The 53,603-nt window shown below is 66.5% G+C and carries 60 protein-coding genes and 1 pseudogene (2 of these 61 only partly in view); 38 read left to right on the top strand and 23 right to left on the bottom strand.

Annotated elements, in window-relative coordinates; translation table 11 throughout:
- The 13 genes from RQP54_RS06115 to RQP54_RS06175 all read left to right on the top strand — a co-directional run.
- Window positions 1–152: the 3' portion of a U32 family peptidase gene (locus tag RQP54_RS06115; protein ID WP_315677285.1), read on the top strand. It extends 778 nt beyond the left edge of the window; 152 of the gene's 930 nt are visible here — the last part of the coding sequence; its start codon lies off the left edge, out of view; its stop codon occupies window positions 150–152.
- A gap of 19 nt (window positions 153–171) precedes the next feature.
- Window positions 172–693, top strand: coding sequence for an SCP2 domain-containing protein (locus RQP54_RS06120; RefSeq protein WP_315677286.1), 522 nt, complete (start codon window positions 172–174; stop codon window positions 691–693).
- On the top strand, window positions 690–1,322 hold the full coding sequence (locus RQP54_RS06125; protein ID WP_315677287.1) for a UbiX family flavin prenyltransferase: 633 nt from the start codon (window positions 690–692) through the stop codon (window positions 1,320–1,322). The genes RQP54_RS06120 and RQP54_RS06125 overlap by 4 nt, the downstream gene beginning before the upstream one ends.
- Window positions 1,323–1,324: 2 nt before the next feature.
- On the top strand, window positions 1,325–2,809 hold the full coding sequence (gene ubiD, locus RQP54_RS06130; protein ID WP_315677288.1) for a 4-hydroxy-3-polyprenylbenzoate decarboxylase: 1,485 nt from the start codon (window positions 1,325–1,327) through the stop codon (window positions 2,807–2,809).
- A 181-nt stretch (window positions 2,810–2,990) separates the two neighbouring features.
- On the top strand, window positions 2,991–3,146 hold the full coding sequence (napE, locus tag RQP54_RS06135) for a periplasmic nitrate reductase, NapE protein (RefSeq protein WP_315677289.1): 156 nt from the start codon (window positions 2,991–2,993) through the stop codon (window positions 3,144–3,146).
- Window positions 3,147–3,151: 5 nt separating this feature from the next.
- On the top strand, window positions 3,152–3,451 hold the full coding sequence (locus RQP54_RS06140) for a chaperone NapD (RefSeq protein ID WP_315677290.1): 300 nt from the start codon (window positions 3,152–3,154) through the stop codon (window positions 3,449–3,451).
- On the top strand, window positions 3,448–5,943 hold the full coding sequence (napA, locus tag RQP54_RS06145) for a periplasmic nitrate reductase subunit alpha (RefSeq protein ID WP_315677291.1): 2,496 nt from the start codon (window positions 3,448–3,450) through the stop codon (window positions 5,941–5,943). The genes RQP54_RS06140 and napA overlap by 4 nt, the downstream gene beginning before the upstream one ends.
- A 14-nt stretch (window positions 5,944–5,957) precedes the next feature.
- Window positions 5,958–6,446, top strand: a complete 489-nt coding sequence (locus RQP54_RS06150; protein WP_315677292.1) for a nitrate reductase cytochrome c-type subunit — start codon at window positions 5,958–5,960, stop codon at window positions 6,444–6,446.
- A 3-nt stretch (window positions 6,447–6,449) separates the two neighbouring features.
- Complete coding sequence (locus RQP54_RS06155; RefSeq protein ID WP_315677293.1) at window positions 6,450–7,049, top strand: cytochrome c3 family protein; 600 nt, start codon at window positions 6,450–6,452, stop codon at window positions 7,047–7,049.
- A gap of 89 nt (window positions 7,050–7,138) precedes the next feature.
- Window positions 7,139–7,339, top strand: a complete 201-nt coding sequence (locus RQP54_RS06160) for a hypothetical protein (RefSeq protein WP_315677294.1) — start codon at window positions 7,139–7,141, stop codon at window positions 7,337–7,339.
- Window positions 7,340–7,423: 84 nt separating this feature from the next.
- Window positions 7,424–8,215 (top strand): sulfite exporter TauE/SafE family protein, encoded by a 792-nt coding sequence (locus RQP54_RS06165; protein WP_315677295.1) that lies wholly within the window; start codon window positions 7,424–7,426, stop codon window positions 8,213–8,215.
- A gap of 127 nt (window positions 8,216–8,342) precedes the next feature.
- Complete coding sequence (locus RQP54_RS06170) at window positions 8,343–9,530, top strand: saccharopine dehydrogenase family protein (protein ID WP_315677296.1); 1,188 nt, start codon at window positions 8,343–8,345, stop codon at window positions 9,528–9,530.
- Window positions 9,531–9,648: 118 nt separating this feature from the next.
- Window positions 9,649–9,864 (top strand): hypothetical protein, encoded by a 216-nt coding sequence (locus RQP54_RS06175; protein WP_315677297.1) that lies wholly within the window; start codon window positions 9,649–9,651, stop codon window positions 9,862–9,864.
- A gap of 27 nt (window positions 9,865–9,891) precedes the next feature.
- Here RQP54_RS06175 and RQP54_RS06180 read toward each other — a convergent pair whose 3' ends face one another.
- Together RQP54_RS06180 and RQP54_RS06185 are read right to left on the bottom strand one after the other, a co-directional pair.
- The gene (locus tag RQP54_RS06180) at window positions 9,892–10,482 is read right to left on the bottom strand and encodes an adenylate/guanylate cyclase domain-containing protein (RefSeq protein WP_315677298.1); all 591 of its coding nucleotides are present in this window, start codon (window positions 10,480–10,482) and stop codon (window positions 9,892–9,894) included.
- Window positions 10,483–10,514: 32 nt separating this feature from the next.
- Window positions 10,515–11,324: a helix-turn-helix transcriptional regulator gene (locus tag RQP54_RS06185; protein WP_315677299.1), complete on the bottom strand. Its 810-nt coding sequence runs from the start codon at window positions 11,322–11,324 to the stop codon at window positions 10,515–10,517.
- Window positions 11,325–11,449: 125 nt separating this feature from the next.
- Here RQP54_RS06185 and RQP54_RS06190 point away from each other — a divergent pair, with 125 nt between their 5' ends.
- Window positions 11,450–11,740, top strand: a complete 291-nt coding sequence (locus RQP54_RS06190) for a DUF2834 domain-containing protein (protein WP_315677300.1) — start codon at window positions 11,450–11,452, stop codon at window positions 11,738–11,740.
- Here RQP54_RS06190 and RQP54_RS06195 read toward each other — a convergent pair.
- Window positions 11,737–12,450 carry a transglutaminase-like domain-containing protein gene (locus RQP54_RS06195; RefSeq protein ID WP_315677301.1) on the bottom strand — a complete coding sequence of 238 codons (714 nt, stop codon included), beginning with the start codon at window positions 12,448–12,450 and terminating at the stop codon, window positions 11,737–11,739. The two genes, RQP54_RS06190 and RQP54_RS06195, sit on opposite strands and share 4 nt — an antisense overlap.
- A 142-nt stretch (window positions 12,451–12,592) precedes the next feature.
- On the opposite strand from RQP54_RS06195, the gene RQP54_RS06200 reads away from it, so the two are divergent.
- Window positions 12,593–13,447, top strand: coding sequence for a class I SAM-dependent methyltransferase (locus RQP54_RS06200; RefSeq protein ID WP_315677302.1), 855 nt, complete (start codon window positions 12,593–12,595; stop codon window positions 13,445–13,447).
- A gap of 88 nt (window positions 13,448–13,535) precedes the next feature.
- The gene (locus tag RQP54_RS06205; RefSeq protein ID WP_315677303.1) at window positions 13,536–14,303 is read left to right on the top strand and encodes a transporter substrate-binding domain-containing protein; all 768 of its coding nucleotides are present in this window, start codon (window positions 13,536–13,538) and stop codon (window positions 14,301–14,303) included.
- Between the two features lie 7 nt (window positions 14,304–14,310).
- Here RQP54_RS06205 and alkB read toward each other — a convergent pair whose 3' ends face one another.
- Window positions 14,311–14,961, bottom strand: coding sequence for a DNA oxidative demethylase AlkB (gene alkB / locus RQP54_RS06210; protein WP_315677304.1), 651 nt, complete (start codon window positions 14,959–14,961; stop codon window positions 14,311–14,313).
- Window positions 14,962–15,137: 176 nt separating this feature from the next.
- Between alkB and RQP54_RS06215 the strand changes: the two genes are divergently transcribed.
- Entirely contained in the window at window positions 15,138–15,911 is a 774-nt protein-coding gene (locus RQP54_RS06215; protein WP_315677305.1) for a transporter substrate-binding domain-containing protein, read from the top strand.
- 102 nt (window positions 15,912–16,013) lie between these two features.
- The gene (locus RQP54_RS06220; protein ID WP_315677761.1) at window positions 16,014–16,397 is read left to right on the top strand and encodes a VOC family protein; all 384 of its coding nucleotides are present in this window, start codon (window positions 16,014–16,016) and stop codon (window positions 16,395–16,397) included.
- A gap of 71 nt (window positions 16,398–16,468) precedes the next feature.
- Here RQP54_RS06220 and RQP54_RS06225 read toward each other — a convergent pair whose 3' ends face one another.
- The gene (locus tag RQP54_RS06225; RefSeq protein WP_315677306.1) at window positions 16,469–17,845 is read right to left on the bottom strand and encodes a homoserine dehydrogenase; all 1,377 of its coding nucleotides are present in this window, start codon (window positions 17,843–17,845) and stop codon (window positions 16,469–16,471) included.
- A 290-nt stretch (window positions 17,846–18,135) separates the two neighbouring features.
- On the opposite strand from RQP54_RS06225, the gene RQP54_RS06230 reads away from it, so the two are divergent.
- The 3 genes from RQP54_RS06230 to RQP54_RS06240 are packed head-to-tail and all read left to right on the top strand — an operon-like array spanning window position 18,136 to window position 19,783.
- Window positions 18,136–18,390, top strand: coding sequence for a hypothetical protein (locus RQP54_RS06230; RefSeq protein ID WP_315677307.1), 255 nt, complete (start codon window positions 18,136–18,138; stop codon window positions 18,388–18,390).
- Entirely contained in the window at window positions 18,387–19,031 is a 645-nt protein-coding gene (locus tag RQP54_RS06235) for a class I SAM-dependent methyltransferase (RefSeq protein ID WP_315677308.1), read from the top strand. The genes RQP54_RS06230 and RQP54_RS06235 overlap by 4 nt, the downstream gene beginning before the upstream one ends.
- The gene (locus RQP54_RS06240) at window positions 19,028–19,783 is read left to right on the top strand and encodes a tRNA-uridine aminocarboxypropyltransferase (protein ID WP_315677309.1); all 756 of its coding nucleotides are present in this window, start codon (window positions 19,028–19,030) and stop codon (window positions 19,781–19,783) included. The genes RQP54_RS06235 and RQP54_RS06240 overlap by 4 nt, the downstream gene beginning before the upstream one ends.
- Before the next feature lie 13 nt (window positions 19,784–19,796).
- Here the strand turns inward: RQP54_RS06240 and RQP54_RS06245 are convergent, their stop codons facing one another.
- The 5 genes from RQP54_RS06245 to RQP54_RS06265 form a co-directional block, all read right to left on the bottom strand.
- Entirely contained in the window at window positions 19,797–20,165 is a 369-nt protein-coding gene (locus RQP54_RS06245) for a hypothetical protein (RefSeq protein ID WP_315677310.1), read from the bottom strand.
- A gap of 31 nt (window positions 20,166–20,196) precedes the next feature.
- The gene (locus RQP54_RS06250; protein WP_315677311.1) at window positions 20,197–21,966 is read right to left on the bottom strand and encodes a methyl-accepting chemotaxis protein; all 1,770 of its coding nucleotides are present in this window, start codon (window positions 21,964–21,966) and stop codon (window positions 20,197–20,199) included.
- 116 nt (window positions 21,967–22,082) lie between these two features.
- Entirely contained in the window at window positions 22,083–22,325 is a 243-nt protein-coding gene (locus tag RQP54_RS06255) for an oxidoreductase-like domain-containing protein (protein ID WP_409997541.1), read from the bottom strand.
- Window positions 22,325–23,389 (bottom strand): CHASE domain-containing protein, encoded by a 1,065-nt coding sequence (locus tag RQP54_RS06260; protein WP_315677312.1) that lies wholly within the window; start codon window positions 23,387–23,389, stop codon window positions 22,325–22,327. Before RQP54_RS06260 ends, RQP54_RS06255 begins: the two co-directional genes overlap by 1 nt.
- A 48-nt stretch (window positions 23,390–23,437) precedes the next feature.
- Window positions 23,438–24,436, bottom strand: a complete 999-nt coding sequence (locus RQP54_RS06265) for a LysR family transcriptional regulator (RefSeq protein ID WP_315677313.1) — start codon at window positions 24,434–24,436, stop codon at window positions 23,438–23,440.
- An 89-nt stretch (window positions 24,437–24,525) separates the two neighbouring features.
- Between RQP54_RS06265 and RQP54_RS06270 the strand changes: the two genes are divergently transcribed.
- Window positions 24,526–25,509: a serine aminopeptidase domain-containing protein gene (locus RQP54_RS06270; RefSeq protein WP_315677314.1), complete on the top strand. Its 984-nt coding sequence runs from the start codon at window positions 24,526–24,528 to the stop codon at window positions 25,507–25,509.
- Here RQP54_RS06270 and RQP54_RS06275 read toward each other — a convergent pair.
- Window positions 25,506–26,390 (bottom strand): EamA family transporter, encoded by an 885-nt coding sequence (locus tag RQP54_RS06275; protein ID WP_315677763.1) that lies wholly within the window; start codon window positions 26,388–26,390, stop codon window positions 25,506–25,508. The genes RQP54_RS06270 and RQP54_RS06275 overlap by 4 nt on opposite strands.
- 113 nt (window positions 26,391–26,503) lie before the next feature.
- Here RQP54_RS06275 and RQP54_RS06280 point away from each other — a divergent pair, with 113 nt between their 5' ends.
- Both RQP54_RS06280 and RQP54_RS06285 read left to right on the top strand, forming a co-directional pair.
- The gene (locus tag RQP54_RS06280) at window positions 26,504–27,661 is read left to right on the top strand and encodes a hypothetical protein (protein ID WP_315677315.1); all 1,158 of its coding nucleotides are present in this window, start codon (window positions 26,504–26,506) and stop codon (window positions 27,659–27,661) included.
- A gap of 236 nt (window positions 27,662–27,897) precedes the next feature.
- Entirely contained in the window at window positions 27,898–28,785 is an 888-nt protein-coding gene (locus tag RQP54_RS06285) for an alpha/beta hydrolase (RefSeq protein WP_315677316.1), read from the top strand.
- A 12-nt stretch (window positions 28,786–28,797) separates the two neighbouring features.
- Here the strand turns inward: RQP54_RS06285 and RQP54_RS06290 are convergent, their stop codons facing one another.
- The 8 genes from RQP54_RS06290 to RQP54_RS06325 all read right to left on the bottom strand — a co-directional run bounded on the left by RQP54_RS06290 (window position 28,798) and on the right by RQP54_RS06325 (window position 35,129).
- The gene (locus RQP54_RS06290) at window positions 28,798–29,379 is read right to left on the bottom strand and encodes a peroxidase-related enzyme (protein WP_315677317.1); all 582 of its coding nucleotides are present in this window, start codon (window positions 29,377–29,379) and stop codon (window positions 28,798–28,800) included.
- Between the two features lie 65 nt (window positions 29,380–29,444).
- A complete protein-coding gene (locus RQP54_RS06295) occupies window positions 29,445–30,740 on the bottom strand; it encodes an FAD-binding oxidoreductase (protein ID WP_315677318.1) in 1,296 nt (431 codons plus the stop codon).
- Window positions 30,741–30,823: 83 nt separating this feature from the next.
- A complete protein-coding gene (locus RQP54_RS06300; RefSeq protein WP_315677320.1) occupies window positions 30,824–30,946 on the bottom strand; it encodes a hypothetical protein in 123 nt (40 codons plus the stop codon).
- A gap of 163 nt (window positions 30,947–31,109) precedes the next feature.
- Window positions 31,110–31,604 carry a Dps family protein gene (locus RQP54_RS06305; protein ID WP_315677321.1) on the bottom strand — a complete coding sequence of 165 codons (495 nt, stop codon included), beginning with the start codon at window positions 31,602–31,604 and terminating at the stop codon, window positions 31,110–31,112.
- Between the two features lie 132 nt (window positions 31,605–31,736).
- Window positions 31,737–33,293, bottom strand: a complete 1,557-nt coding sequence (locus tag RQP54_RS06310; RefSeq protein WP_315677322.1) for a methyl-accepting chemotaxis protein — start codon at window positions 33,291–33,293, stop codon at window positions 31,737–31,739.
- Window positions 33,294–33,364: 71 nt separating this feature from the next.
- On the bottom strand, window positions 33,365–33,760 hold the full coding sequence (locus RQP54_RS06315; RefSeq protein WP_315677323.1) for a VOC family protein: 396 nt from the start codon (window positions 33,758–33,760) through the stop codon (window positions 33,365–33,367).
- On the bottom strand, window positions 33,757–34,596 hold the full coding sequence (locus RQP54_RS06320) for an alpha/beta hydrolase (RefSeq protein WP_315677324.1): 840 nt from the start codon (window positions 34,594–34,596) through the stop codon (window positions 33,757–33,759). The genes RQP54_RS06315 and RQP54_RS06320 overlap by 4 nt, the downstream gene beginning before the upstream one ends.
- Entirely contained in the window at window positions 34,593–35,129 is a 537-nt protein-coding gene (locus RQP54_RS06325) for a PadR family transcriptional regulator (protein ID WP_315677325.1), read from the bottom strand. Before RQP54_RS06325 ends, RQP54_RS06320 begins: the two co-directional genes overlap by 4 nt.
- 131 nt (window positions 35,130–35,260) lie before the next feature.
- Here RQP54_RS06325 and RQP54_RS06330 point away from each other — a divergent pair.
- From RQP54_RS06330 to RQP54_RS06360, 8 genes and pseudogenes are all read left to right on the top strand, one after another.
- Window positions 35,261–37,288, top strand: a pseudogene (locus RQP54_RS06330) (FAD-dependent oxidoreductase); the annotation flags it as partial.
- Window positions 37,289–37,354: 66 nt separating this feature from the next.
- The gene (locus RQP54_RS19800) at window positions 37,355–37,765 is read left to right on the top strand and encodes a nuclear transport factor 2 family protein (RefSeq protein ID WP_409997542.1); all 411 of its coding nucleotides are present in this window, start codon (window positions 37,355–37,357) and stop codon (window positions 37,763–37,765) included.
- A gap of 78 nt (window positions 37,766–37,843) precedes the next feature.
- Window positions 37,844–38,659 carry a crotonase/enoyl-CoA hydratase family protein gene (locus tag RQP54_RS06335; RefSeq protein WP_315677326.1) on the top strand — a complete coding sequence of 272 codons (816 nt, stop codon included), beginning with the start codon at window positions 37,844–37,846 and terminating at the stop codon, window positions 38,657–38,659.
- 39 nt (window positions 38,660–38,698) lie between these two features.
- Window positions 38,699–39,754, top strand: coding sequence for a helix-turn-helix domain-containing protein (locus RQP54_RS06340; protein WP_315677327.1), 1,056 nt, complete (start codon window positions 38,699–38,701; stop codon window positions 39,752–39,754).
- Window positions 39,755–39,856: 102 nt separating this feature from the next.
- Window positions 39,857–40,219, top strand: a complete 363-nt coding sequence (locus tag RQP54_RS06345) for a hypothetical protein (RefSeq protein WP_315677328.1) — start codon at window positions 39,857–39,859, stop codon at window positions 40,217–40,219.
- Window positions 40,216–41,073, top strand: coding sequence for an NAD-dependent epimerase/dehydratase family protein (locus tag RQP54_RS06350; protein ID WP_315677329.1), 858 nt, complete (start codon window positions 40,216–40,218; stop codon window positions 41,071–41,073). Before RQP54_RS06345 ends, RQP54_RS06350 begins: the two co-directional genes overlap by 4 nt.
- A gap of 13 nt (window positions 41,074–41,086) precedes the next feature.
- A complete protein-coding gene (locus RQP54_RS06355; RefSeq protein WP_315677330.1) occupies window positions 41,087–41,566 on the top strand; it encodes a DUF2269 domain-containing protein in 480 nt (159 codons plus the stop codon).
- A complete protein-coding gene (locus tag RQP54_RS06360; RefSeq protein ID WP_315677331.1) occupies window positions 41,563–42,168 on the top strand; it encodes a DUF4166 domain-containing protein in 606 nt (201 codons plus the stop codon). The genes RQP54_RS06355 and RQP54_RS06360 overlap by 4 nt, the downstream gene beginning before the upstream one ends.
- On the opposite strand, the gene RQP54_RS06365 is transcribed toward RQP54_RS06360, so the two are convergent.
- A complete protein-coding gene (locus RQP54_RS06365) occupies window positions 42,165–42,584 on the bottom strand; it encodes a hypothetical protein (protein WP_315677332.1) in 420 nt (139 codons plus the stop codon). The genes RQP54_RS06360 and RQP54_RS06365 overlap by 4 nt on opposite strands.
- A gap of 177 nt (window positions 42,585–42,761) precedes the next feature.
- On the opposite strand from RQP54_RS06365, the gene RQP54_RS06370 reads away from it, so the two are divergent.
- From RQP54_RS06370 to creD, 3 genes are all read left to right on the top strand, one after another.
- Entirely contained in the window at window positions 42,762–43,457 is a 696-nt protein-coding gene (locus RQP54_RS06370) for a winged helix-turn-helix domain-containing protein (protein WP_315677765.1), read from the top strand.
- 4 nt (window positions 43,458–43,461) lie between these two features.
- On the top strand, window positions 43,462–44,898 hold the full coding sequence (creC, locus tag RQP54_RS06375) for a two-component system sensor histidine kinase CreC (RefSeq protein ID WP_315677333.1): 1,437 nt from the start codon (window positions 43,462–43,464) through the stop codon (window positions 44,896–44,898).
- A gap of 113 nt (window positions 44,899–45,011) precedes the next feature.
- A complete protein-coding gene (gene creD, locus RQP54_RS06380; RefSeq protein WP_315677334.1) occupies window positions 45,012–46,415 on the top strand; it encodes a cell envelope integrity protein CreD in 1,404 nt (467 codons plus the stop codon).
- Between the two features lie 160 nt (window positions 46,416–46,575).
- Here the strand turns inward: creD and RQP54_RS06385 are convergent, their stop codons facing one another.
- Window positions 46,576–47,826: a M20 aminoacylase family protein gene (locus RQP54_RS06385; protein ID WP_315677335.1), complete on the bottom strand. Its 1,251-nt coding sequence runs from the start codon at window positions 47,824–47,826 to the stop codon at window positions 46,576–46,578.
- Window positions 47,827–47,975: 149 nt separating this feature from the next.
- On the opposite strand from RQP54_RS06385, the gene RQP54_RS06390 reads away from it, so the two are divergent.
- Entirely contained in the window at window positions 47,976–50,240 is a 2,265-nt protein-coding gene (locus tag RQP54_RS06390; RefSeq protein WP_315677336.1) for an alpha-glucosidase, read from the top strand.
- A gap of 67 nt (window positions 50,241–50,307) precedes the next feature.
- Here RQP54_RS06390 and RQP54_RS06395 read toward each other — a convergent pair whose 3' ends face one another.
- Together RQP54_RS06395 and RQP54_RS06400 are read right to left on the bottom strand one after the other, a co-directional pair.
- On the bottom strand, window positions 50,308–52,410 hold the full coding sequence (locus RQP54_RS06395; protein WP_315677337.1) for a dehydrogenase: 2,103 nt from the start codon (window positions 52,408–52,410) through the stop codon (window positions 50,308–50,310).
- Window positions 52,411–52,524: 114 nt separating this feature from the next.
- Window positions 52,525–52,992, bottom strand: a complete 468-nt coding sequence (locus tag RQP54_RS06400; RefSeq protein WP_315677338.1) for a hypothetical protein — start codon at window positions 52,990–52,992, stop codon at window positions 52,525–52,527.
- A 110-nt stretch (window positions 52,993–53,102) separates the two neighbouring features.
- Between RQP54_RS06400 and RQP54_RS06405 the strand changes: the two genes are divergently transcribed.
- Window positions 53,103–53,429, top strand: coding sequence for a PepSY domain-containing protein (locus RQP54_RS06405; RefSeq protein WP_315677339.1), 327 nt, complete (start codon window positions 53,103–53,105; stop codon window positions 53,427–53,429).
- 26 nt (window positions 53,430–53,455) lie between these two features.
- Window positions 53,456–53,603, top strand: partial view of a hypothetical protein gene (locus RQP54_RS06410; protein WP_315677340.1) — the 5' portion only. It continues 5 nt past the right edge of the window; only the first 148 of its 153 coding nucleotides appear in the window; it begins with the start codon at window positions 53,456–53,458; the stop codon falls past the right edge of the window.

Below are 53,603 nucleotides of genomic sequence, written 5' to 3' on the forward strand. Positions count from 1 at the left end.
ACGGCACGCTGTCGGCGTCGGATGCCAATGCCCAGCTGCAGCCGTTGATGCCCGCACAGGGCTGCAACGGCTACTGGCACGGCAAGCCGGGCCTGGAAACCTGGAAGGCTGATGCCCAAGGCACATTGCAACAGGTGCTGGAACCCGCCTGAGATTCAAAGGACTACGACCATGCAAGCCACCCCACTGACCTTGCCCAAGCCCGTGGGCGACGTGTTCTCGCGCCTGCCGGCCTACCCCGGTTCGCTCCTGTTCGTCACCGCCCTGAACCTGGCGTTGGCCAAGCAGCTCGGCGACGACGTGGGCGCCATGCTCAAGGGCAAGCGCCTGCGCCTGTGCGTGACCGACGCGCGTGTGGCTTTCGACTTTGCCTGGACGAACGATCGCGGCACGGGCCGCTTCGTGGCCCGCCACGCCAGCAAGCCTGACGCGGTGCCCGACCTCACCATCAGTGCCAGCGCCCACGACTTCGTGCTGCTGGCCCAGCGCAAGGAAGACCCGGACACCCTGTTCTTCAGCCGCCGCCTCGCCATGGAAGGTGACACCGAACTGGGCCTGATGGTGAAGAACACCATCGACGCCATCGAGCTGCCGGTGTTCGACCCCCAGCAGTTCGCCCCGGTCAAGGTGCTGGGCCGCCTGCGCGAACGCGTGCTCAGCCGTGTGGTCATGGCACGAAAGCACGGCGGATGAACACTGCCGCAGCGCCGCAGCGCCGCATCGTGGTGGCCATATCGGGCGCCAGCGGCGCCGTGTACGGTGTGCGCCTGCTGCAGATGCTGCGTGACATACCCGGCGTACAAACCCACCTTACGGTGTCCAACGCCGGTTACCTGAACTTGCGCCAGGAACTGGACATGGGGCCCGAGCAACTGCACCCCTTGGCCGACGTGGTCTACCCCGTGGCCGATGTGGGCGCGGCCATTGCCAGCGGCTCGTTCGCTGCCTCCGGCATGGTGGTGGCGCCCTGCTCCATGCGCACCCTGGGCAGCGTGGCCCATGCGCTCAGCGACAACCTCATTGCCCGCGCGGCCGACGTCATGCTCAAGGAGCGTCGCCGCCTCGTCCTCATGGTGCGTGAAACCCCGCTGCACCTGGCACACCTGCGCAACATGACCGCCGCTACCGAAATGGGTGCCATCGTGTTCCCGCCCGTGCCCGCCTTCTACCAGCGCCCCAGCACCATCGACGAACTGGTGACGCACAGCGTGAGCCGCGTCATCGACCTGCTGGGCCTGCCCCAGCCGGACGCGCCACGCTGGGGAGGCTTGCACACGCCCAGCAATGTGCTGCCCTTCGAAGCACCCCGGCGCGAACCCTGACCATGGCCTACCAGGATCTGCGCGACTTCATGGCCCAGCTCGAAGCCCAGGGCGAGCTGCGCCGCGTGGCCGCCCCGGTGTCGCCCTACCTGGAAATGACCGCGCTGTGCGACCGCACCCTGCGCGCGGCTGGCCCGGCCCTGCTGTTTGAAAACCCCACCGGGCACAGCATGCCGGTGCTGGGCAACCTGTTTGGCACCCCGAAGCGCGTGGCCATGGGCATGGGCGTGAACGACACGCGCGAGCTGCGCCAGTTCGGCCAGGTGCTGGCGGCCCTGAAGGAGCCCGAGGCGCCCAAGGGCTTCAAGGACATCGTGGGCCTCTCCAGCCTGGTCAAGACCCTGTGGAACATGGCGCCCAGGCTGCAGCGCAGCGCCCCCTGCCAGGAAGTGGTGTGGGAGGGTGACGACGTGGACTTAGGCACCCTGCCCATCCAGCACTGCTGGCCCGGCGACGTGGCCCCGCTCATCACCTGGGGCCTGGTCATCACGCGTGGCCCGCACAAGCCACGGCAGAACCTGGGCATCTACCGCCAGCAGGTGCTGTCGCGCAACCAGGTCATCATGCGCTGGCTGCCGCACCGGGGCGGCGCGCTCGACTTCCGCGAACACACGCTGCGCTTTCCGGACCAGCCCTACCCCGTGTGCGTGGCCCTGGGGGCCGACCCGGCCACCATACTGGGCGCCGTCACCCCGGTGCCCGACAGCCTGTCGGAATACCAATTCGCAGGCCTGCTGCGCGGCAGCCGCACCGAGGTGGTGAAGGCCCTGGGCTGCGACCTGCAGGTGCCGGCCAGCGCCGAGATCGTGCTCGAAGGCCACATCTACCCCGACGCAAATCACCCCAGCGGCTTTGCCCATGCGCTCGAAGGCCCGTATGGCGACCACACCGGCTACTACAACGAGCAGGCCGAGTTTCCGGTGTTCACCATCGACCGCATCACTAAGAAGCGCGCGCCCATCTACCACTCCACCTACACCGGCAAGCCGCCCGACGAGCCCGCCATGCTGGGCGTGGCCATGAACGAGCTGTTCGTGCCGCTGCTGCAGCGCCAGTACACCGAGGTGCTCGACTTCTACCTGCCGCCCGAAGGCTGCAGTTACCGCATGGCGGTGGTCAGCATCAAAAAGGCCTATCCCGGCCACGCGCGGCGCATCATGTTTGGCGTGTGGAGCTTTCTGCGCCAGTTCATGTACACCAAGTTCATCGTGGTGGTCGACGAAGACGTGGACGTGCGCGACTGGAAAGACGTGATCTGGGCCATCACCACGCGCATGGACCCCACGCGCGACACCCTGCTGGTGGACAGCACGCCCATCGACTACCTGGACTTCGCCTCGCCCGTGAGTGGCCTGGGCAGCAAGATGGGGCTGGACGCCACCAACAAATGGCCCGGCGAAACCCAGCGCGAATGGGGCCGCACCATCAGCATGACGCCCGAAGTCACCCAGCGCATGGACGCGCTCTGGGACAGCCTGGGGCTCTGAGGCCCACCTCCGTTTCCGCTACCACGGCGAAACCGCGGTACGTGGCGGGCAAGCCATGCCGCCATGGCTGCCGTGAATTGATGCAAGTCAACTTCAGAATTAACCTGGATCAAGGATGAGGGCGGATGACCCGGGAAGAATTGACTGAAGTCAAGACACGAAGGTCTTGCAGGAGAAGTCCATGCCCCCCAGTCCCCCCGAAATCCAGAAGAAGGAAGAGCTGCGCAGCTTCCTGTTCCTGACGGCCGTCATGGTACCTGTGCTGTCGGTCATCGTCGTCGCGGGCTACGGCTTTGTCGTCTGGATGAGCCAGTTGCTCATGGGCCCGCCGCACTGAACGCCATGCGCACCATTCCCATCACCGAAATTTCCGCCGACGAGTGGCACGTGGCCGGCATCGTGGTCCAGGCCGTGCCCGAGCGCGCCGACGAGATCGCCGCCTTTGTCGGCTCCATTGCCGATGCCGAAGTGCACGCCAGCGGCCCCACGGGCAAGCTGGTGGTCACCCTCGAAGCCCCCACCAGCCGCGCCATCGCTGCGCACCTTGAATCCATCCAGAAGACCGACGGTGTGCTCAGTGCCGCGATGGTCTACCAACGCCACGAATCTGCTGCAGACCTCGACAAGGAGATGACCCCATGAGCCAAACCCGCAGAAGCTTTCTCCGCAACTCCGCCGCCGTGGCTGCTGCCAGCGCCGCCGGTGTCGAACTGCCGGCCCTGGCGGCCAATGCCGTCACCGATGCCGAACTCAACAACCTGAACTGGTCCAAGGCCCCCTGCCGCTTCTGCGGCACCGGCTGCGGCGTGATGGTGGGCGTGAAGGAAGGCAAGGTGGTGGCCACCCAGGGCGACCCGCGTGCCGAGGTGAACCGTGGCCTGAACTGCGTCAAGGGCTACTTCCTGTCCAAGATCATGTACGGCCAGGACCGCCTGACCCAGCCCCTGCTGCGCATGAAGGACGGCAAGTACGACAAGAACGGCGAGTTCACCCCGGTGAGCTGGGACAAGGCCTTCGACACCATGGCCGAGAAGTTCAAGGCCGCACTGAAAGACAAGGGCCCGTCGGGCGTGGGCATGTTCGGCTCGGGCCAGTGGACCATCTGGGAAGGCTATGCCGCTTCCAAGCTGTTCAAGGCGGGCTTCCGTTCCAACAACATCGACCCCAATGCGCGCCACTGCATGGCGTCTGCTGTGGCCGGCTTCATGCGCACCTTCGGCATGGACGAGCCCATGGGCTGCTACGACGACATCGAGGCCACCGACGCCTTCGTGCTGTGGGGCTCCAACATGGCCGAGATGCACCCCGTGCTGTGGACCCGCGTGACCGACCGCCGCCTGGGCGCACCCAAGACCAAGGTGGCCGTGCTCTCCACCTTCGAGCACCGCAGCTTCGACCTGGCCGACATCGGCGCCGTGTTCACACCGCAGACCGACCTGGCCATCCTGAACTACATCGCCCACTACATCATCAAGACCGGGCGCGTGAACAAGGACTTCGTCACCAAGCACACCAACTTCAAGCTCGGCAACGACGACATCGGCTACGGCCTGCGCCCCGACCACCCGCTGCAGAAGGCGGCCAAGAACGCCGGTGCCGCCGGTGCCTCCAAACCCATGAGCTTCGACGAGTACGCCAAGTACGTGGCCCAGTACGACGCCGACAAGGTCAGCAAGCTCTCGGGCGTGCCCAAGGCCACGCTGGACAAGATTGCCGAGCTGTACGCCGACCCCAAGACCCGGGTGGTGTCGTTCTGGACCATGGGCTTCAACCAGCACACCCGCGGTGTCTGGGCCAACAACCTGGTCTACAACCTGCACCTGCTCACCGGCAAGATCGCCACCCCCGGCAACAGCCCGTTCTCGCTCACCGGCCAGCCCTCGGCCTGCGGCACGGCGCGCGAGGTGGGCACCTTCTCGCACCGCCTGCCGGCCGACATGCTGGTCACCGACCCCAAGCACCGCGCCAAGGCCGAAGGCATCTGGAAGCTGCCCGAAGGCACCATTCCCGACAAGCCCGGCTACCACGCCGTGCTGCAGAACCGCATGCTCAAGGACGGCAAGCTCAACGCCTACTGGGTGCAGGTCAACAACAACATGCAGGCCGCCGCCAACATGATGCAGGAGACCCTGCCCGGCTACCGCAACCCGGCCAACTTCATCGTCGTCTCCGACGCCTACCCCACGGTCACCACGCTGGCGGCCGACCTGATCCTGCCCAGTGCGATGTGGGTGGAGAAGGAGGGCGCCTACGGCAACGCCGAGCGCCGCACCCAGTTCTGGCACCAGCTGGTGGACGCGCCCGGAGAGGCCCGCTCCGACCTGTGGCAGCTGGTCGAGTTCTCCAAGCGTTTCAAGATCGAAGAGGTTTGGCCCGCCGACCTGATTGCCAAGATGCCCTCGGTGAAGGGCAAGACCATGTTTGACGTGCTGTTCCGCAACGGCCAGGTCGACAAGTTCCCGTTGAAGGACGTGGACAGCGCCTATGCCAACCAGGAAGCCAAGCACTTCGGCTTCTACCTGCAAAAGGGCCTGTTCGAGGAATACGCCGAGTTCGGCCGCGGCCATGGCCACGACCTGGCCCCGTTCGACACCTACCACAAGGAGCGCGGCCTGCGCTGGCCCGTGGTGGAGGGCAAGGAAACCCAGTGGCGCTACAAGGAAGGCACCGACCCCTACGTGAAGGCCGGCAAGGGCTTCGAGTTCTACGGCAATGCCGACGGCAAGGCCAACATCTTTGCCCTGCCCTACGAGCCACCGGCCGAGTCGCCCGACAAGGACTTCCCGTTCTGGCTCTCCACCGGCCGCGTGCTGGAGCACTGGCACTCGGGCTCCATGACCCGCCGCGTGCCCGAGCTTTACCGCGCCGTGCCCAACGCCGTGTGCTACATGCACCCCGAAGACGCCAAGGCCCTGGGCGTGCGTCGCGGCATGGAGATCGAGGTGGCCTCGCGCCGTGGTGCCATCAAGACCCGCGTGGAAACCCGTGGCCGCAACAAGCCGCCCAAGGGCCTGGTCTTCGTGCCCTGGTTCGATGCCAGCCAGCTCATCAACAAGGTCACCCTGGACGCCACCGACCCGATCTCGCTGCAGACCGACTTCAAGAAGTGCGCGGTCAAGATCACCAAGGTCTGAGAGGAGAGACGATCATGAAGAACACGACATCCCTGTGGGCCCGCCTGGGCCTGCTGCTGGCCACCGCCCTGGTCGCCATCCTGGCCCATGCCGGCCCCAAGCTGCCGCTGGTGGACAGCATGCGCGGCGCCACCCCGCTCGACCAGGAGGCCACCCCGCCCCTGATGCAGACGACCGAAAACAAGGACGTGCGCCGGGGCCGCGCCTACACCCAGCAGCCGCCCACCATTCCGCACACCATTGACGGCTACCAGGTGGACAAGGCCTTCAACAAGTGCCTCAACTGCCACTCGCGCACCAAGGCCGAGCAGATGCAAGCCGTGCCGGTGAGCATCACCCACTACGTGGGCCGCGACGGCATGGCCCTGCCCAGCATTGCCCCGGCGCGCTACTTCTGCATCCAGTGCCACGTGCCGCAGGTGGAGGCCAAGCCGCTGGTGGAGAACACCTTCACCGACGTGGAGAGCATCCTGCCTGCCAAGGCCAAGAACGCGAAGAAGTAAGCCATGGCCACGCAACTCAAAGAACTCCTGCTGCGCTACTGGGCCGTCATCCGCCGCCCCAGCGTGCACTACAGCCTGGGCTTCCTGTCGGTGGGCGGCTTCATTGCCGGGGTCATCTTCTGGGGCGGCTTCAACACCGCCATGGAAGCCACCAACACCATGGCCTTCTGCACCAGCTGCCACGAAATGCGTGACAACGTATTCCAGGAGCTGCAGACCACCATCCACTACAACAACCGCAGCGGGGTCACGGCCAAGTGCTCGGACTGCCACGTACCCCACAACTGGACCGACAAGATCGCCCGCAAGATGCAGGCGTCCAAGGAAGTCTGGGGCAAGGTCTTTGGCACCGTGGACACGCGCGAGAAGTTTGAGGAAAACCGCCTGCGGCTGGCGCAGCACGAGTGGGCACGGCTCAAGTCCAACAACTCGCTCGAATGCCGCAACTGCCACAACTACGACAACATGGACTTCACCCGCCAGAGCCCGCGCGCCCAAGCCATGCACAGCAAGTACCTGGAGAACGAGGAGAAGACCTGCATTGACTGCCACAAGGGCATTGCCCACCACCTGCCCGATATGAAGGGCGAACCGCTGCCCTGAAGCGCAGCGGCAGCCACCGCGCCGCTGGGCTACTGGCCAGGCGCGGTGGCTGGGGCGATAATGCTCCCCCTGCAAGGAGAAGCCCAGCAATGTGCGCCAACATGGAACCCGGGGCCAAGTGCCCGCTCGACGGCGAGATGCTCTGCCGCAACGAGCGCCCCAGCAGCGCCGGTGCGTCCACGCTGGCCTGCACCCCGCGCACCGCGGCGCCCAACCAACCCCAGCCCGTGCAGTGGGAGCCCCCCCGCAGCGCCGCCACCCCACCCGCATCGGGCCCGCAGCAGCACTGAGCCTGACTCGTTGCGCAATGCAATCGCTACCAATTTGCTAGCTGCTAACGCAATGTTTTTGCGGGCTAGAGGCCAATTTTGCGCATGAACTGGGCCAGCGAAGCCGGTGAGCACCTTTCCCTCATCCCCATGATCACCGACCCCTTCTTCTACCTCGTCACCGTGCCCGCCGTGCTGCTGCTGGGCATCAGCAAGAGCGGCTTTGGTGCCGGCTTCGGCGCGCTGGCCGTGCCCATGATGGCCATGGCGGTGTCGGTGCCGCAGGCGGCGGCCATACTGATGCCGGTGCTGCTGCTGATGGACGTGCTGGGCATGGCCGTGTTCCGCAAGGACTTTGACCGCGCGCTCTTACGCTTCATCCTGCCCTTCGGGGTGCTGGGCATCGTGGTGGGGGCGTTGTTGTTCAAGCTGGTCAGCGCGCACGCCGTGGCGGGCATCGTGGGCGTGTGCACCCTGCTGTTCCTGGCCCAGCGCCTGCTGTTTCCGCCCCGGCCCGGCAACCCACTGCCGCCGAAGTGGCTGGGGGCCCTGCTGACCACGCTGTCGGGCTTTACCAGCTTCGTGGCGCATGCGGGTGGCCCGCCCATCAACGCCTACGTCATTCCGCTCAAGCTCTCGCCCGTGAAGTTGACCGCCACCCTGGCCTACTTCTTCTTCGTGGTGAACCTCAGCAAGTGGATTCCCTACGCCTGGCTGGGCCTGCTGGACTTGCGCAACCTCACTACCTCGCTGGTGCTGTTGCCCCTGGCCCCCATCGGGGTATGGATCGGCGCGCACTGGGCACGGCGCATCAGCGAACGGGTGTTCTACCGCTTCCTGTACGCAGGCATGCTTCTCACCGGGCTCAAGCTGGTGTGGGACGGGTTCCTGGCCTAGGCGATAGGCCCGTGGGCGGCCCAAGCGCTGCGAGCCCGCCAGTCGCTCACGGGACTGGACGTGGGTGCCCGGTCCGCACTCCTTCAGTAGACTGCCGTCCACCGCATTTGCACGAGGAGCCCCCACCATGCCCGCTACCAAAGAATTCGACATCGTCGTCCATGGCGCCACCGGCTTCACCGGCCGCTTGGTCGTGGAATACCTGCTGGCCCGCTACCCCAATGGCGCCAACGACGCCGGCCTGCGCTGGGCCATGGGCGGGCGCAGTGCGGACAAGCTGGCGGCCGTGCGCGACGAACTGGGCGCCCCGGCGGACACGCCGCTGGTGGTGACGGACGCTGCCGATGCGGCCAGCCTGCGCGCACTCACCGAGCGCACCCGCCTGGTGCTGACCACCGTAGGCCCGTACCAGCTGTACGGGAGCGACTTGGTGGCGGCCTGCGCGGCCTCTGGGACGGACTATGTGGACCTGTGCGGCGAGCCGGTGTGGATGCGCAAGATGATCGACGCGCACGAAGCAGCGGCCAAGGCCAGCGGCGCGCGCATCGTGTTCTCGTGCGGCTTCGACTCCATTCCCTTCGATCTGGGCGTGCTGATGCTGCAGAACGAAATGAAAGCCCGCCATGGCAGCACCGCCAGCCGGGTGCGCGGACGGGTGCGCAAGATGAAGGGCACGTTCTCGGGCGGCACCGCCGCGAGCCTGAAAGCCACGCTGGCTTCCGCCGCGCAGCACCCCGAAGAAATGGGCCTGCTGCGCAACGCGTTTTCGCTCACCCCCGGTTTCACCGGCCCAGCCCAGCCCTCGGGAGCGAAGCCGATGCTGGACGAGGCCATCGGTGCCTGGGTGGGGCCGTTCGTCATGGCCGCCATCAACACGCGCAACGTGCACCGCTCCAACTACCTCCTGGGCCACGCCTTCGGGGCTGACCTGGTGTACGACGAGATGATGGTCACCGGCACGGGCGAGAAGGGCGAAGCCCGTGCCCTGGCACTGGCCAGCGACCGCTCCATGGGCTCGGACGACGGCCCCAAGCCGGGCGAAGGCCCGAGCAAGGCCGAGCGCGATGCCGGTCTGTACGACGTCATGTTCCTCGGCCACGATGCGGCGGGCCACAGCGTGCAGGTGGGCGTGACGGGTGACCGCGACCCGGGCTACGGCTCCACATCCAAGATGATTTCCGAGGCAGCCGTGTGCCTGCTGCGCGATTGCGCCGCCACGCGCGGTGGCATCTGGACCCCCGCCTCGGCCATGGGCCAGCCGCTCATCAACCGCCTGGTGGCCAATGCGGGGCTCACCTTCACGGTGGAAGCCTGAGCGCTGGATGGGAATGTGGGATGGGAATGTGGGATGAGATGGCGGTCGCTATTCATTTGGTAGCTTGCCACGCAATACCCAAGCGGGCTAAGCCCTGATTCCGTGGGGAATTAGGGGCGTGGCTACACTGCGCCGCATGAAACTGCAGCGCCTGTTCCAGCCCCGCAATCCCCTGTTCTGGATCTTTCTGGTACTCAACGGCTTGTCCACCGTGCTGAGTTGGCTCACCCACACCTACGCGCTCTCGGGGTGGCTGGCCGTGGTGGTGCTGGTGTTTGCCGTGGGCAATGCCGTGCTGGGCATGCGCATTGCCTGGCGGCTGGTGCACTCCTGAACGCGGCACCCGCCGCCCGGCCGACGCTCAGGCGCCTTGCAGCCGGTACACCGTGCGCTTGCCGAACAGCGTGCCGGTGTCGGTGAAGGGCAAGCCCGGCACCGCGGCGAACAGGCTGTCCGTCACCCACACCTCGCCGCCCTTGGCCGTGTCTTCCCCGAGCTTGGAGGCGGCATTCACCTCGGCACCCCACACGTCCGCGTCGTCAATGCACAGCACCGTGCCGTAGCCCAGCCCGATGCAGACCTCGATGCGGTCTTCGGGCGCGCGCTGTGGCTTGTTGGCCGTGCGCGTGGCCTGCACCATGGCGTGGGCACAGGCCACGGCCTGCTGCGGCTCGTCGAACAGCACCAGCAGCGAGTCGCCCTCGTGCTTGAGGCAGCGCCCGCCGTGCTGCGCAATCAGCGGCTGGAACAGGGTTTCGGATTCCTGGATCAGCTGCAGGAAGTGCACGATGCCAAAGGCTTCCACCACGCGCGAGAAGCCCACCAGATCGGTGAACATGACGGCCTGCGTGCGGCCGAAGCGGGCGAAGACTTCTGCCTCGATGGCAGCGCGGTCGGCATCGGGCTGGCGCCGTTGTGCAAGCAGCGCATGGAGGTCGTGGGCGTCGGTCATGTCCGGCATTCTTGCACCGCGCTCCGCTGGGCTCAAGGTGCCAGTTGGGCGTCCAGCACCGCACGGGTGGCCGCATCGGCGGCAAACACGTGCTCCACCCGCAGCGAGGCCAGCGTGATGTCCTGGGGTGTGCCGAAGGTGGAGAACATGCTGAAGAACGCCAGTTCACCGTGGGGTGTGGCGAAGCGGGTGGTCAGCACCGGGGCCATCTGGCGCGGCCAGGGCGCCAGCGCGCGCTTGCCCAGGCGCGCCTGCAGCTGTTCGGCAAACTGCTCTACGCGCGGCTGTAGTTCCGGCACCACGCTGGCGTCGTCGCGCAGGTGGGCCAGCAGGGCCGGGGCTACTTCGTCCAGGTTGGTGATGTGCCGCGTCATGCCCTCGGGGTGGAGCATGGCGTCGAGCATGTTGATGGGCTGGCCCGCGGGCAGCTCGGCCAGCCAGGGCATGAGGGTGGTGGCCAGCCACAGGGCGCCACGGTTCATCTGCAGCACGTTCCAGGCGGCGTCCATCACCATGGCGGGCAGGGGGTCGTGGGCATCCAGCAAGCGGCCCAGGGCCTCGCGTGCCGGGGCCAGCACGGCGGCGCCGAGTTCGCTGCCGCTGTACACCGGGGCGAAACCCGCCTGCTGCAGTGCCACGTTGCGCAGGGCCAGCGGGGCCTGCAGCTCGTGCAGCCAGGCCAGCAGCAGCTCGCGGCTGGGCTGGGCGCGCCCGCTTTCCACGAAGCTCACATGGCGCTGGCTCACGCCCATGCGCAGTGCCAACTCCAGCTGGCTGATGCGGCGGGTCTTGCGCGCCCGTTGCAGGGTGTCGCGCAGGCTGGTGGGAGTGGCGGTGGGCATGGCGGAATTGAATCACAGCCGTTGGCCGCCGCAATTACCTGCCACGTAATTGCGCCGATTCAGTGCCCTTTGCACACTGCCCGCACCGCAGCGCACGGTGCGCCGCGATGCAGAAAGGAAAACCCATGCACAAGCCTGTCCTCGCCTTTGTCCTCGTCGCCTTCGGCGCGCTCACTGCCTACACCTGGCTGCATTACGGCGGCCTGCTGGAATGGCTGGCCTTCTACACCCGCGACCCCGCCAGCTGGCAAATCTTTGCCGACCTGGTCATCACCATGGTCTTGCTGCTGGTGTTCATCCGCCGCGATGCCCAGGCCACAGGCCGCGCGTTTTGGCCGTGGGCGGCGTTCTGCCTGGCCGTGGGCTCGTTCGGCCCGCTGCTGTATTTCCTCACCGCGCGAAAGAAATCAGACTAGCCGGCCCGGATCGCCGCCACGTTGCGGTTCATGCCGTGGCGTACCACGTGCCGGTACAGCCAGCGCTTGAAGCCAGAGAGGTTGGTTCCGTGGGCGGCGTAGAAGTCGTCGGGAGCGTCGAACACCCCGTAGTCGTGGTTGATGCCGTCCTTCTGGATGTAGGTGTCGGTGCCGCACCAGTCCACGCCGGGGCGCTGCAGGTCGGGTGTGGCGGCACCGAAGCCGCAGAACGGGCCGCTGTGGTGGGCAAAGCGGCGCTGTAGCGCCTGCAGGTAGGGCTGGTCCAGGATGAAGCCTTCGAGGTTCACCCAGCGCCCGTCCCACCACACCTCGACCCAGCTGTGGATGATGCTCTGCGGCGCCAGCCAGTAAGCCAGGCCCGTAATGGCGCCGTGCTGCAGTGGCTTGGCAATGGTGAAGCCGTGGAAGCGGCAGGGAATGCCCACGGCCCGCAGCAGTGCCATGAGCAAGGTGCCCTTGGTGTTGCACTGGCCCATGCCGTCGGCCAGCACCTGCGATGCGGGCAGGTCGTCGGCAGCGTTGTAGCCGAAGGCCACTTCGTCGCGCACGAAGGTGTAGACGGCGCCAATGCGGTCATAAGCGGCAAGGTCCGCCCAGCCACGCGCTGCCAGCAGCGACTGGATGCGCGGGTGCCGGTAGTCGAGCAGTGCGGTGGGCTGGGTCAGGCGGGTATGGTCTGTGGTTCGCATGAGGTTTTCTTCGGAAGTTGTTGACAGTTCGGGTATTGAAAACCTTGAAGTCACTACAGAGTCAAGCGGCATCCGCAGCGCTGCTTTACAAGCGTCAGCCACGGCCCGACACTTCTCCCAACCGCCACGACACGGAAACGCCATGCTCCCCTACCGCCCCAGCGCCACCGCCCGCCGCGTGGCCTTGAGCCGCGCCGCCCACCAGCTGTGGGATTCGCCCCTGGTGCTGGACGACCCGGTGGCACTGCGCCTGGTGGGCGCCGAGGCACGCGCGGCGCTGGAGCGCGGCGGCCTGGAAAAGTACTCGCGCCTGTCGCGCAGCATCCGCGCGTACCTGGTGGCGCGCAGCCGCTTTGCCGAAGACCAGCTGGCGGCCTCGCTGTCGCGCGGGGTGCGTCAGTACGTGGTGCTCGGAGCGGGGCTGGACACCTTTGCCTACCGCAACCCACATGTTGGAGCGGGCCTGCGCGTGTGGGAGGTGGACCACCCGGCCACGCAGGCCCACAAGCGCGAGCAGCTGGCAGCGGCAGGCATCGCGGTGCCGGACTCGGTCACCTACGTGCCCATCGACTTCCATCACCAGTCGCTGGCCGAGCAATTGCCGCGCCACGGACTCGACACCTCGGCTCCCACCTTCTTCTCGTGGCTCGGTGTGAGCATGTACCTGGAGCCCACCACGGTGCTGGACACGCTGCGCTGGGTGGCCACAGCCCTGCCTTCAGGGTCGGGGCTGGCCATGGACTATGTGCCGCCTATCGCCCAACAGCCTTGGGCGGTGCGCGCGGTGCTGCGTGTCATGGCGCTGGCGGTGGCTGCCCACGGCGAGCCTTGGCGTGGCTTCTTCGACCCGGCCCAAATGGCCCAGGCACTGCGTGGCATGGGCTACCCAACGCTGATCGACTGGGACTGCGATGCCATCAACGGCCACTACTTCAGCAACCGCCAGGACGGGCTGCAGATGGGTGGCGGTGCCCACCTGCTGTGCGCAATCCATTGAGCGGGTGTACCCGCATTGCTCGCACCGCGCAACTGGTGCACGATCGTGCCTTCGAGGGGACAACTTGTTGGAAAGGTACGCAGTTCACATGCGCTTGGTTCGGAGCATCCTGTTGTTGGTGTGTTGCGGTGGCGCCTGGGCCTGCAATCTCACGGTGGCCTACAGCGATACGGCAGCGCCCCCCTACCTGGTGGGCGACGGCGCAACCGTGCCCGACCAGCCTGGCATCGCCGTGGAGCTGGTGAACCTGGCCGCCGCAGCGATCCAATGCAAGGTTTCCTGGGAGCGCCTGCCCGGCCGCCGGGTACTGCGGGCCGTCGAGTATGGCGAGGTGGACGCCATGCTGATGTTCTCGTACAGCGAGGAGCGGGCCGCGTATGCGGTCTACCCCATGCTGGACGGCAAGCCAGACAGCCGCTTGCGATTGGCCGCGCTGCAGTACCACGTCTATACGGTCACGGGCAGCCCGCTCACCTGGGACGGCAAGCAGTTCGCCCCGCCGCCCGGGGTACTGGGGGTGAATTCAGGCTACTCGGTGGGCGTCGACCTGCGCAAGGCCGGCTTCACGGTCGAAGAGGCCCGGACCACCGAACAGAACCTCCAGAAGCTCAGGCTCAAGCGCATTGCGGCCTATGTCATGCAAGACGCCCCCGCGGATCTGGCGATTGAAACCCAAGGTATCCAAGACGTGCGCAAGCTGCCGATTCCCTATTCGAGCAAGGACTACTTCCTGCCGTTTTCGAAGATCAGCTACGTGCAGACACCAGGTTTGGCCGAGCGCCTGTGGGAAAGCATCGCCAAGGTGCGCCGAACCCACATCAAGGCCTTGCTCCACAAATACAGCGACACGCCCTGAGCGTCCTTCACCCGGCCTTGCGAAAGGTCAGGTTCACGCGTTTGCGCCCCAGCAGCGGGTGGTGCCCGTCGGCCAGCGGCAGCACGCCGTGGAAGGCCAGGCGGGTGGGGCCGCCCCACACCAGAACGTCGCCATGGGCCAGGCGCAGCCGCTGGGTCGGTGCATTGCGCTGCAGGCCGCCGAACTGGAATACGCAGGGCAGGCCCAGCGACACCGAGACGATGGGCGCGCGCAGGTCGCGCTCGTCCTTGTCCTGGTGCAGCGACATCTTGGCACCGGGTGCGTATTCGTTGACGAGGCAGGCGTCCGGCACGAAGCCCGGGTAGCCGGCCTGCGCCGCGGCCTCGGCGGCCAGGGTGGCAAAGCTGTCGGGCAGCGCGGGCCAGGGCGTGCGGGTGGAGGGGTTGGTGGCGCTGTAGCGGTAGCCGTGCCGGTCCGACACCCAGCCCAACTGGCCGCAGCTGGTGGTTTGAACCGACATGGTGTAGCCGCCCGGGGTCTGCAGGTGGTGTGCGGGGGCCTGCGCCTGCACGCCCTGCAGCGCGGCCAGCAGCGCTCCCTCATGGCTCCGCGCCAGACCGCGAAGCAGCACCGCACCGGGCGCTACCTCGGTGCGCAGCGCGTCGGGCTCCAGCGGCAGGTCGTCGAACAGGTCCATGCCTGCAATGGTAGGCAAACTTGGCCGCTGCGGCGTTCAATGGCAGCGCGATACAGGTCGGGTATTGCGGCTTGCCCATGGCGGCAAATCGGGGCATGATGAAACGAAGTGATAGGCGGGCGTGGCGCAGCCGCTCGCGAACCTCAAAAAAAGTGCGTTGTTGGACTGATTTGCCTATGTATCTGGTTCGTGTGTTGTCATCCGTGCTGCTTCTGCTCGCGCCCACGGCGTGGGCCTGCAGTCTGAACATTGCCTACAGCGATGTGGCGTCTCCACCCCACTTGATGGGCGATGGCGCGGCGATTCCGGAGCAGCCGGGCATTGCAGTGGAACTGGTGCAGCATGCGGCAGACGCCCTCCACTGCAGCGTGAAATGGCAGCGCCTGCCCAACCGTCGCGTGCAGCGCGACATGGAGATGGGCGTGCTGGACGCGATGCTCATGTTCTCGTACAACGATGAGCGCGCGGCGTATGCGGTGTACCCGATGAAAGACGGCAAGCCCGATGGCCGTTTACGCCTGGCCGAACTGCGCTACCACGTGTATGTGGCCGACAACAGCCCCCTGGTCTGGAATGGCAAGCAGTTCGACCCGCTGCCTGCCACCGTGGGGGTGAATGCGGGCTACTCGATCCTGGCCGACCTGAAGAAGATGGGCCTCGTGGTGGAAGAAGCCCGCAGCACCGAACAGAACTTCCAGAAACTGCGCTTGGGCCGCATCGATGCCTACGTGGCGCAAGATGCCCCGGCCGATCTGGCCATCGAAACCATGAACCTCCGTGGTGTGCGCAAGTTGCCGATTGCGTTTTCCTCCAAGGACTACTTCCTGCCATTCTCGAAGGCGTTTTATGGGAGCACGCCAGAGGTGGCCGAGCGCATGTGGGAACAGATAGGCAAAGCCAGCCGTTCCCGCCTCAAGGAACTGACCAAGAAATACGGCGATTCGCATTGACCGTGTGGGCATGCTGCGCACGTGACAGGCGTTTTACGGCCTTCCACTACCATGGCAGCTGTGCCCATCGTGGGCCGTTCAACAACGAAGGAAGACAAGCCAATGTTCAGCCACGTCATGGTCGGGGTCCAAGACCTCGAAGCCTCGCGCAAGTTCTACGACGCCGTCCTCGGCACGCTCGGCATCAAGCCCGGCAATCCCGACAAGAAGCGCTACTTCTGGCGCAGCCCCACGGGGGTGTTCGGCATCACCATTCCCATCAACGGTGAGCCTGCATCCGTGGCCAACGGCGGCACCATCGGCTTTGCGGCAGCCACCACCGAGCTGGCCGATGCCTGGCATGCGGCCGGGCTGGCCAACGGTGGCGTGGCCTGCGAAGACCCTCCGGGCTGGCGCGGTGAAGGCCCCGGTCGCCTGTACCTGGCCTACCTGCGCGACCCCGACGGCAACAAGCTCTGCGCCCTGCACCGTCCGCCCAAGGTCTAGTCGCTACGAAAACAGGAGCTACCTGCGCACATTCCATGCGGGCCAGGGGCAGAAAATGCCCCTAACCTGCATCAGCCCAGGGTCTCCAGCCGCAGTACCTGGGCCTGGCCCAGCACCGTGGGCCAGTGCTGCACCGCGGCCAGGGCCGTGTCAAGCGTGTCGCGGCGCAGCACCTCGGTGAGCAGCACCAGGCAGCGCAGCGTGCTGTCCTGCGGGTGCGCCAGCACCTCCATGCGCTGCACGCGCACGCCCTCCAGGGCCAGCTGCTGCAGCACCTGGGGCACGCTCACTTCGAACCGGTCCACATCCAGCCGCACATAGAAGGCGCTGCGCACCGCGCCATCGTCCAGCACCGGGGCGGGACGCACGGCACCGGGCTGGAAGGCCAGCGCCGGCACGCGCAGCGCGGCGGCTACCTGGGCACTGCGTGCCAGGTCCACCAGGTCCGCCACCACGGCCGAGCCGGTCTGCTCCGAGCCTGCACCGGCACCGTAGAACAGTGTGGTGCCAGCGGCATCGCTGTGCACCATGATGGCGTTCATGCTGCCATGCACCTGGGCCAACAGGTGGCCCTGGGGCAGCAGGGTCGGGTGCACGCGCAACTCCAGCGCATCGCCGCAACGCCGCGCAATGCCCAGCAGCTTGACGCCGTAGCCCAGCCGCTGTGCGAAGTCCACGTCGACCCCCTCCAGCCGGTCGATGCCCTCGGTGTGGACCTGCGCGAACTGCGGTGGTGTGCCGAAGGCGTTGGCCGCCAGCAGGCTGAGCTTGTGCGCGGCGTCCACGCCCTGCACATCGAAGGCCGGGTCGGCCTCGGCATAGCCCTTTTCCTGCGCCAGGGCCAGCGCCTGCGCAAAGCCCATGCCCTGTTCGCGCATGGCAGTGAGGATGAAGTTGCTGGTGCCGTTGATGATGCCGGCCAGCCATTCGATGCGGTTGCCGCTGAGGCCTTCGCGCAGCGCCTTGATGATGGGAATGCTCACCGCCACCGCGCCTTCGTAGGCCACCACCACGCCGCGGGCCTGGGCCGCGGCAAATATCTCGCTGCCGTGCTCTGCCAGCAAGGCCTTGTTGGCCGTCACCACATGCTTGCCCTGGGCAATGGCTTCGAGCACCAGCGCCCGGGCCGCGGTGGTGCCGCCGATGGTTTCCACCACCACGTCGATGTCGGGGTGGCGCACTACGGACCAGGCATCGTCGCAGAGCTGCACGCCGCCCTGCAGTGCCGCGCCCATCCTGGCGCGGGCGCGTTCCAGGTCGCGCACCGCCACCTGACGCACCTCGATGCGCCGGCCGGAGCGCGCCGCAATGAGCGCGGCATTGCGCTGCAGCACAGCCAGCGTGCCGCTGCCCACGGTGCCCAGGCCGAGCAGGCCGACGCGCAGGGGGATGGAGAGCGCAGTGTGGGTTCCGCCGTAGTGGCTGGATTCGAGGGGGTCTTGGTACATGGTGTTCTCCGTGTCAGGGGAGTCTGCCGGTGGCCTGGGCCTGGCAGCTACTGGGGAGAATTCACCTGGTGGCCGCCGGATGGGCCACCTGCACGACTCAGGTGGCCGTGGGGGTAATAATGGTCATCATGCCGCACACCGGTGCCTGCGCGGTAACGCAGAGAACAGCGGAAGTGGGGTGGTGCAGCATGGTTGAGAGCATACCACCAATCCTGCTCCGCGCGGAGCTACCAATAGTGGGCCTGCGACAATAGCCCTTTCCCCAAACGGCTACCGCGCCCCTTCTGCCCATGAGCATCGACAAATACAAAGCCGCCCAGGAGGCCCGCGAGGCCGCGCTGTGCGAACCCTGCCGGGGCATCCAGCGCAACTGGCGCAAGGCGCCGGGCCACGCCGAACTGGTGCCGAGCCAGACCTGGAAGGAAGAGCGCGAGGGCCGAAAGGTCACGATGACGCGCTACCGCTGCGACCGCTGCGGTAGCGTCTGGGACTACGAGAACGACAAGGGCAACCAGCGCGCCGGCTGGTCGCTGCCGCGCTCATGACGGTGAGCCCAGCCAAGGCGGGCGCGGCCTCCACGGCCGAGGCGGTGTTCGACGAGGCCTATTACGAGCGCTTCTACTTCAACCAGAAGACCCGTGTGGTCGACCGCGAGCACACGGATCGGCTGGGCGCCTTCGTGTGCAGCTATGTGCGCCACCTGCGCGTGCCCGTGGCGCGCGTGCTCGACGTGGGTTGCGGCATCGGCCTGTGGCAGGACCAGATTGCCAAGCACTTTCCGCATGCGCGCTACAAGGGGGTGGAGTTCAGCGAGTACCTGTGCCAGCGTTTCGGCTGGGAGCGCGGTTCGGTGGTGGACTACCGTGCCGTGCAGCCCTTCGACCTCGTCATCTGCCAGGGCGTGCTGCCCTACCTGAATGCGACCGACCTGCAGAAAGCCTTGCGCAACCTGGCGGTGCTGTGCCGCGGCGCGCTGTACGTGGAGGCGGTCACGGCCGAGGACTTTGCCAACGACGTGGTGGACGAGAACCTGACCGACCCGCGCCAGTTCCGCCACCCGGCGCAGGCCTTCCGCGACGGGCTCACCCCACACTTCACCGAAATGGGTGGTGGCCTGTGGCTCAGCCACGAGGCCGAGCTGCCCGTGTTTGCGCTCGAGCGTGCGGCCTCCGTGAAGTCCCGATGAGCGCACCGGAGTTTCCCGCTGTGCACGCGGTAGTGCGCTTGCGTGCCGAACGCCTGGCACGGGCCCTGAAGCCCTTTGTGGCGCGCGGTTCGAAGTCGGAGCGCTGCCCGCACTGCCGTGTGCCAGTGAGCCATTGCCTGTGCGACTGGCGCGTGCAGGTGCCCACCCCCACGCGCGCCGGGGTCTGCCTGCTCATGGCGGACATCGAGCCGCTCAAGCCCACCAACACCGGCTGGCTCATTGCTGATGTGGTGCCCGATACCTTTGCCTTTGGCTGGGCCCGCACCGAGGTCGACCCGGCGCTGCTGGCGCTACTGGCCGACCCGCAGTGGCAGCCTTACGTGGTGTTTCCGGGCGAGTACGCAGCGCCCGAGCGGGTAGTGACGCAGGTGGCCACGCCCGCGTCAAGCAAGCGCCCGCTTTACGTTTTGCTGGACGCCACCTGGAGTGAAGCGCGCAAGATGTTCCGCAAGAGCCCGTACCTGAACACCTTGCCGGTGCTGAGCCTGCAGGGCGAACAGATCTCGCGCTACCGGCTGCGCCGCTCCAAGCGCGACGACCACTTCTGCACCGCCGAAGTGGCGGCGCTGTGCCTGGAGCTCGGCGGCGACGCGCAGACCGCGGCAGTGCTCGACGCGTACTTTGACGTTTTCAGCCAGCACTACCTGCTTGCGCGCCGCCTGGTGCCGCTGGCGCCGGGGGACGACGTGCACCAGCGTTTGGCAGCGGTGCTGCAGCCCAGCCCTGCCTGAGCGCAGCGGCGCATCAGTATTTCCAGGTGACCGAGAGTTCCAGCGCGTCGGGCGAATGGGCGGGCACCGCCGGCAGATAGGCCAGGTGCCATATGCTGGGTCCCCATGACACGCTGGCAACCCCGGCGAGCATGGGCATGGTGGTGTCACGGTAGCCAGTGACCGCGCCCCCGAAGACGCCGACCTTGACCGGCCCACGCCCCCACGGCTGCCAGGCCACCCCGGCGTAGGTGCTTTGTCGGCGTACGCTGTTGTAGTAGCTGCCCAGGCCCCAGCGCAGGTCCTGTCCCCACGGGCAGATCAGGCCGATACCCGTGGTGCTGTTGTTGTACTTGGCTTCGGCATGGTAGGCCGCCACGTGCAGGTGGGGTACACAGTCCATGCGCTAGTGTCAATCGAAACGAGGGGGCGCTTCAGAACGTCTCCCAACCCTCGTCATCCCCGCCCGCAGCGGCTTTGGCCGCGGGTGCCGGTTTGGCCGCCGCCAGGGGCACGGGCTTTGGTGCTGGCTTCGGTGCCGGGGTGTGGGCACGGGCAGCAGCCCCCTTGGGGATGGCGCTTTCGCGTCGCTCGGGGCCGGCGAAGGGCTTGGCACTGGAGTTCGGTGCACGCACCTGCATCTTGCTCGGGGCCTGGTGGCCGTCAGCCAGCTTGAACACCGCCACCGTCTGCACCAGTTCCTGCGCTTGGGATTTGAGGCTTGATGCCGCGGCCGCCATCTCTTCGACCAGGGCCGCGTTCTGCTGCGTGGTCTGGTCCATGGAGCCGATGGCCTCAACGATCTGGCTCACGCCCAGGCTCTGTTCGTTGCTGGCCGCGCTGATCTCGCCCATGATGTCGGTGACGCGCTGGATCGAGGCCACGACTTCGGTCATGGTGCTACCCGCCTGGTCCACCAGGGTGGTGCCGTGTTCGACCTTCTCCACACTGGCGGTGATCAGGGCCTTGATTTCCTTGGCGGCTTCGGCCGAGCGTCCGGCCAGGGCACGCACTTCCGAGGCCACCACCGCAAAGCCACGGCCCTGTTCTCCGGCACGGGCGGCTTCGACCGCAGCGTTCAGCGCCAGGATGTTGGTCTGGAAGGCGATGCCGTCAATCACCGAGATGATGTCGGCGATCTTGCGGCTGGAGTCGTTGATGTCCTTCATGGTGTCAACGACCCGGCCGACGACTTCACCGCCCTGGACGGCGACGGAAGACGCATTGGTGGCGAGCTGGTTGGCCTGGCGGGCGGCGTCGGCGTTCTGGTTCACGGTGCCGCCAAGTTCGCTCATGGAGGCGTTGGTTTCCTCAATAGCGGCAGCCTGTTGCTCGGTGCGGGCGGAGAGGTCGTTGTTGCCCTGGGCGATTTCAGCCGAAGCCATGGCGACGGATTCGCTGCCCTGGCGTACCGAGGAGACCAGGCCCACCAGGGAGTCGCTCATGGCCTTGAGCGCGGTCATCATGGTGGCGATCTCATCCTTGCCCTCGGGCTCGATCTTCAAGGTCAGATCGCCCTGTGCCACGGCCTGGGCCAGACGGGCGGCCTCGTTGAGCGAGCGCGAGAGGTTGCGGATCATCACGAAGGCAAACCAGGCCACCAGGGGCAGGGCGATGCCCAGCGAGCCGATGGCGAGGTTGCGGATGATGGTGTAGCGGGTGACCGCTGCGTCGTACTCGGCCTTGGCCACGTCCATCTGCAGTTGCAGCAGGGGGGTCAAGGCCTGGGTCAGCTGGGTGGACATGGGTTGGATCACGTCGGCCAGCAGGTTCTGGGCGGTGTTGTACTCGCTGGACTTGAGCGCGGCCACGGCGGGCTCGATGCCTGTCTTCTGGTACTTCACCCACAGCTCGCCGAATTTGGCTGCCAACACCTTTTCCTCGTCGGTGAGGTAGGTGGCCTGGTATTCAGCCCAATGCTTGTTGGCGTTGGTCGTATTGACCTCGATTTCCTTGGTGTAACGGGCAATCGCTTCGGCCAGCGGGTCGGCCTGGGCCATGCCGATCAGCAAGGCGTTGCGGGTGGCAACACGCGACAACTCGGCCAACTGGCTCAACGGTACCGTGCGGTCTTCGTACACGGTCTTGAGGGACTCTGCGGTCTTGGAAATGCCAAACAAGCCCATGCCCGCACCGATGATGAGCATGATGGACAGGATGCCGACCAGTACGGTCAGTCGGGTGGATATTTTGAATTGGTTCATTGCGAACTCCGACGAGTGAATGGAGGGCATCGTACCGGAAGGTCCGGCGCAGGGCCAGAGCCAATTGCGCCAGAAAACGCGCGCAATAGACCAATTTCCGCGCCGCTACCGCAGCGTCAATGCGGCGCAGATGCCAGGGCGGCCAGGGCGTCCTCACGCCAGAAAGCCGCTGCGGCCAGGAAACCCTCCCAGACGCAGCCATTGCAACCCCGTCCGCAGCAGCTGGTGGGGTGGGGCGGCGGCGGGCGCAGCGTCACGCCCCGGGCGTTGGCCAGGGTTTGCAACCCCTGGAACATCTGGTCTGCATCCTCGGCGCATTGCAGCGGGCGCGCCGTGTACCCGACCCAGGGGTCCTGCATCATGCATCCGGCTCCACGGCGGGCGAGCCCGAGCGCTGGCGCACCACACTGGCGCTCACCAGCGCCGCCAGCAGGCTGAGGCTCATGCCAACCAAGCCTTGCCACAGCGGGGTGTTGCGTTCACTGGCCGAAAGAAAGGACTGGCCTGGTGCCATTTCGACGCGCCACTTGCGGCCGAACACCGACAGCTCGCGCCGGTAGCTGGCATCGCGGGACGGGTCGGTGGCGCCGACTTCGAGGTACAGGGGCAGGTTCACGGCAAAGGTCTGCGGGCTGTATTCGGCCCCCCCATCGCTCAGGTACAGCAGCAGGCCCGCGAGGCGCCCTTCGCGGCGCAGCCGCTCGATCACGTCGCGCACCCGCAGGGTCACCGCCACGGCGCCCATGAAATCAGCGGGTGCCTGGTCGGAGGCGCTGTGCCCCGGGCTGCGAAACACGGGAACGCGAATGACAAAGCCGGTGCGCTGGCTGGTTTCCTGCAGCAGGTCGAACGGACCGCTGGCGACGGGCTTGCCGCTGCTCTGGGCGTAGCGCATCGATGCCAGGTTGACGGGCTGCGCACTGATGTCCAGGCCGTGGATGCCCTGGTTGCCTTCCAGGGGCCACAGGTAGTCCGCCACGAAGTATTCGGCCCGTTCGCCCGGAGGCCGGATCGCGAAGCCCGGGTAGCCTTGGGGCTCCAGCGAGGTGTCGGCGCGCACGCGGGCGACAAAGGCGTCCTTGTCGGCCCCGCGTACATAGCGCGTGAAAGCCAGGTTCTTGATTTCGGGGTGGCGGTTGGCGATGTCCAGGCGCTGGGCTGCCAGGACGAAATCGCGCCTGCTCAGGTTGGGATTGGCCAGGAACAGGCCGCGCAGGCCGAAGGCGATGTCGGTATAGGCGTCCACACGCTGTGCCAGCGCTTCGCTGAAGGCGTCGGCACGCTCGACGAAACGCGCATGGGCCAGGGCTGCGTTTTCCCCTTGCGCGCGCCAGACCCACAGGGCCGACGCGGACGCGCCGATGGCGAAGACCAGGGTGGCCATGGCCCACGGGCGGCGAAACGGGAAAGCGGAGTAGGCCATGGGCAAGCGTTTGGGGCAGAACGTTGAGTGGACGCGAAGGATGCAATGCTAGCCCAGCTTGTTGGCCGGTGTGCTTGCGTTCGGCGGCTGCCCCGTCGCCTCGGCAAGTCGCTGTAGCACCAGGCGCACCAGTGCCCGGGCATTGGCCCCCGCGGTGTGGACTGGCAAGGTCAGCGCCTGGACACAGTTCCCTTCGGCGATGGGCAGTTCCCAGTCGGGCAGCAGATCTACCAGGGTGCCGCGGGCCAGTTGCTCGCGCACGGCGAAATCGGGTGCCAGCACGGTGCCGCGCCCATGCACTGCCAGGGCCACGAGGGACTCCAGGTCGTCGGCACTGACATGGGGCTGCAGTTCCACCGTGGTGTGGGCATTCTGGTGGCGGTGGCGCCACTGCAGCGGCCAGGTCTGTGCCCCGCCTTGGAGCATCAGCAGGGCGTGCTCCTGCAGGGCCTGCGGCTGCGGCAGCACCGGGCCTTGGGCCGCGTAGGCACTGATGCGAAACGTCAGCACCGGCTGGGCGACGCAGTCCTCGGGCGGCTTGCGCGTCACGCGGAACGCCACATCGACACCTTCTCGCACCAGGTCGACCCGGCGCTCGGTCAGCATCAGTTCCATCGCGATGCCGGGGTGCTGCCGCCCGAACTCGGCCAGCAGGGGCACCAGCACACTGAGTCCGAAGGAGCGCATTGACGTGATGCGCAAGCGGCCCTGCAGCGCGTCGCCTTCCTTGCGCAAGGCCATGCGCGCTGCGTCTGCCGCTTCCAGTACCGCCTGGGCGCGTGCTGACAGCGCCCGTCCGGCCTCGGTCAGCCCCAGGGAACGGGTGGTGCGTGCCAGCAGCGGCTGCCCGACCTGCTGCTCCATGTTGGCCATGCGCCGACTGATGGCGGCGCGCGTCAGACCCAGCTGCCGAGCTGCCCGTGAAAAGCTGCCCGCTGCCACCACCCGGGCAAACAGTTCCAGGGCATTGGCGTCCAGCGCGTGCTGATCGCGCTCGCGCCGCAAGCGGGTAGCCGAAAGCTCTGGTGCGTCTTTTGTCAATTTCATGTAAACAGTATGGAAATCAAAACCTATCTAGTCAACTGAATGGTGCATATCTAGCATTCCCTGACCTGAGTTGCATAGATGGAGAACCCATGACCGACACCGCCCCCACACCGCGCACCCTGGCCTCCCCCGACCTCGCGCACCTGCACGCGCACCTGCCGGGAGCCGCCCATGTTCTTGCACCCGAGCCGATCTGCTTCGAAGCCACCGACGGGACAGCGCTGCATGGACAGTGGTTCGCGCCCGCAGACCGGGACACGCATGCCGTTGCCGTCATGGCCCCTGCTACCGGAGTACCCCAGCGCTACTACCATGCGTTTGCCACCTGGTTGGCGCAGCGCGGCTACGCGGTGCTGTGCTTCGACTACCGGGGCATGGGCCCGGCGCGGGCCCAGCACCCCCAGGCCAGCATGCGGCTGTGGCTGCGCCATGACCTCTCGGGCGCGCTGCACCTTGCCCACCAGCGCACCCAGCGTGGCGCGCACAAGCTGCCACTGCTGTGGATTGGCCATTCGCTGGGGGGCAATGGGTTGCCACTGGTGCAGGGGCTCGAACACATCGATGCAGCGGTGACCGTGGGCTCGCAATTCGGCTACTGGAAGCTGTGGCCGCGCGGCTGGCACCGCTGGGTTACGCGATTCTTCTTCGGTACCTGGATTCCCCTGTGGGTGCGTCTGGCCGGCAAACTGCCGGGCTGGGCCCTCGGCGGTGGCGAAACACTGCCCCGCGCCGCCGCGCGCGACTGGTCGCGCTGGGGCATGTCACCCGGCTATTTCCGGGATGACCCACGCTGTGCCGGCTGGTACCAGCCGCAGGCGTTCCAGGGGCATATGCAGCTCTGGAGCATTGAAGACGACAAGACCTACGGGCCGGTCGATGCTGTCGACGCCTTGGCGGACTGCTATGCGACCAGTCCCGGGCAGGTGGAGCGCATGCACCTGCACCCGCGCGCGGTGGGGCTGCGCGCAGTGGGGCATTTCGGGGTGTTCCGCAAGTCGGCGGCCCGCAGCATCTGGCCCTTGTTGCTGGAGCGCATCGAGGCCCGGGTGCCAGGCCTGCGGGCAACGGCCTAGACGCCTGGCCGTGCCAGCCAATCGCGCAGGCGCGGCCACAGCAGGTTCAGCGCCAGTCCTCCCAGGACCAGCGCGGCGGCGGTCAGCTTCCAGCCAGGCAAGCCTTCGCCCAGCAGCAGGGCAGATCCACCCATGCCGAACACCGGCACCAGCAGTGCCATGGGCGTGACCGTCGCCGCGGGGTAGCGCCCCAGCAGCCAGCCCCAGGCGGCGTAGCCGAACAGGGCATTGCCCACCGCCTGCCACAGCGCGGCAGCCCAGGTACCCCAGCCGGCGTGGGCAAAACCGGCCTCGATGGCCGGCCAGCCCTCCATGGCCAGACACAACAGCGCCAGCGGTGGCACGGCGAACACACTGGACCAGACCACGTAGGCCACCATGTTCACGGGCCCAGCGCGGCGCGAGACGATGTTGCCACCGGCCCAGGACAGCGCGGCCAGCAGCATCAGCACCAGGCCCAGCGGGGTGGTGCTGCCGTCGGTGTGCGCCACGATGACGGCGATGCCGGCCGTCGCCAGGGCCAGGGCCACAACCTGCACCCGGGCCAGGCGTTCGCCCGAGAGGACCATGGCCATGCCGATGGTGAAGAACACCTGGGTCTGCACCACCAGGGAAGCCAGTCCCGGAGAGATGTGGCCGTTCATGGCCACGAACATCAGCCCGAACTGCCCCACACCGATGAGCAGCCCGTAGGCCGCCAGGTTGCCCCAGGGGACGGCCGGGCGGGGCAGGAACAGGATGGCGGGAAACACCGCCAGCGCGAAGCGCAGGGTGGCGAACAGCAATGGGGGCATCTGGCCCAGGGCCAGTTTGATGACGACGAAATTGGTGCCCCAGACGGCCACCACGGCCAGCGCCAGCAGGAAATGGCGCACGCTCAAGTGTTGGTACATGGGCACATTGTGCAGTGTTGCTGCGAAGGCTGCGGCGCAGGTGCGACCCTTGCAAGGGCCGGGGGGGCGTGCCAGAATGGTTTCGCCACACAGGGGGTAGTATGACCTTGATCAAGTACATCGTTGGTGGGACGCTGGTGGCTTTCGCGACCTCCAGTCTCGCCCTGACCATTGGGTCGGTGCGCGGAGACGTCTGGCTCGAACAGGCGCTGGAACTGGTGGTGCCTATCCAGATGGACACGCCCGCAGACGCCACGACCGTGTGTCCCATCGTCGAGCTGAGCTATGGCGATTCCACGGTCGACCCGCGTCTGGTTCGGGTCGCCGCAGACAGCAGTCCGGACAGTGATGTCCTGCGCCTGCGCATCAGCAGTGCCGCGCCGGTGAACGATGCCGTGGTGAACCTGGTGGTGCAGGCTGGCTGCGCACAGAAGGTGGTGCGCCGCTTTCAGTTGCTGCCCGATGTGCAGACCGCAGCGGCGACGGCCCCCCTGCCCGCCGTGCAGGAGGTTCCCCTGCTTGCGTCCCCGCCAGCGACACCTTCCCCCGATACGGCCGCGGCGAAGCCGTTCCGCAGTGCACCCGGGGCCGGTCCGGCCGGGGCTGACCGTGCGCGCAAACCACCCTCCACTCCCGCGCGTGCCAAAGCACGTCCACCTGCACCCACCCCCCCACCCGACGCGGGCGCGGGCGGTGCACGCCTGACATTGGATCCGCTGTCTGCTGTGGGGCAGCGCGGAGCGGTTCCCCTGGCGAGCCAGGCCCCCGATCCGGACATGATGGCTGCGCAGGAAGAACTGCAGAAGTTGCGGGCCGACTACCTGGGCTTGCAGTTGCAGGCGGCCCGCACCGAAACCGAATTCGCCTCGCTGCGCGAGCACCTGGCCAAGGCCGAGTCCGAGCGCAACATGGTCATCATGGTCGCCGGTGGCGCCTTTGCCGCCATGGTCGTGGTCGTGGCGGCTGGGCTGGTGTGGTGGGGGCGCAAGGAGCGCGAGCGACTGCGCCAGCAGGAGGCACTCGATGACGAGGAGCAGGAACTGCTCTCCGACCTGAATGCCGTGGCCGCCGACAAGTGGCAAGCTCCGGCACCCTTTCGTACAGCGGCGGTGGAAGAGGAAGTGACCGTTGCCATGCCATTGGATCCGGTGGTTGTGGAACAGCAGACAACTGCGACGGTGCCGATGGCTGCACGTCCAGGCCCCGCCATCGATATCGACATCGACTTGCCGCTGGGCCAGCAGGGTTACCGCCTCTGACCCAGTCGGGACAGTCTCCCTTGCCCGGCTTCTTGCGACCTGGGAAATGGAATGGTTGCCGAGTCGTGCTGCGGCCTTCGGCACCGGAGCCACTGCCCTTCATCGATGCTTTACACCCCAGTTTCACAATCGGTGCTTTTGCCTGGATGGGAGAAAACATGTTCATTTCTGCGCCTCGCCTGCGGGCCTGGTTACTGGGAATCCTTTGCGTGGTCGCTTTGGGGGCCGGAGCGCAAATGCCGCCATCGGGCCCGGCACGCTATCCCACCGATCTGCAGCCGACCCATGCGGACATCGCGTATGCCCAGCTCTCTGCCCGGCAAACGTTGGACGTGTTCCTGCCCACAGGGAAAGGCCCGTTTCCGGTGGTGGTGAACATCCATGGCGGTGCCTTTCGCATGGGTTCCAAGGAGATGCTCGACACCGCCGTGGCGCGGGCCCTGCTGGCCCAGGGCTTTGCGGTGGTGAGCGTCAATTACCGGCTCAGCGCCGAGGCACGGTTTCCCGCTGCCATCGAGGACGTCAAGGCGGCCATTCGCTTCGTGCGTGCCCAGGCCGGTGCGTGGCGTCTGGATGCCCGGCATGTGCTGGTCTTCGGGCAGTCGGCGGGCGGCAATCTGGCGTCGCTGGCAGGAACCAGCGCGGCACAGGGGCTGTGGGACAACCCGGCCTTGGGGCATGCCGACCAGTCCAGTGCGGTGCAGGGCGTGATTGATTGGTTCGGGCCCAGTGACTTCGCCCAGATGGATGCGCAGGCGAAGGCGCAAGGGTGCGCGGAGCGGGACCAGACCCACGGCCAACCCGACTCGCCGGAGTCTGCCTACCTGGGGGCCCCCATCGCGCAGGTACCGGACCTGGTGCGTCTGACCAATCCGATCACGCATATCGGCCCATCCACTCCGCCATTTCTGCTCTTCAAGGGCGATCAGGACTGTGTGGTGCCGGTGGGCCAGAGCGTGCTGCTGTACGAGGCACTGCGTGCGGCCGGACGCGATGTGCAATTGGTACGGCTGCCGCATGCGGGGCATGGCGATTTCGGTGGGTCGGGTGCGTTCTCCGCCCCCGAGAATGTGCAGCGCATCGTGGCCTTTGCACAGCGGGTCGTGGCCACGCCGACGCGCTGAGCGCACTGGTGGCTAGCGCGTCTTGGGTACCCGCCCGAGCAGGTAGAACTCGGGGTTGGGCAGCATGCCCGAGACATTGGCCACGCGGTTGGACAGGCCGAAGAACGCGGTGATGCCGGCAATGTCCCAGATGTCCTCGTCGTCGAAACCGTGGGCGTGCAGGGCCTCGAAGTCGGCATCTTCCACGGTGTGACTCTCTTTGCAGACCTTCATGGCGAAGTCGAGCATGGCGCGCTGGCGCGGCGTGATGTCGGCCTTGCGGTAGTTCACCGCCACCTGGTCGGCCACCAGCGGTTTCTTTTCGTAGATGCGCAGGATCGCGCCATGGGCCACCACGCAGTACAGGCAGTTGTTCGCGGCGCTGGTGGTGGTGATGATCATCTCGCGCTCACCCTTGGTGAGGCTGGAGCCTTCGCGCAGCATCAGCGCGTCGTGGTACGCGAAGAAGGCGCGCCACTCGGCCGGGCGGCGCGCCAGGGTCAGGAACACGTTGGGGATGAAGCCCGACTTTTCCTGCACTTCGAGGATCTTGGCGCGGATGTCCTCGGGCAGGGTGTTGAGGTCGGGCAGGGGGTAGCGGGGCGTGGCGGCCATGGGGGTGTCTCCTTTTTGTGGCCCCATTGTGCCGCCGCGGCGTTACGGCACCCTTGCGCCTTTGATCACAGCAGGTCGAGCGTGCGGTAGTACAGCATGCCCAGGGCGTAGAGGGGCTGGCGCATCCACTTGCCACCGGGGAAAGGCAGGTGCTTGTAGCGTGCGAACAGGTCGAAGCGCTCGGCGTGGCCGGACACGGCCTCGGCCAGCAGCTTGCCCATGAGGTGCGTGGGTGCTACGCCGTGGCCCGAGTAGCCCTGGGCGTAGAACACGTTGCCCTTGAGGCGCCCGAGCTGGGGAATGCGGTTCATGCTGATGCCGATCTGCCCGCCCCAGGTGTAGTCGATGGCCACGTCGTGCAGTTGCGGGAACACCTTGAGCATCTTCTGGCGCATGGTCTCGGTCACGTTGGCCGGGGCCAGGCCGGTGTAGTTGCAGGCGCCGCCGAACACCAGACGCCCATCCACCGAAAGGCGGTAGTAGTCCAGCGCCCAGCGTGTGTCGCACACGGCCAACTCGCGGGTCATCACATCTTTCGCGCGCTCCCCCAGGGGTGCCGTGGCGATGACGAAGCTGGCCGCGGGCAGGTTGCGGCTGGAAAGCTGCGGCACCAGCTCGCCCAGGTACGCGTCGCCACACACGGCGACATACTTGGCATGCACCACACCGTGCTCGGTGTGCACCACGGGGTGCTCGCCCTGCTCCAGCTTCACGGCGCGGGTCTGTTCGAAGATCTGCACGCCCAGCGAGGCAGCCGCACGGGCCTCGCCCAGACAGAGCTTGAGCGGGTGCAGCTGGCCATAGCCTTCGTTGAGCAGCCCACCGAGGTACAGGTCGGATTTGACGAGGCTGCGCAGTTCGTCGCGCGAGAGCAGGCGCATGGTGTGGGGGTAGCCCAGCTCCTGCTGGCGGACCAGATCCATCGTGAAACTCTCCAGATCCCGCGGTTTGAGGGCGACGTCGCAGTAGCCGAAGCGCAGGTCGCAGTCGATGCCGTACGCGGCCACGCGCTGCTTGATGATGTCCACGCCCTCCTGCCCCATGCGCCAGACTGCGTGCACGCCTTCCTTGCCGAGGTCCTTGCGCAGGTCGTCTGCGTCCATGGAAAAGCCACCAATGAGCTGGCCGCCATTGCGCCCCGTGGCGCCCCAGCCAATGCGGTTGCCTTCGAGCACCACCACGCGGTAGCCGCGCTCGGCCAGGTGCAAGGCGGTAGAGATGCCCGAGAAACCGCCGCCAATGACGCAGACGTCGGTGTCGATGCGTTCGGCAAGCGTGGGGTAGGTGGTGTGCTCGCCGAGGGTGGCGGCGTAATACGAAGCGACGTGCTCGCGGTTTTCCTGCAGGGGACGCAAAAACATGGGGATTCCTTCCAAGACCGGTGAATGCAGGCTGGCCGTTCAAGGCGAGCCACAGGCGTTGCCGCGCTGGCGGCAGGGACTACTCAACGGTAGGAAGGTGAGATGTCCTGGTAGCGCGCCGGGGTGGCGGCAAAGTGTGCCCACAGCGTGTCCAGCTGCGGTGCTTGGCATGCAGGGTACAGGACGGAGGAAGCGGGGGAGAACATGGGCGCCGATTGTGCCGCCGCCGTGGTGGTGGCGGCAGTGCCAATGCCAGCGTCGTGCGGGTACCACCGGCACCACGCTGGTGGCGCTTGTTTGCGGTCGCTATGAACTATGTAGCGTGCTACGCAATATCCACGCGGGCTTGAGCCCTGTTTTTCTCCTTAATCAGGCGGCCAGCAGGCTACGCAGCATCCAGGCGGTCTTCTCGTGCACGTCCAGGCGTTGTGTCAGCAGGTCGGCGGTCGGCTGGTCGTTGGCCTCGCTCACCACGGCAAACAGCTTGCGTGCCGTTCGCGCTGTGGTCTCCTGGGCCACGACCAGGTGGCGCACCATCTCGTCGGCGCTGGGCACACCCTCCACTTCCTGGATGGAGGCCAGCTTCACGTATTCCTTGTAGGTGCCGGGTGCCGGGAAACCCAGGGCTCGGATGCGCTCGGCAATCGGGTCCAGCGCGTTCCACTGTTCGGTGTACTGGGCCATGAACATGTTGTGCAGGCTGTTGAACTGCGGGCCGGTCACGTTCCAGTGGAAGTTGTGCGTCATCAGGTACAGCGTGTAGCTGTCGGCCAGCAGGTGCGAGAGGCCCTTGGCAATGCGGGCGCGGTCCTTGGCGCTGATGCCGATGTCGATGGCGGGAAGAGCGGTGGTTTTCTTGGACATGGAGACTCCTTGTGTTGGTTCCTGGCGATGGCCAACTGTAGCCCGCGGGTCCCGCGCTCGCGAGGCAATTGTTTCAATCGTTCCGATAGGCAATCGCAAACGCTCCGGGCCGCAACCGGGAGTCCCTCCACCTTACAGGCGGAAAACGTCCACCGCGTTGACCAGGCGCACGGCACTCTCGTTCAGCCCGGCAGAGCTGGCCGCCGACTGTTCGACCAGTGCGGCGTTCTGTTGTGTCACGGTGTCGAGCTGGGCCACCGCGCTGTTGACCTGCGCGATGCCATTGGACTGCTGCTGCATGGCTTCGCTGATCTGCGCAATGGCCGGGCCCATGCCCTGCACCGACGACACCACCTCTTCGACCACTGCCCGTGCCGTGTTCATCTCGCGCATGCCCACCTCGATGGCCTCGCCCGAACGGGCCAGCACGTCGCGGATTTCGCGGGACGCTGCTGCGCTGCGTTGCGCCAGGGCGCGAACCTCCTGGGCCACCACGGCAAAGCCGCGCCCGTGCTCGCCGGCCCGGGCGGCCTCCACGGCCGCGTTGAGCGCCAGGATGTTGGTCTGGAAGGCGATGCCCTCGATGACGCCGATGATGTCGTGCACCTGGCTGGACGCGGTATTGATGGACTGCATGGCCACCCCCACTTTTTCCACCGCACTGCCGCCTTGCTTCACGGTCTCCATGCTGCGGGCACTGCTTTCGCCCAAACCCTGTGCAGTGGTGGCGGTCTGTGCCACGCTGCCCGAGAGTTGCTCCATCGAGGCTGCGGTCTGCTGCAGGCTGTTGGCCTGCGCTTCGGTGCGCGCCGACAGGTCCAAGCCGCCAGCGGCGATTTCGCTTGCACCCTGCGTGAACACCGAGGACTCCCTGCGCACATCGGCAACCACGGCCCGCAGGTTGATCTGGATCTGTGCCAGTGATCGGAACAGGGGAGCGATCGGGCCCGAGACACCCTGCACCTCGTGCTGGCTGAGGTTGCAACTTGCCAGCACGTCGGCCAACTCCTGTGCCCGATCCACTGGCAGGCGGATGGAGCGTTCGAACCACCACAGCAACGCAGCGCCACCCACGGCCAGCAGTGCTGCCTGCGTAGCCAGCAATGCGGTCCCGGTCAGGGGGGTGGCCCAGGCCGGCAAAACGGCCAGGCCCAGCAGGGCGATCAGTCCACCGGCCAGGTGCCAGGTGGGCGACAGGTCGGTCAACCGGCGCAGCAGCCCGCGCAGGCCCTTGGGTCGGAGCTCTCCCGCCTGCAACGTGAAGGGCCAGTCGCGCTCCTCGGTGTTGCGCATCTGGGCATAGAGCTGCTCGGTGGCAGCTACGGTGGCACGGGAGGGCTTGGTACGCACCGACATGTAGGCCACGGGCTTGCCACGTTCCATGATCGGGCTGACGTGCGCCTGCACCCAGTAATGGTCCCCGTTCTTGCAGCGGTTTTTGACCACGCCACTCCACAGCTTGCCGCGCCCTACGGTGCGCCACAGGTCGCGAAAGGCCGCCGGTGGCATGTCCGGGTGGCGGATGAGGTTGTGGTTGCTGCCGCGCAGTTCCTCGGCAGAGTAGCCGCTCACGTCAACGAAGGCCGAGTTGCAGTGGGTGATGTACCCGCGCGTATCGGTGACCGAAACCAGCATGGTCGCGTCGGGGTAGTCGACTTCTCGTTGTGTGACCGGCAGATTGACTTGCATGGCACCCCTGGTGGATGGATGTGTGGCCGCCCATTCTATTGATCTGGATCAATTTTTGGGGGCTTGGTGCCTTATGTCACTTCGTACAGCTCCAAGGGCAATCCGTCGGGGTCGGCGAAGAAGGTGAAGCGCCGGCCGGTGTACTCGTCCACGCGCACCGGCTCCACGGCGACCCCGGCCGCTTGCAGCTTTTGCACCCATGGCTCCAGGGCGTGCACCGCGAACGCGAGGTGGCGCAGGCCGCGTGCCTCGGGCCGGGTGGGGCGCGGTGGCGGGTTGGGGAAGGAAAAGAGTTCGATCTGTCCGCCATCGGGCAGGGCCAGGTCGAGCTTGTAGGAGTCGCGCTCGGCGCGGTAGTGCTCGGCCAGCACCTGCAGGCCCAGCAGCTCGGTGTAGAAGCGTTTGCTCAGGGCGTAGTCGGCGCAGATGATGGCGACGTGGTGGATGCGCAGCAACTCGGTGCTCATTTCGTTTGCAGGGTGATGCCGCGCACTGCGGCAGGGGGGGCCGGGCACCCAGTGGGCGTAGGTGTGAGAAAGGCCTGCACCGTGCGCAGTGTCAGTGCCTCGGTGGCGCGCGAGGCGCCGTGCCCGGCAAAGTGCATGTGGGTGGCGCCGTCAATCACGCCCAGCCATTGGCACGGGCCGGGCAGCACGGCAAAGGCCTCGGTGCGGCTTTGCCAGCCTTTGCCGCCCAGTTCCTCGTCGCGGGTACCGGTGAGCAGCAGCACCGGTTTGCGGATGCCCTTCCAGGCGTCAGCGGTAAAGATGCTGCCCTCGCCCTGGGGCGAGAGCGCCACGTAGGCGTCGAAGCCATCGCGGCCTCGCAGCCCGAGCTTGTTGTCCGCCCCGGCTTCCAGCAGGGTAGTCGCGGCCCCCATGGAGTGGCCCAACAGGACAGTGGTGGGCGATGCACAGCGGGGGCGTGCCCACGCGCGGGCCGCGTCCAGGTCAGCAAAGCGGCTGCGGTAGGCATCGGCGTCGGCCACCAGGTCGGCCAAGCCTTCCCGCACCTTCAAGCCGTGCACTTTTTCGCGCAGGGCCTTCATGCCACTGTCGGCATGGGCAGGCACGACGGCGAGGAAACCCCACTGCGCCAGCGCCTGGGCCAGGTAGGCGTAGCCGGTGTCCGAACCCCCTGCGCCGTGGGAAATGAGCGCCACGCCGCGGCAGGGGCCCGCCGGGGCATAGGCCTGGGCCTGGACCGTGCGGCCGTCGCTGCGGCTGAGCTGTACGGCCGTCTGCGCGTGGGCGCTGGTCAGTGCCAGGGTGAGCGTGAGCAGCGTGCCCCAGCGACGCATCATGCGCCCTCCATGGCGGTGAGCATCTCGCGCCCCCAGTCGATTTCGCCCTGTTCGTACAGGATGCCTTTTTTCAGGATCATGTACTGGATGCGCTGGCCACGGCTCAGGGCTCTGGTGGATGGGAAGTCGCGGGTTTCGATCTCGCGGTACTGGGCCAGGCGTTCTTCGTGCAGTGCAATGTGGCGGCGCACCTCCGGCGACAGGTCCACCTCACCCAGCACGGCATCGGCGCGCAGCTTCACGGTGAATTCGTCGCGCAGGTCCATGGGCGGGGCTTCTTGCTGCGCCCAGCGCGCCAGTTCCTGCCGCCCTGCTGCAAGCACCCGGTATTCCTTCTTGCGGGTCTTGCCCGCGTCGGCCGGGATGCTGGCCTCCACCCATCCCGCCGCTTCCATGCGGGCCAGTTCGCGGTAGATCTGCTGGTGCGTGGCGTGCCAGAAGTAGCCGATGGATTTGTCGAAGCGGCGCGCCAGGTCGTAGCCGGACGAGGCTTTTTCGAGCAGCGAGGTCAGGACGGCGTGGGCGAGCGACATGGGAGCGAGTCTAGCGGTGGGCTGCAAACTATGCAACCAGTTGCATAAATTCAGAAAGCCCTCTACACTTTTGTGCAACTGGTTGCATAGTTGCACCGTTTTCACAGCCAATCTCTTCTGAAGGACTCGCCATGACTGCCTATCCCCACATGCTCGCGCCCCTGGACCTGGGCTTCACCACCCTCAAGAACCGCGTGCTCATGGGCTCCATGCACGTGGGACTGGAAGAGGTGAAAAACGGTTTCGAGCGCATGGCTGCCTTCTACGCCGAGCGCGCCCGCGGCGGAGTCGGCCTGATCGTGACCGGCGGCATTGCGCCCAACGACCGCGCCCGCCCCATGCCCGGTGGCGCCGCCATGACCACGCAGGCCGAGGCCGACCACCACAAGGTGGTGACAAAAGCCGTGCACGATGCCGGCGGCAAGATCTGCATGCAGATCTTGCACTTCGGCCGCTACGCCTACCACCCCGAACTGGTGGCGCCCAGTGCGCTCAAGGCCCCCATCAGCCCCTTCCGGCCCCATGCGCTCACCACCGAGGAAGTGAAGCAGACCGTGGAGGACTACGCCAACGCCGCCGCTCTGGCCCAGAGCGCGGGCTACGACGGCGTGGAGATCATGGGCTCCGAGGGTTACCTCATCAACGAATTCATCGCTGCACAGACCAACCACCGCGAAGACGAATACGGTGGCAGCTACGAAAACCGCATCCGCTTCCCGCTGGAGATCGTGCGCCGCACACGCGAGCGTGTGGGAGCGAACTTCATCATCATCTTCCGCCTGTCCATGCTCGACTTGGTGGAAGGTGGCTCCACACAGGAAGAAGTGGTGCAGCTGGCGCAGGCGCTGGAAAAGGCGGGTGTAACCATCCTGAACACCGGCATTGGCTGGCACGAGGCGCGCATTCCCACCATTGCTACCAAGGTGCCGCGCGCGGCCTTTGCCTGGGTGACCAAGCAGCTCAAGGGCAAGGTGGGCATTCCGCTGGTGGCCACCAACCGCATCAACACCCCCGAAGTCGCCGAACAAGTTTTGGCTGAGGGTAATGCCGACATGGTGAGCATGGCGCGCCCCTTCCTGGCCGACCCCGACTTCGTGGCCAAGGCCGCTGCCGGCAAGGCGGACGAGATCAACACCTGCATCGGCTGCAACCAGGCCTGCCTGGACCACACCTTCGGCGGCAAGATCACCTCCTGCCTGGTGAATCCACGGGCCTGCCACGAGACCATCCTGGTGCAGCAACCTCTTCCTGAGTCTTCGAAGAAAGAGCGTATTGCCGTGGTCGGTGCAGGCCCCGCAGGATTGGCCTTCTCCACCGAAGCGGCCCAGCGCGGTTTCGACGTGACGCTGATCGACGCCGCACAAGAAATCGGCGGCCAGTTCAACGTGGCCAAGCAGGTGCCGGGCAAGGAAGAGTTCCATGAGACGCTACGCTACTTCTGCAAGCGCATTGCACAAACCGGCGTGAAGCTGCAGTTGGGTCGCCGTGTGAGTGCCCAGGACCTCGTGGCCGAGGGCTATAAGCACGTGGTGCTGGCCACGGGTATCGTTCCGCGCCTGCCTGCCATTGACGGCATCGACCACCCCAAGGTGTTGGGCTACCTGGACGTGCTGCGCGACAAGAAGCCGGTGGGCAAGAACGTGGCCGTGATCGGCGCGGGCGGTATCGGCTTTGACGTGTCCGAGTACCTGCTGCACGAGGGCAAGTCGCCCAGCCTAGACAAGGCGCTGTTCTTCAAGGAGTGGGGTGTGGACACCACCGGCGCCGCGCGTGGCGGCTTGGCTGAAGCGCACATCGGCGAGGTGCCGCGCAAGGTCTACCTGCTGCAGCGCAAGGTCAGCAAGGTGGGCGATGGCCTGGGCAAGACCACGGGCTGGATCCACCGCACGGGTCTGAAGAACCGTGGCGTGGAAATGATCCCTGGTGTGAACTACCGCAAGATCGACGACGCGGGCCTGCACATCACCGTGGGTGACAAGGACATGACCCTGCCCGTGGACAACATCATCGTCTGTGCCGGGCAGGACCCGAACCGCGAGCTGCAGGCCGAACTGCAGGCGGCCGGCGTGACCGTGCACCTGATCGGTGGTGCCGACAAGGCCGCCGAGCTGGACGCCAAGCGCGCCATCAAGCAGGGCACCGAGCTGGCGCTCACGCTCGACCCCAGCGCGAAGAAGGACGACGCGGCCACGGGCGCTACCTTTGCCCAGCGCGTGGCACCCAAGGTGGCCGAGAGCCTGGAAAAGTGGCACGAAATGGTGGCTGCAGCGAATGTGGGCGAGCTGCCTTCCATCCTGCACCCCAAGGCGGTGTTCCGCTCGCCCATGGCGCACACGCCTTACCCCAGCGCACAGGCCGTGCAGCTGATCCTGGGCACGGTGGTCAAGGTGTTCGAGGACTTCACCTACCACCGCCAGCTGGCCAGCGCCGACGGCCACAATGTGGTGCTGGAATTCAGTGCCAAGGTGAACGGCAAGGAGCTCAAGGGCATCGACATGATCCAGTTCGACGACGAGGGCAAGATCGTCGACTTCGAAGTCATGGTCCGCCCCATGAGCGGCCTGCAGGCGCTGGGCGACGAGATGGGCAAGCGCTTGGCGCCCTACCTCGCTGCCATGAAGGGCGCGAAGGCCTGAAAGGCGCTATGCTTGTGATAGCTGCTTACGCAATGAATACGAGGGCCAGAGCCCGAAATGACCATGAATGGAGCTGCCATGCCAACATTTGAAACCCTCAGCGTCTCGCTGGAGAATCACATCGCTACCGTGCGCCTGAACCGTCCGGAAAAGGCCAACGCCATGAACGCCGCCATGTGGCAGGAGATCCGCCAGGCTTTCGAGTGGGTGGACGCCACCCCCGAGGCCCGCGTGGCCGTGCTGCAGGGTGAGGGCAAGTACTTCACCGCCGGCATCGACCTGCAGCTGATGATGGGGCTGCCCGCGCAGATCGCCGACGACTGCGATGGCCGCATGCGCGAAAAGCTGCGCCGCCTCATCCTCGACCTGCAGGACACCCTGACCAGCCTGGAGCGCTGCCGCAAGCCCGTGCTCGCGGCCATTGCCGGGGGCTGCATCGGTGGCGGCATCGACCTCATCACCTGCGCCGACATGCGCTATGCATCGAGCGACGCCTTCTTCACCATCAAGGAAATCGACATCGGCATGGTGGCTGACGTGGGCACCTTGCAGCGCTTGCCCAAGCTCATCGGGCAGGGCATCACGCGCGAGCTGGCCTACACCGGGCGCAAGTTCGATGCGACCGAGGCGCAGGGCATCGGGCTGGTGAACCGCGTGTTCGAAAGCCGCGAGGCCCTGTATGCAGGCGTGCAGGCCATCGCCGCCGAGATTGCCGCCAAATCGCCGCTGTCCATTCGCGGCACCAAGGAAATGCTGAACTACGCCCGCGACCACAGCGTGGCCGACAGCCTGAACTACATCGCCACCTGGAACGCCGCCATGCTGCAGAGCAAGGACCTGATGGAAGCCATGTCCTCGAGCATGACCAAGAAGTCTCCGACTTTCAAGGACTGAGGCACCGTCGAGAGAGGGGCTGGGCCACAATAAGCGCCCATGACCCTGCTCCTGTCGGCTCTACTCTCCATTGGCTATTCGCTGGGCGCGTTGCTGGTCCTGGCGGCGACCCACTTCAACGCCAAGCAGTACCCACAGCACCGGGGGGTGCGCTGGGCCGGGCGCGGCCTGCTGGCTTCGCTGGGTGTCCTCCAGGTGGCACACGCCTTCGGGCTCTGGGCGTATGCGCCTGCGATGATTCATATGGTCTACGGCGCCGCGCTGCTGCTGGTCGCGCCATGCTTCTACCTCATGGCGGTACAGGTGCTGGTTCCACAGCGTCCTGCGCCGCGGAGAGCCAAGGTGTTCGCCCATCTGGCACCCGTCCTTGCTGCCGCAGTTCTGCCCTTGGCCTGGATCCTGCCGCTGGCCTTCGGTTTGGGATCTGCATATCTAGTCTGGTTGCTGCATGCGCTGTGGACGCTGCGCGCCGCACGGTCGCAGTGGATGCAGGAGGTCATACTGCTGGGGCTGGCAGCCGTAGTGGGCGTGGCCGTGTGCGTTGTGGGTCTGGTGCAGGTTGGTGTGCCCACGGAAGGGTTCTTCGCCGCCTATGCCTGTGCCATTGGGTTCGCACTGCTGCTGGTGCAGTTGCTGCTGGGCCTGCGCCCGCAATTGGCGCAGGACGCCATGGATACCGCCCAGGCCGTGGCCTATGCCACCACGACCCTGGGCGCGGTCGATGTGCCCGCCGCGCTGGCGCGCCTGGAAGTGCTCATGGCCGAACAGCACCGCTACCGCGATGCGGACCTGAGCCTGCCCCAGCTGGCGCAAGAACTGGGCCTGGGCGCCCACCAGCTCTCCGAGCTGCTCAATACCCGCCTCGGCAAGGGCTTTGGGCGCTACCTGCGCGAACGCCGGGTGGCGGCGGCCAAGCAAATGCTGCTGGACGAGCCCACGGCCTCGGTGCTCAGTGTGGGCCTGAGCGTGGGGTTCAGCGCGCAATCCAACTTTTACGAGGCGTTCCGCGAGATCGAGGGCACCACGCCAGGCCAGTACCGCAAGCTCTTCCTGGCAAGAAAGCAGGCCGATCCCGCTGGTAATGCTCCGAATTGATAAATCCGGAGCACAAAATTGCCTCGGAATTAGCAATTCGGAAGTTTTTCTGCGCCTCACATCGGACACTGAAACCGTCGTTTAACCCTTACGGAGGTTTCCATGTCATCCCTGACCACTCTGCTATTGCAAGCCACCATCAGTGTGCTGTGCAGCCTGCTGCTGATCGCCGTGCTGCGCCTGCCGCTCACCCGCACCCTTCGCCGCCTTTGTCCCGACGCCGATGCCGCGGCCTTCTGGTGGGCCTACGCCAGTGCCATGCTGGTGGGGGCGCCGCTGGCCCTGGTGTTGCTGGTGAACCTGCTCGCCCCCGGTGTCACGGCGGTGGATCAGTTGCGCGCCGCGCTGCTGACCAGCCTGTGTGGACTGCTGTGGGGCATGCACCTGCTGGGGAGGCGCCTGAGCGCCTATGTGTCCGTGCCCACCGCCAGGACGCCCGTACCGCACGGCGGGGAGGCCCTATGAACGTTCTGCTGACCGGTGCCACGGGTTTCCTTGGGCGCCACATCCACGCTGCGCTGCGGCAGGCCGGGCACAGTGTGGTGCCGGTGGCCCGCAGCCTGGGGCACGACTTCGCACACCTGCAGACCCCGGGCGACTGGGCACCTGTTCTGCAAGGTGTCGATGCCGTGGTCAACGCCGTGGGCATCATCGGTGAAACGCGGCAGCAGCGCTTCGAGGTGCTGCACACCCGCGCACCGCAAGCGCTGTTGGCAGCGGCCGAGGCAGCCGGCATTCGCCGTGTCGTGCAGATTTCCGCCCAGGGGGCCGACGCCACCGCCTTCAGTGCCTACCACCTCAGCAAGCGCCTGGCCGACGACACCGTGCGCAGCTTGCGCCAGCCCGGTTGGGTCTTGCGCCCGGGCCTGGTGTTCGGCCCCGGCGGTGCCAGCCAGGCGCTGTTCCTGCGGCTGGCACGCCTGCCCCGCATTCCCGTACTGGGGGATGGGCAACAGGCGGTGCAGCCGGTGTACGTGGGCGACGTCGTCTCCACCGTGCTGGCGTGCCTGGCCCACCAAGGCCCGGGGCAGACGCTGGACCTCGTGCGCCCGGAACCGGTGGCCTTTGCCGATTGGCTGCGCACCCTGCGCCAGTTGCAAGGCCTGCCCCCCACCGCATTGGTTTGCCTTCCATGGGCACTGGCCCACCTGGGGGCCGCAGTGGCCGCACCATTCCTGCCCATGGCCCGCTCCGAGAACCTGCGCATGCTGCGCCAGGGGCACCGGGCCGATGCCACGGCCTGGCTCCAGTTCTGGGGCCAGACCCCCACAGCCCCCCAAGCTACCCATTTGCGAGGCACTGCGCCCGCCTTGACCTAAAAGGAGCCCTGTCATGGACTACCTCACCCTCAAGACGCTGCACATCCTGAGCATGGTGCTGCTGTTCGGCACCGGCCTGGGCAGTGCGTTCTACAAGTGGATGGCCGACCGCAGCGGCGTCGTGGCCCACATCGCTGTCACCAACCGCCACGTGGTGCTCGCCGACTGGTGTTTCACCACACCCACCGTGGTGTTCCAGCCGATCAGCGGGCTGTGGATGGCGCACCTGGCGGGTTGGCCCTGGAACCAGGGCTGGATCGCCGCCAGCCTGGCCCTGTATGCCCTGGCCGGGGCCTGCTGGTTGCCCGTCGTGTGGCTGCAGATCCGCATGCGCAATCTCTCCGACCAGGCAATGGCCCGTGGTACTCCCCTGCCTTCGCAGTACTGGCGCATGGCGCGCTGGTGGTTCTGGCTGGGCGTGCCGGCCTTCACCGCCATGGTGGCCGTGGTGGCAGTGATGGTGTTCAAGCACCTGCCCGGAGGTGCGGCATGAACGCGCACGACACCCATAGCCCGATGGCCCGCGTGTTGGGGACACAGTGGGAGCGCCTGCACCCCACCTTGCGCGTGCACCACCGCGGGGGCAGCGTCCGCGAGGTCGGGACCATGGATGTGGAATTTCCGCGCTGGATGGCACCGCTGTTGTGGATGCTGCGCTGGCTCGGTGCCTTGGTGCACAGGGCGCAAGCGCAGGTGCATACCGTGGTGGACAAGCGCAGCTGCGACGGCCGCCAGTCGTTTGATCGCACCCTGACCTACGCCGATGGCCAGGTGTTGCGCTTCAACAGCACCTGGGTGGCCGAGCCCGGTGGCCGCCTGGTGGAGTACGTGAAGCCCTGGTTGGCGCTGGAGCTCTCACCCGTGGTGCAGGGCGATGCACTGCACTGTGAAGGCGTGTGCTTCCTGCTGGGCACGGGTCGCTGGTGCGTGCGCCTGAGCGAACGCTGGCTGCTGGGCCACACCATCATCCACGAGCAGGCCCTGGACGCACAGCGCTATGCGATGGACTTCCGCATGGTTCACCCGTGGTTCGGTCAGGTGTTCCGCTATGCAGGCACTTTTGCCACGGATGCCACCGTTGCCGAACGGCCTTAGTCATCGTCGTGGTGCTTGCCGTGGCCCAGGTGGCGGCCCTTGTCATGCCGCCCGTGATCATCGTCGTGGTCATCGTATCGGTCGCCATAGCGGTAATCGCCGCGCCCGTCCCACCAGCGGTAGCCGACGTTGACCTGCACGAACTGCACCGGGTAGCCGCAGGCGTTGTAGCGGTCGCAATAGTGTGACCAGCGCTGGCGGTGCTTTTCGGGCACATGCATGTAGACCACGGGAGCGCCCACGACCACGGGTGCAATCACTACCGGGCGGGGGTTGTATACCGGGGGCGGTGGCGCATTGCCGAACGTTACCTGTCCGTAGACACCGGGAGAAAAGACGCCGCCTACGCTGACGTTGACATAGGACTGGGCGTGCGCGGCTGCAGTACAAAAGACACCCAGCGAGAGTGCAGCCACAAGGCGTTGGCGGGACCGGAGAGGCAGGCAAGGAAACATAAACCGAAGCGATTGTTGAGACATGGCAATTAACGCCTGCAATCGCGCTGGTGGAGAGAGGCATGCAGTTAACCGCCGGTACCAATCGTGACCTTGTGTAAAGCCAGCCGCATCGACCTCATGCACAATGCCCGCACCATGGGCTGCTCCATTCTCCTTGTCGAAGACGATCCTGCCATTGCGCGCACGGTGGCCTATAGCCTGGAGCGTGAGGGCTGGCATGTGGTGCACAGCTTGTCGCTGCAGGACGCGCGTTGCCAGATGGCCGCCGCACTGCCCGATGCCCTGGTGCTGGATCGGGGCCTGCCAGACGGCAGCGGGCTGGATTGGCTGCGCCAGTTGCGCCAGGAACGGTGCACGGTACCGGGGCTGATCCTCAGTGCGCAGGGCGAAGAACTGGACCGGGTGCTGGGGCTGGAGCTCGGGGCCGACGACTACCTTGCCAAACCCTTCAGCCCGCGCGAGCTGGTGGCGCGGGTGCGGGCCTTGTTGCGACGCAGTGCCATTGCGCCCGAACCAGCAGCAGCGCAGCGGACGGCTGTGTTGGCCGATGATCTGCCAGGCCAGCGTATCCTGTTGCGCGGAGCAGCCTTGCCGCTGACCCGGCGCGAATACCGCTTGCTGTCGCACCTGCTGGGCGGTGTCGGCCGCATCTACAGCCGCGATCAGTTGCTCGAAGCCGTTTGGGGCGATGACAGCGACAGCATCGACCGCACGGTGGATACCCATGTGAAGACCTTGCGAGCCAAGTTGCGCGCCGTCGATCCGGCGCACGAGTACATCGAGACCCACCGCGGCATGGGCTACAGCCTGAAGCTGCCGCCCGTGGCCTGAACCCATGCGCCTGGGACTGCGCCTGCTGTTTGCCTTCTTCCTTGTCAACGGGATAGCGGCCTTCTTCCTGCTGCGCGTCTTCATGGGCGAAATCAAGCCCAGCGCGCGTGAGGTCATGGAAGACATGATGGTGGACACCGCCCATGTGCTGGCCGAACTGGCCAGCGACGACCTGGGCTCGGGCCGCCTGCACCGCGCCGATGCCAATGACAGCCGCTTTGCCCAGCACCTGCACCAGTACGCTCAGCGCGACGTGCATGCGCGCATCTGGGGCATGGACAAGCGCAGCCTGGACTACCGCATCTACCTCATCGACGCCTCCGGTCGGGTGCTGCTCGATTCGCAGGGCGAGTCTCAGGGACAGGACTTTTCGCAGTGGCGTGACGTGATCCTCACCCTGCGCGGCGAGTACGGTGCGCGCTCCACGCGCGCCGTGGCGGGCGACGACACCAGCACGGTCATGCATGTGTCGGCCCCGGTATGGGTGGATGGCCGCATTGCCGGGGTGCTGACCGTGGCCAAACCCAATCGCACGGTACAGGCCTTCATCGACCGGGCCGAGAACAAGCTGTTGGTGCAAGGGCTGTGGATGCTGGGGCTGTCGGCCGCAGTGGGTGTGGGCGTGACCCTGTGGATGGTGTGGAACGTGCGCCGCCTGCGCAGCTACGCGCAGCAGGTGCAGTCGCCCCAGGAGGAGCCCTTGGCCCCGCCCCCCGAGGTGCCCCGGGTGCCCGGTGAACTGGGCGACCTGGCCCAGGCCATGGAGCAGATGCGCCTGCGCCTGCAGGGCCATGCCTACATCGAGTCGTATGTGCGTGCATTGACCCACGAACTCAAGAGCCCGGTGTCGGCGCTGCGCGGGGCCGGTGAACTGCTGCAGGAAGACCTGCCCGAAGCGGACCGGCGCCTGTTCGCCACGCAGGTGGTGCAGCAGAGTGAGCGCCTGCAGCACCTGATCGAGCGCCTGCTGGAACTCTCCAAGCTGGAGCAACGCGCCCCGCAGCACCTGGAGGCGCAGACCGACCTGTTGGCATGTGTGCACCAGGCGGTGCAGCAGGTGCAGGCGCGTGCGCAGCAACGGGGGCTGGCGCTGGCGGTTCAGGGCGAAGGTGGTCTGGGGCCCTGGGACGCCGAGCTGCTGGCCCTGGCCATCGGCAACGTGCTCGACAACGCCATCGATTTCTCCCCGGCCGCAGGGCGCATCGACATCATGGTCGATGCAGTCAGCGTGACGGTCAGGGACCACGGCCCGGGGGTGCCCGACTATGCGCTGCCACGCCTGGGCGAGCGCTTCTACACCACGGCCCGCCCGGGTGGTGAACGCAGCGGCTCGGGGCTGGGGCTGGCCATCGTGCGCCGGGTGATGGCCTTGCACGGTGGGCTGCTGCGTGTGGAAAACGCCCAGCCGGGTTTGCGCGTCACGCTCGACCTGCGCCGCTGAGCCAACCCCTTGCGCCGCTGCAAGCGCAGCACTTCACACCGGCTTCACAGACTTCATCGTGGGATCACGGTCGCGCACGACAGTGCACGCATCGTCAACCAATGGAGAAGTTCATGAAGTCCCTCGGGATGAAGAAAGCCCTGGCCCTGGTGGCCATCGTACTGGTGCTGATGCTGGGCCTGGATCGCATCGAAGGCGTGGTGCGCGACCGTGCCTACCACCGCAACCTGGCCACGCAGGCCGTGTCGCAGAGCCTGGCCGGTGCCCAGACCCTGCTTGGCCCCTTGCTGCATGTGTCCTGTGTGGAGACCTGGGACGTGCTGCAGGGCAACGAACATGAACGCAAGCTGGTGGAGCAGCGCCAGGAACGCACCCATGTGCTGGCGCCCACCGAACTCAGCGTGGGTGGTGATGCGGCACCCCAGGTGCTCAAGCGGGGCCTGTACCCCATACCGACCTACCTGCTGCATGGCCAGATCCAGGCCCGCTGGGACCAGCTGGAGGCCCTGCGCCCGGCGCCGACGCAGAAGAACTCGCGCCTGCAGTGTGGCGCCCCGGTGCTGATGGTGGCCGTGACCGACACCCGTGGCGTGCGCAGTGCCAAACTTACGGCGCTGGGGCAGGAGCGCATGCTCAAGCCTGGCACCTTCCATGCCGTGTACAAGCAGGGGCTGCACGCCCTGTTGCCCGACGCCGTGCGCCACCAGACCGAACCCCTGCAGGTGCAGCTGAACCTGGAATTGGCCGGCACCGAGCAGCTGTCCATCGTGCCGCTGGGCGAGCAGAGCACGATCCATGTCCGCAGCGCCTGGCCGCACCCGTCGTTTGGCGGGCACTTTCTGCCCAGCGAGCGTGAGGTGCGTGCCGATGGGTTCGACGCCCATTGGCGCCTGAGTGCACTGGCTACCAGTGCGTCGCAGGATGTGGTGGCCGGCAAACCGCTGTGCGCCTGGTCCTGGAACGAGGGAGGACCCGGCGAGGAGGTGGATGCGCCGCCTATCGACAACTGTGCGCAAAGTGTGCGCTTGCGCCTGATCGATCCGATCAACCCCTACACCCTGGCCGACCGTGCCACCAAGTACGGGCTGCTCTTTGTGGCGCTGACCTTCGTGACCGTGGGTCTGGTCGAGCTGCTACAGCGCCGCGCCGTGCACCCGGTGCAGTACCTGCTGGTGGGCAGTGCCCTGAGCGCCTTCTTCCTGCTGCTGCTGAGCCTGTCCGAACACCTGCCGTTTGCGCTGGCCTATGGCGTAGCCGCCAGCGCCTGCGTGCTGCTGCTGGGCTACTACGCGGTGCACATGCTCGGGCGGCTGGGGCAAGGCTTGCTGCTGGGGCTGGGCATCGGCGTGCTGTACGGCGTGCTGTTCGTGCTGCTGCGCCTGGAGCAGACGGCATTGGTGGTGGGTTCTGTCGCCCTGTTTGCTGTGCTCGCCAGCATCATGGTGCTCACCCGCAAGGTGGATTGGTATGGGCTGGGACAGGGGGCACGCAGCGGTGAGGCGGGAGTGCAGGCATGAGGGCGGCACAGGCGGGTGGCCCTGCAATGCGGGAGCACCAGCGGCGCCTGACCGCCGCCCTGCGGGAGGGCGACCGCCGGGCGGCACGCCTGGCGCGTATGGGGCTGATGGCCGCCATGCGAGACCAGTGGCTGGTCTTGCTGCGCGGCGATCCGGGCCCCTACGGCGTGGCGGTGGCCTCCAGCGGCATGCCCTGCTCCACGATCCCCGCAAACAGCGCACTGCCCAGCGGCAGCACCTCGTCGTTGAAATCGTAGGCCGGGTGGTGCAGGCAGTTGGACGTGGGGCCCGTGGCGGTGCCCTGGCCCAGGCGCAGGTAGGCGCCGGGCTTGGCCTGCAGCATGAAGGAGAAGTCCTCTGCGCCCATGCTGGGCTCCAGGTTGCGGGTCACGTTCTCTTCGCCCACGATGCTGGCGGCCACGTCCCCCGCAAACTGGGCTTCGCCGGGGGTGTTCACGGTGGCCGGGTACATGCGTTCGAACGTCACCTGCACGGTGGCACCGAATGCCTGGGCCACGGCCACGCACAGTTCCTGCAGGCGCCGCTCCACCAGGTCCTGCACCGCGGTCTTGAAGGTGCGCACGGTGCCCACGATACGCGCACTGTTGGGCACCACGCTCATGGCGCTCAGGTCGCCGGCCTGCACCGCGCACAGGCTGATGACGGCGCTGTCCACCGGCTTCACATTGCGCGAGACGATGCTCTGCACCGCGGTGATGATGTGCGCGGCCACCAGCACCGGGTCCACGGTCTGGTAGGGGTGGGCCCCATGCCCGCCGCGGCCGGTGATCTCGATGCTCACGCGGTCGGCCGCTGCCATCATGGCACCGGGGTTGATGCCGATCTGCCCCGGTGCCAGGGAGGGCCAGTTGTGCATGGCGTACACCGCGTCCACCGGAAAGCGCTCGAACAGGCCGTCGCGCACCATTTCGCGCGCCCCGGCATAGCCTTCTTCGCCGGGCTGGAAGATCAGCACGGCCGTACCGGCAAAGTGGCGCGTTTCGGCCAGGTAGCGTGCGGCGCCGACCAGCATGGCGGTGTGGCCGTCGTGGCCGCAGCCGTGCATGCGCCCGGGTGTGTTGGACTTCCAGGCAAAGTCGTTGTGCTCGGCCAGGGGCAGCGCGTCCATGTCGGCGCGCAGGCCCAGCATGGACGCCTGCCCGGCGCGGGCCTTCTCGCGCCCGTGAATGACCGCCACGACACCGGTCTTGCCGATGCCGGTATGGATTTCATCGACTCCGCAGACCTTGAGCGACTCGACCACGCGTTTGCCCGTGTACAGCTCCTCGAATCCCAATTCCGGGTGGGCGTGCAGCTCGCGGCGCAATGCGGTGAGTTCAGGGTGAAAGGCGGCAATGCGGGCAAAGGCGCGGCCGCCGGCACGCAGCGCGGAAGTTTGGGGCGATGTCATGGCGCAACTGTAGCGCCGCTTGTGCTGTGGTGCCACGGCCCTGTGGCAACGCGCCAGAACGTGTCCCACGCGGGCGCATGGGCGCCATAGCGGCTATAAACCACCCTCACAGCCCGCAGGCTTGGCCGGGCAGCACGAGGAGACATCGCATGAAGAAGATTCTGGGAACGCTGGCAGTGGCGTCGTTGGTCGGCGCGGGCCTGTACTGCGTGAATGGTCCTTTGGCCACCGCGCAGGCGCCCTACGCCCACTTGGAATTGGCCCCGGGACTGGCTGGTACCAGCTACGCCCTTGGGGGCTACCGCGTCATGCTCGACGGCTCCGCGCAACCCCGCTTGCGCATCATGCGCAACGGGCAGGCGCACGCCGTGTTCGAAAACATCCCCGGCCGGGCTTTTGTGGCGGCGGGCCGCGGGCGCGACGAATTCCATGAAGCGCGCGGCATGGTGCGTGTGGATACCACCACCCCAGTGCGTTGCACCGACCAGCGCATCGACACCGTGCAGTCCGACGCAGGGCAGTTCGTCCTGGGCGGCGTGCTGCAGTGCCTGGATGGTCCGCAGCCTTACCGCATGCGCTTGCATGGCGGTGCCGGCACCCACCTGGCGTTCAGCGTGGAGCTGTTGCCGCGCCAAGACGCACAGGCTGCGCCCTACAACCGCGTGCTGCTGGTGGCGGCCTCTTCGGCCGACGAAGGCATCTACGGCTTTGGCGAGCAGTTCAGCTACTTCAACCAGAAAGGTCGCCTGCTGCCCATCCTGGTGAGCGAACAGGGCGTGGGCCGGGGCCTGCAGCCCATCACGTTCGCGGCCGACCTCACCAACAATGGCGCCGGCGGCAAATGGCACACGTCCTATGCGGGCGTGCCGCACTTCATCACCACGGCGCAGCGCGGCCTGCTGCTCGACACGCACGATTACGTGGAGTTCGACATGCGCAGGGCCGAATCCACCGTGGTGGAGCTGCATGGCACGCAACTGTCGGGCCACTTCCTAGCCGGGAATTCGCCGCTGGAATTGGTCACGGCCAGCACCGAGCTGACCGGGCGCATGCGACCGCTGCCCGAGTGGGTGACGCAGGGCGCCATCATCGGGCTGCAGGGAGGCACCGCCAAGGTGCGCGAAGCCCTGGCCCAGTTGCAGGCGCAGAAGACCCCGCTGGCGGCCTTCTGGCTGCAGGACTGGGTGGGCCAGCGCATCACGACCTTCGGCAAGCAGCTGTGGTGGAACTGGACCGTAGACGAGAAGCGCTACCCCGGCTGGGACGCGCTGGTGGCCGACCTGAAGAAGGACCGTATCAGCGTCATGACCTACGTGAACCCCTTCCTGGCCGATGTGGAAATGCGCCGCGACGAGCAGGGCGCGGGCTACCGCAATCTGTTCGCCGAGGCGCAGGCCAAAGGCTACCTCGTGAAGAAAGCCGACGGATCACCGTATCTCATCCTCAACACCAGCTTCTCGGCTGGGCTGTTGGATCTGACCAACCCCGAGGCCTGGAAATGGATGAAGGACGTCATCAAGAAGGAAGTCATTGCCCGTGGCTCGGCGGGCTGGATGGCCGACTTCGGCGAAGGCTTCCCCATGGACGGTGTGACCCATGCCAAGGTCGACCCGGTGCAGCACCACAACGCCTACCCCGAACTCTGGGCGCAGCTCAACCGCGAAGCCATTGCGGAAGCGGGCGTGGGCACCACGGCCACGTTCTTCAGCCGCTCGGGCTACACCCGCTCACCCGCGCAGAGCACGCTGTTCTGGCTGGGCGACCAGCTCGTTACCTGGGACGCGCACGACGGCCTGAAGACCGCCGTGACGGGGTTGCTGAGTTCGGGCATTTCGGGCTACGCCTTCAACCACTCGGACATCGGTGGCTACACCACCATCACCAGCCCGATCAAGAACTACCACCGCTCCAAGGAACTGTTCCTGCGCTGGACGGAATTGGCGGCCTTCAACACCGTGTTCCGCACCCACCAGGGCAACCGCCCTGACGACAACTGGCAGTTCAACAGCGATGCCGAGACGCTGGCCCACTTTGCCCGCATGGCCCAGGTCTACGCCTGCTGGGAACCCTACCGCCGTACCCTCATTGCCGAGGCCGCCACCAAAGGCTGGCCCGTGGTGCGTCACCCCTACCTGCACTACCCGCAGGAGGCGGCGTTCCGCAGCATGGACAGCGCGCAATTCATGGTGGGAGCGGACTTCATGGTGGCGCCCGTGCTCGACCCTGGTGTGAAGGCGGTGCGCGTGACGCTGCCAAAAGGCGATTGGGTGGACCTGTGGAGCGGCCAGCCCGTAACGAGCGGTTGGCTCAAGGAAGTTGCGGCCCCACTGGGTCGACCGCCCGTGTTCTACCGCGCGGGTTCCGCCTCCGGAGAGCAACTGCGCGGCTGCCTGAAGCACAGGCAATTGCTATGAAATAAGGAGCTGGCTACGGAGCATTTGTGAGGGCTGGGCCCTGATTTCGCATCGGATGCCGGCGCCATCAGGCGCTGCGGCGTTTGCGGGGAGCGGGTGGGGGCGACTTGGCCGACGCCTTCGCCGGGGCCGAGGGGCTGCGCTGCTGACGGGCGCGTGCTGCCAGCGCCAGGTCGCGCACCCGGGCGATGTCCTCGTCGCTGTACGGTCCGTTCACGCCCGAAATCTCTGCCAGCTGCATGCCGTGCTTGAGGCCCAGCTTGTAGATCTCGCGCACCTTCTCCCACTCAATGCCACGGCCTACCGTGAAGTTCTCGAAACGCCCTTCCAGCGCCAGCACGATGGTCTCCGCCAGGCAGGCGTAGGCCACGTTGGGCGGCAGGCCGATGTTCTTCATGCGCACCTGACCCGGCAGGCGGATTTCGCCTGATTCGATGACCAGCACGTCGGGGCGCTTGGCCACTTCGCTCGGTGGGAGGTCCAGCGGGCGGGCCACGTCGGTGATGACGCAGCCGGGTTTGACCTTCATGATGTCCAGCACCTTCTTGCCCGCGCCCGAGGTGGCGGTCACGATCATGTCCATGTCGGCGATGTCCTTGTCGGCCTGGGCCGACAGGAACAGTTGGGCGTCCGGTGTTTCCTGCAGGATGGATTCCTTCAGCGCCAGCAGCTTGGCGGTCTCTGGGGACACCATGTAGACCTCCTGCGCGGCCTTGGCCAGCAGGCGGGCGCACACCGAGCCGATGGCGCCCGTGGCACCCACCACCATGGCCTTGAAGGCCACACGCTCCTTGCCTTGCGGTTTGGGCAGCAGGCCCATGCGCAGGAGCGCATCGTGCGCGGCCCACAGGGCGCCCGATGCGCTGTAGCTGTTGCCGGTGGTGATAGGTAGTGGCGCGCGCTTGGCCACGGTCAGCCCGGCATCGCCCACCACCTTGGTGAAGGCGCCCAGGCCCATGATCTGGGCGCCGAGCTTCTTGGCCATGGCGGCAGCGTCCAGCAGGCGCTTGTAGGTGAACTCGGGGCTGTGCGCCATGATCTCGCGCGGCGTGCCGCCCACCGAAATGAGCCATCCCTCGGCCTCGACGCCCGTCGGTGACTGGATGCCCGAGACCTTGGAATAGACGAAGGGCGGCGCGTAGGCCATGATCTTTTCCAGCGAGTTCATGAACACCGGCGGCGACACCTGCGACAGCAGCTCGATGGGCTTGACCTTCTTGAAGTACTCCTGCGACAGCGGGTGGATGACGAAGGCAAAGCGGTTGACGCGCTTGAAGCCATTGGGGTAGAGGATGCGCGGCTCCAGGTTCAGCGTGGTCAGGATGTCGAGGTAGTCGTCCTCCAGCATGACTTCGCTGGTCTTGTCCAGCGCGGCCAGGATCATGGCGTCGAGCAGGTATGGCCCGATGACATGGCCGTGCAGTACCGGGGCGCCGTCCACCACCATGTGCACCCCTTTGTCCTTGAGCTCGGCCAGCCGCTCGTCGCTCAGCCCGGAAGTGATGATGGTCTTGCCCGCCAGTTCCTCCAGCCCGAACAGGTCGAGTTCATGGGGGGAGGCCACCAGCACGGTGGCTTTCTGCAGCGCGCGGCGCAACACAAAGTCGCCCCACTCCTTCACCGCACCGGTGCCGAACTTCGCTGGCAAGCTCCAGTCCTTCACGTAATGGGCGCCCGTGGCATAGGTCTGCAAACCTTCCAGGGACGACAGCAGCTTGGGCACGCCCATCTGCAGCAGTGGGTCGGCAAACTGCAGGTTGGGCGTGTACTCGGCCAGCGACATGGCGAGCTTGTAGTTGGTCAGGCCCGATAGAAACAGGACGCGGGTGTTGTTGAAGTAACTGCCCAGGGCAATCTGCGCGTGGCGCACGGCCCATTCCTGCAGGATGTCGCCCAGGCGCGCACCCGTCGTTACCGGTACGGTGGTGACCAGCGCCTTGAGCTTGTGCGTGTCCTTGTCGGTGAACTTATGGTGGCTGGTGCCGTAGTGTTCCTTCTCCAGCCCCAGGCCCACCGCGCTGGCCGTGTGGTGTTTGAGCAGCTTGGCGGCCTGGGTGGTGCTGCCATGGGTGCCGGTGCGCTGCACCTGCAGGCGCTGGCCGAGGAAGGTGGCGGTAAAGCGGTAGTCGTGGCTGCTGGAGCCCAGGCTGATGCCGAGTACGGTTTTCATGGTCAGGCGGCGGGAGTGACAACAATGCCTTCCATTGTTGGGTGCGCACCCGCGCGCCGATCTGATCCAGGTCAAGAATATTGCGGCGCAGCAAGTGCGCCGAGGCCGCAGCGCTTACCAGCCAGGGTGGTCGAAAAACTGGCCGTAGTTGCGCAGAACCTGCTGCACCCCGAACGCGCCGGTGCGTTGGAGGCCCAGGCTGCGCCCGTCCCGCATCAGACCGACGCAGTAGGTCAGGTCCTGCCAGACACTGGCCTGAAACGCCACGGCGGAGGCCTTGGGCAATGCACGCTGGGCCAACCGGCCGTGCAACTGGGCGTCGATCGCCACGGCGAGGGCACGGTAGTCCGAGGGCGCCAAGGCGCCTGTGCGGATGCGTTCCTCCTGCACCGCCATGATGTCGCGGACGCCTTGCATGCCCTCACGGACGGCGGCGTCGGTGGCGAAGGTGGCCGATGCGGTCGGCGACACAGGGGTGCCGGGCGTCGTAGTGGCATGCAGGGGAATGGGGAGTGCGCAGGCCAGCGCCAGGATGGCGGGGACCCAAGCAAGACGGCGGCGGGATGTTCGGTGGATGGTCATGGTTCGTAGCGTCGCACGCCAACATGAAGCCATTCTTAACCCGGCTTCCCGGGACTAAGAAAACCCTAAGCAGGGCGCAGGACACTGCGCACCTATTGAAAGGAGTCGCCATGCGAAAGTTAGTCTGGGTAGTGGTCATCGGAGTGGTGTGGCCCATGGCAGTGGGGGCCCAGCCGGCCAAGGATGCCCCGAAGCTGCTGCCGAATGTCTCACGCGAGAAAGCGGCGGACGTGTGCACGCAGGCCCCGCGCAGCGAGTGGATCGATGAGGCGGAGATGCGCCTACTGGCCGAACACCGTGGTTACCGCATCAAGACCTTCAAGGTGGCCAATGGCAACTGCTACGAGGTCTATGGCTTTGACCGCGACAACCAGATCGTCGAAGCCTACTTCGACCCCGTGACGACCCGCCTGGTCCGACGCAATGTTGCCAAGTGAGGTGCCTGCAGGCACAGGAGAAACCGATGTCCAAGAACACTGCTTTTGCTTTCCAGTTGGGTGCAACCGTGGCCGCCACGCTGTTTTTCGTGGCCAGCGTTGCATTCGCCACGATTCCCTGGAACCTGGGCCAGCACCCCGGTGAGCCCCATCAGGCGCAGGCAGGCCACATGA

The sequence above is a fragment of the Curvibacter sp. APW13 genome (genome assembly GCF_032337135.1).
Lineage (GTDB): Bacteria > Pseudomonadota > Gammaproteobacteria > Burkholderiales > Burkholderiaceae_C > Allorhodoferax.

Excerpts from the sequence above, each read along its gene's own strand:
- RQP54_RS06120 (WP_315677286.1), top strand. The coding sequence starts at position 172 with ATGCAAGCCACCCCACTGACCTTGCCCAAGCCCGTGGGCGACGTGTTC.
- RQP54_RS06125 (WP_315677287.1), top strand. The coding sequence starts at position 690 with ATGAACACTGCCGCAGCGCCGCAGCGCCGCATCGTGGTGGCCATATCG.
- ubiD (WP_315677288.1), top strand. The coding sequence starts at position 1,325 with ATGGCCTACCAGGATCTGCGCGACTTCATGGCCCAGCTCGAAGCCCAG.
- napE (WP_315677289.1), top strand. The coding sequence starts at position 2,991 with ATGCCCCCCAGTCCCCCCGAAATCCAGAAGAAGGAAGAGCTGCGCAGC.
- RQP54_RS06140 (WP_315677290.1), top strand. The coding sequence starts at position 3,152 with ATGCGCACCATTCCCATCACCGAAATTTCCGCCGACGAGTGGCACGTG.
- napA (WP_315677291.1), top strand. The coding sequence starts at position 3,448 with ATGAGCCAAACCCGCAGAAGCTTTCTCCGCAACTCCGCCGCCGTGGCT.
- RQP54_RS06150 (WP_315677292.1), top strand. The coding sequence starts at position 5,958 with ATGAAGAACACGACATCCCTGTGGGCCCGCCTGGGCCTGCTGCTGGCC.
- RQP54_RS06155 (WP_315677293.1), top strand. The coding sequence starts at position 6,450 with ATGGCCACGCAACTCAAAGAACTCCTGCTGCGCTACTGGGCCGTCATC.
- RQP54_RS06160 (WP_315677294.1), top strand. The coding sequence starts at position 7,139 with ATGTGCGCCAACATGGAACCCGGGGCCAAGTGCCCGCTCGACGGCGAG.
- RQP54_RS06165 (WP_315677295.1), top strand. The coding sequence starts at position 7,424 with ATGAACTGGGCCAGCGAAGCCGGTGAGCACCTTTCCCTCATCCCCATG.
- RQP54_RS06170 (WP_315677296.1), top strand. The coding sequence starts at position 8,343 with ATGCCCGCTACCAAAGAATTCGACATCGTCGTCCATGGCGCCACCGGC.
- RQP54_RS06180 (WP_315677298.1), bottom strand. The coding sequence starts at position 10,482 with ATGACCGACGCCCACGACCTCCATGCGCTGCTTGCACAACGGCGCCAG.
- RQP54_RS06185 (WP_315677299.1), bottom strand. The coding sequence starts at position 11,324 with ATGCCCACCGCCACTCCCACCAGCCTGCGCGACACCCTGCAACGGGCG.
- RQP54_RS06190 (WP_315677300.1), top strand. The coding sequence starts at position 11,450 with ATGCACAAGCCTGTCCTCGCCTTTGTCCTCGTCGCCTTCGGCGCGCTC.
- RQP54_RS06195 (WP_315677301.1), bottom strand. The coding sequence starts at position 12,450 with ATGCGAACCACAGACCATACCCGCCTGACCCAGCCCACCGCACTGCTC.
- RQP54_RS06200 (WP_315677302.1), top strand. The coding sequence starts at position 12,593 with ATGCTCCCCTACCGCCCCAGCGCCACCGCCCGCCGCGTGGCCTTGAGC.
- RQP54_RS06205 (WP_315677303.1), top strand. The coding sequence starts at position 13,536 with ATGCGCTTGGTTCGGAGCATCCTGTTGTTGGTGTGTTGCGGTGGCGCC.
- alkB (WP_315677304.1), bottom strand. The coding sequence starts at position 14,961 with ATGGACCTGTTCGACGACCTGCCGCTGGAGCCCGACGCGCTGCGCACC.
- RQP54_RS06215 (WP_315677305.1), top strand. The coding sequence starts at position 15,138 with ATGTATCTGGTTCGTGTGTTGTCATCCGTGCTGCTTCTGCTCGCGCCC.
- RQP54_RS06220 (WP_315677761.1), top strand. The coding sequence starts at position 16,014 with ATGTTCAGCCACGTCATGGTCGGGGTCCAAGACCTCGAAGCCTCGCGC.
- RQP54_RS06225 (WP_315677306.1), bottom strand. The coding sequence starts at position 17,845 with ATGTACCAAGACCCCCTCGAATCCAGCCACTACGGCGGAACCCACACT.
- RQP54_RS06230 (WP_315677307.1), top strand. The coding sequence starts at position 18,136 with ATGAGCATCGACAAATACAAAGCCGCCCAGGAGGCCCGCGAGGCCGCG.
- RQP54_RS06235 (WP_315677308.1), top strand. The coding sequence starts at position 18,387 with ATGACGGTGAGCCCAGCCAAGGCGGGCGCGGCCTCCACGGCCGAGGCG.
- RQP54_RS06240 (WP_315677309.1), top strand. The coding sequence starts at position 19,028 with ATGAGCGCACCGGAGTTTCCCGCTGTGCACGCGGTAGTGCGCTTGCGT.
- RQP54_RS06245 (WP_315677310.1), bottom strand. The coding sequence starts at position 20,165 with ATGGACTGTGTACCCCACCTGCACGTGGCGGCCTACCATGCCGAAGCC.
- RQP54_RS06250 (WP_315677311.1), bottom strand. The coding sequence starts at position 21,966 with ATGAACCAATTCAAAATATCCACCCGACTGACCGTACTGGTCGGCATC.
- RQP54_RS06255 (WP_409997541.1), bottom strand. The coding sequence starts at position 22,325 with ATGCAGGACCCCTGGGTCGGGTACACGGCGCGCCCGCTGCAATGCGCC.
- RQP54_RS06260 (WP_315677312.1), bottom strand. The coding sequence starts at position 23,389 with ATGGCCTACTCCGCTTTCCCGTTTCGCCGCCCGTGGGCCATGGCCACC.
- RQP54_RS06265 (WP_315677313.1), bottom strand. The coding sequence starts at position 24,436 with ATGAAATTGACAAAAGACGCACCAGAGCTTTCGGCTACCCGCTTGCGG.
- RQP54_RS06270 (WP_315677314.1), top strand. The coding sequence starts at position 24,526 with ATGACCGACACCGCCCCCACACCGCGCACCCTGGCCTCCCCCGACCTC.
- RQP54_RS06280 (WP_315677315.1), top strand. The coding sequence starts at position 26,504 with ATGACCTTGATCAAGTACATCGTTGGTGGGACGCTGGTGGCTTTCGCG.
- RQP54_RS06285 (WP_315677316.1), top strand. The coding sequence starts at position 27,898 with ATGCCGCCATCGGGCCCGGCACGCTATCCCACCGATCTGCAGCCGACC.
- RQP54_RS06290 (WP_315677317.1), bottom strand. The coding sequence starts at position 29,379 with ATGGCCGCCACGCCCCGCTACCCCCTGCCCGACCTCAACACCCTGCCC.
- RQP54_RS06295 (WP_315677318.1), bottom strand. The coding sequence starts at position 30,740 with ATGTTTTTGCGTCCCCTGCAGGAAAACCGCGAGCACGTCGCTTCGTAT.
- RQP54_RS06300 (WP_315677320.1), bottom strand. The coding sequence starts at position 30,946 with ATGTTCTCCCCCGCTTCCTCCGTCCTGTACCCTGCATGCCAAGCACCG.
- RQP54_RS06305 (WP_315677321.1), bottom strand. The coding sequence starts at position 31,604 with ATGTCCAAGAAAACCACCGCTCTTCCCGCCATCGACATCGGCATCAGC.
- RQP54_RS06310 (WP_315677322.1), bottom strand. The coding sequence starts at position 33,293 with ATGCAAGTCAATCTGCCGGTCACACAACGAGAAGTCGACTACCCCGAC.
- RQP54_RS06315 (WP_315677323.1), bottom strand. The coding sequence starts at position 33,760 with ATGAGCACCGAGTTGCTGCGCATCCACCACGTCGCCATCATCTGCGCC.
- RQP54_RS06320 (WP_315677324.1), bottom strand. The coding sequence starts at position 34,596 with ATGATGCGTCGCTGGGGCACGCTGCTCACGCTCACCCTGGCACTGACC.
- RQP54_RS06325 (WP_315677325.1), bottom strand. The coding sequence starts at position 35,129 with ATGTCGCTCGCCCACGCCGTCCTGACCTCGCTGCTCGAAAAAGCCTCG.
- RQP54_RS06335 (WP_315677326.1), top strand. The coding sequence starts at position 37,844 with ATGCCAACATTTGAAACCCTCAGCGTCTCGCTGGAGAATCACATCGCT.
- RQP54_RS06340 (WP_315677327.1), top strand. The coding sequence starts at position 38,699 with ATGACCCTGCTCCTGTCGGCTCTACTCTCCATTGGCTATTCGCTGGGC.
- RQP54_RS06345 (WP_315677328.1), top strand. The coding sequence starts at position 39,857 with ATGTCATCCCTGACCACTCTGCTATTGCAAGCCACCATCAGTGTGCTG.
- RQP54_RS06350 (WP_315677329.1), top strand. The coding sequence starts at position 40,216 with ATGAACGTTCTGCTGACCGGTGCCACGGGTTTCCTTGGGCGCCACATC.
- RQP54_RS06355 (WP_315677330.1), top strand. The coding sequence starts at position 41,087 with ATGGACTACCTCACCCTCAAGACGCTGCACATCCTGAGCATGGTGCTG.
- RQP54_RS06360 (WP_315677331.1), top strand. The coding sequence starts at position 41,563 with ATGAACGCGCACGACACCCATAGCCCGATGGCCCGCGTGTTGGGGACA.
- RQP54_RS06370 (WP_315677765.1), top strand. The coding sequence starts at position 42,762 with ATGGGCTGCTCCATTCTCCTTGTCGAAGACGATCCTGCCATTGCGCGC.
- creC (WP_315677333.1), top strand. The coding sequence starts at position 43,462 with ATGCGCCTGGGACTGCGCCTGCTGTTTGCCTTCTTCCTTGTCAACGGG.
- creD (WP_315677334.1), top strand. The coding sequence starts at position 45,012 with ATGAAGTCCCTCGGGATGAAGAAAGCCCTGGCCCTGGTGGCCATCGTA.
- RQP54_RS06385 (WP_315677335.1), bottom strand. The coding sequence starts at position 47,826 with ATGACATCGCCCCAAACTTCCGCGCTGCGTGCCGGCGGCCGCGCCTTT.
- RQP54_RS06390 (WP_315677336.1), top strand. The coding sequence starts at position 47,976 with ATGAAGAAGATTCTGGGAACGCTGGCAGTGGCGTCGTTGGTCGGCGCG.
- RQP54_RS06395 (WP_315677337.1), bottom strand. The coding sequence starts at position 52,410 with ATGAAAACCGTACTCGGCATCAGCCTGGGCTCCAGCAGCCACGACTAC.
- RQP54_RS06400 (WP_315677338.1), bottom strand. The coding sequence starts at position 52,992 with ATGACCATCCACCGAACATCCCGCCGCCGTCTTGCTTGGGTCCCCGCC.
- RQP54_RS06405 (WP_315677339.1), top strand. The coding sequence starts at position 53,103 with ATGCGAAAGTTAGTCTGGGTAGTGGTCATCGGAGTGGTGTGGCCCATG.